At 68.5% G+C, this 56,780-nt stretch carries 54 protein-coding genes and 1 riboswitch (2 of these 55 running past the window's edge); of the genes, 23 read left to right on the top strand and 31 right to left on the bottom strand.

Annotated elements, in window-relative coordinates; all coding sequences use genetic code 11:
• The 7 genes from ureG to AC1DY7_RS05755 form a co-directional block, all read right to left on the bottom strand.
• Positions 1-679 carry the 5' portion of an urease accessory protein UreG gene (gene ureG, locus AC1DY7_RS05785; protein WP_477492688.1) on the bottom strand. The gene continues 2 nt to the left of window position 1, outside the view, so only the first 679 of its 681 coding nucleotides appear in the window; it begins with the start codon at positions 677-679; the stop codon is cut by the window's left edge — 1 of its three bases falls inside, at position 1.
• 11 nt (positions 680-690) lie between these two features.
• On the bottom strand, positions 691-1,326 hold the full coding sequence (locus AC1DY7_RS05780; RefSeq protein ID WP_477492687.1) for an urease accessory protein UreF: 636 nt from the start codon (positions 1,324-1,326) through the stop codon (positions 691-693).
• The gene (locus AC1DY7_RS05775; protein ID WP_477492686.1) at positions 1,326-3,047 is read right to left on the bottom strand and encodes an urease subunit alpha; all 1,722 of its coding nucleotides are present in this window, start codon (positions 3,045-3,047) and stop codon (positions 1,326-1,328) included. Before AC1DY7_RS05775 ends, AC1DY7_RS05780 begins: the two co-directional genes overlap by 1 nt.
• Positions 3,044-3,361 carry an urease subunit beta gene (locus AC1DY7_RS05770; protein ID WP_477492685.1) on the bottom strand — a complete coding sequence of 106 codons (318 nt, stop codon included), beginning with the start codon at positions 3,359-3,361 and terminating at the stop codon, positions 3,044-3,046. The genes AC1DY7_RS05775 and AC1DY7_RS05770 overlap by 4 nt, the downstream gene beginning before the upstream one ends.
• A 13-nt stretch (positions 3,362-3,374) precedes the next feature.
• A complete protein-coding gene (locus AC1DY7_RS05765) occupies positions 3,375-3,677 on the bottom strand; it encodes an urease subunit gamma (RefSeq protein ID WP_477492684.1) in 303 nt (100 codons plus the stop codon).
• A gap of 62 nt (positions 3,678-3,739) precedes the next feature.
• On the bottom strand, positions 3,740-4,141 hold the full coding sequence (locus tag AC1DY7_RS05760; RefSeq protein ID WP_477492683.1) for a PaaI family thioesterase: 402 nt from the start codon (positions 4,139-4,141) through the stop codon (positions 3,740-3,742).
• Positions 4,142-4,297: 156 nt separating this feature from the next.
• Positions 4,298-5,077, bottom strand: a complete 780-nt coding sequence (locus tag AC1DY7_RS05755; RefSeq protein WP_477492682.1) for an iron reductase — start codon at positions 5,075-5,077, stop codon at positions 4,298-4,300.
• Between the two features lie 216 nt (positions 5,078-5,293).
• Between AC1DY7_RS05755 and AC1DY7_RS05750 the strand changes: the two genes are divergently transcribed.
• The 11 genes from AC1DY7_RS05750 (at position 5,294) to AC1DY7_RS05700 (ending at position 20,104) form a co-directional block, all read left to right on the top strand.
• Complete coding sequence (locus AC1DY7_RS05750) at positions 5,294-5,710, top strand: BlaI/MecI/CopY family transcriptional regulator (protein ID WP_477492681.1); 417 nt, start codon at positions 5,294-5,296, stop codon at positions 5,708-5,710.
• A gap of 14 nt (positions 5,711-5,724) precedes the next feature.
• Positions 5,725-6,672, top strand: coding sequence for a M56 family metallopeptidase (locus AC1DY7_RS05745; RefSeq protein ID WP_477492680.1), 948 nt, complete (start codon positions 5,725-5,727; stop codon positions 6,670-6,672).
• Positions 6,673-6,727: 55 nt separating this feature from the next.
• A complete protein-coding gene (gene gndA / locus AC1DY7_RS05740; protein WP_477492679.1) occupies positions 6,728-8,173 on the top strand; it encodes an NADP-dependent phosphogluconate dehydrogenase in 1,446 nt (481 codons plus the stop codon).
• Between the two features lie 27 nt (positions 8,174-8,200).
• Entirely contained in the window at positions 8,201-9,637 is a 1,437-nt protein-coding gene (locus AC1DY7_RS05735) for a GuaB1 family IMP dehydrogenase-related protein (protein ID WP_477492678.1), read from the top strand.
• A gap of 231 nt (positions 9,638-9,868) precedes the next feature.
• Entirely contained in the window at positions 9,869-11,239 is a 1,371-nt protein-coding gene (locus tag AC1DY7_RS05730) for a hemolysin family protein (RefSeq protein ID WP_477492677.1), read from the top strand.
• Positions 11,232-12,281 carry a hemolysin family protein gene (locus tag AC1DY7_RS05725; protein WP_477492676.1) on the top strand — a complete coding sequence of 350 codons (1,050 nt, stop codon included), beginning with the start codon at positions 11,232-11,234 and terminating at the stop codon, positions 12,279-12,281. Before AC1DY7_RS05730 ends, AC1DY7_RS05725 begins: the two co-directional genes overlap by 8 nt.
• Positions 12,274-13,158, top strand: coding sequence for a 3-methyladenine DNA glycosylase (locus tag AC1DY7_RS05720; protein WP_477492675.1), 885 nt, complete (start codon positions 12,274-12,276; stop codon positions 13,156-13,158). The genes AC1DY7_RS05725 and AC1DY7_RS05720 overlap by 8 nt, the downstream gene beginning before the upstream one ends.
• On the top strand, positions 13,155-14,348 hold the full coding sequence (locus AC1DY7_RS05715; protein WP_477492674.1) for a lipase family protein: 1,194 nt from the start codon (positions 13,155-13,157) through the stop codon (positions 14,346-14,348). Before AC1DY7_RS05720 ends, AC1DY7_RS05715 begins: the two co-directional genes overlap by 4 nt.
• A gap of 72 nt (positions 14,349-14,420) precedes the next feature.
• On the top strand, positions 14,421-15,785 hold the full coding sequence (locus tag AC1DY7_RS05710; protein WP_477492673.1) for an alpha/beta hydrolase: 1,365 nt from the start codon (positions 14,421-14,423) through the stop codon (positions 15,783-15,785).
• A 93-nt stretch (positions 15,786-15,878) separates the two neighbouring features.
• The gene (locus AC1DY7_RS05705) at positions 15,879-18,077 is read left to right on the top strand and encodes a malate synthase G (RefSeq protein ID WP_477492672.1); all 2,199 of its coding nucleotides are present in this window, start codon (positions 15,879-15,881) and stop codon (positions 18,075-18,077) included.
• A gap of 62 nt (positions 18,078-18,139) precedes the next feature.
• Positions 18,140-20,104 carry a vWA domain-containing protein gene (locus AC1DY7_RS05700; protein WP_477492671.1) on the top strand — a complete coding sequence of 655 codons (1,965 nt, stop codon included), beginning with the start codon at positions 18,140-18,142 and terminating at the stop codon, positions 20,102-20,104.
• A gap of 10 nt (positions 20,105-20,114) precedes the next feature.
• On the opposite strand, the gene AC1DY7_RS05695 is transcribed toward AC1DY7_RS05700, so the two are convergent.
• The 12 genes from AC1DY7_RS05695 to secA2 all read right to left on the bottom strand — a co-directional run bounded on the left by AC1DY7_RS05695 (position 20,115) and on the right by secA2 (position 32,325).
• A complete protein-coding gene (locus AC1DY7_RS05695) occupies positions 20,115-20,969 on the bottom strand; it encodes an endonuclease/exonuclease/phosphatase family protein (protein WP_477492670.1) in 855 nt (284 codons plus the stop codon).
• Between the two features lie 83 nt (positions 20,970-21,052).
• The gene (gene gcvP / locus AC1DY7_RS05690; protein WP_477492722.1) at positions 21,053-23,845 is read right to left on the bottom strand and encodes an aminomethyl-transferring glycine dehydrogenase; all 2,793 of its coding nucleotides are present in this window, start codon (positions 23,843-23,845) and stop codon (positions 21,053-21,055) included.
• Between the two features lie 207 nt (positions 23,846-24,052).
• Positions 24,053-24,150, bottom strand: a riboswitch (glycine riboswitch).
• Between the two features lie 13 nt (positions 24,151-24,163).
• Positions 24,164-24,796: a MerR family transcriptional regulator gene (locus AC1DY7_RS05685; RefSeq protein ID WP_477492669.1), complete on the bottom strand. Its 633-nt coding sequence runs from the start codon at positions 24,794-24,796 to the stop codon at positions 24,164-24,166.
• A gap of 202 nt (positions 24,797-24,998) precedes the next feature.
• Positions 24,999-25,493, bottom strand: a complete 495-nt coding sequence (locus AC1DY7_RS05680) for a bifunctional nuclease family protein (protein ID WP_477492668.1) — start codon at positions 25,491-25,493, stop codon at positions 24,999-25,001.
• A 46-nt stretch (positions 25,494-25,539) separates the two neighbouring features.
• Positions 25,540-26,274 (bottom strand): transcriptional regulator FtsR, encoded by a 735-nt coding sequence (ftsR, locus tag AC1DY7_RS05675; protein ID WP_477492667.1) that lies wholly within the window; start codon positions 26,272-26,274, stop codon positions 25,540-25,542.
• 27 nt (positions 26,275-26,301) lie between these two features.
• Entirely contained in the window at positions 26,302-26,766 is a 465-nt protein-coding gene (gene garA, locus AC1DY7_RS05670; RefSeq protein WP_090360921.1) for a glycogen accumulation regulator GarA, read from the bottom strand.
• 210 nt (positions 26,767-26,976) lie between these two features.
• Complete coding sequence (gcvH, locus tag AC1DY7_RS05665) at positions 26,977-27,372, bottom strand: glycine cleavage system protein GcvH (RefSeq protein WP_477492666.1); 396 nt, start codon at positions 27,370-27,372, stop codon at positions 26,977-26,979.
• A gap of 31 nt (positions 27,373-27,403) precedes the next feature.
• Positions 27,404-28,096 (bottom strand): DUF881 domain-containing protein, encoded by a 693-nt coding sequence (locus tag AC1DY7_RS05660; RefSeq protein ID WP_477492721.1) that lies wholly within the window; start codon positions 28,094-28,096, stop codon positions 27,404-27,406.
• Between the two features lie 77 nt (positions 28,097-28,173).
• On the bottom strand, positions 28,174-28,506 hold the full coding sequence (locus AC1DY7_RS05655; RefSeq protein ID WP_477492665.1) for a small basic family protein: 333 nt from the start codon (positions 28,504-28,506) through the stop codon (positions 28,174-28,176).
• Entirely contained in the window at positions 28,503-29,414 is a 912-nt protein-coding gene (locus tag AC1DY7_RS05650; RefSeq protein WP_477492664.1) for a DUF881 domain-containing protein, read from the bottom strand. Before AC1DY7_RS05650 ends, AC1DY7_RS05655 begins: the two co-directional genes overlap by 4 nt.
• Positions 29,407-29,979, bottom strand: a complete 573-nt coding sequence (locus tag AC1DY7_RS05645; RefSeq protein WP_477492663.1) for a CDP-alcohol phosphatidyltransferase family protein — start codon at positions 29,977-29,979, stop codon at positions 29,407-29,409. Before AC1DY7_RS05645 ends, AC1DY7_RS05650 begins: the two co-directional genes overlap by 8 nt.
• 9 nt (positions 29,980-29,988) lie before the next feature.
• Positions 29,989-32,325 carry an accessory Sec system translocase SecA2 gene (gene secA2, locus AC1DY7_RS05640; protein WP_477492720.1) on the bottom strand — a complete coding sequence of 779 codons (2,337 nt, stop codon included), beginning with the start codon at positions 32,323-32,325 and terminating at the stop codon, positions 29,989-29,991.
• 91 nt (positions 32,326-32,416) lie between these two features.
• Here secA2 and AC1DY7_RS05635 point away from each other — a divergent pair, with 91 nt between their 5' ends.
• The 3 genes from AC1DY7_RS05635 to AC1DY7_RS05625 are packed head-to-tail and all read left to right on the top strand — an operon-like array spanning position 32,417 to position 38,194.
• Positions 32,417-34,300, top strand: a complete 1,884-nt coding sequence (locus AC1DY7_RS05635) for an ABC transporter ATP-binding protein/permease (RefSeq protein WP_477492662.1) — start codon at positions 32,417-32,419, stop codon at positions 34,298-34,300.
• Between the two features lie 46 nt (positions 34,301-34,346).
• On the top strand, positions 34,347-36,272 hold the full coding sequence (locus tag AC1DY7_RS05630; RefSeq protein ID WP_477492719.1) for an ABC transporter ATP-binding protein/permease: 1,926 nt from the start codon (positions 34,347-34,349) through the stop codon (positions 36,270-36,272).
• Positions 36,273-36,298: 26 nt separating this feature from the next.
• The gene (locus AC1DY7_RS05625) at positions 36,299-38,194 is read left to right on the top strand and encodes an ABC transporter ATP-binding protein/permease (RefSeq protein WP_477492661.1); all 1,896 of its coding nucleotides are present in this window, start codon (positions 36,299-36,301) and stop codon (positions 38,192-38,194) included.
• Here the strand turns inward: AC1DY7_RS05625 and AC1DY7_RS05620 are convergent.
• From AC1DY7_RS05620 to AC1DY7_RS05610, 3 genes are read right to left on the bottom strand one after another with little or no spacing between them, the layout of a single operon-like run.
• Entirely contained in the window at positions 38,191-39,666 is a 1,476-nt protein-coding gene (locus tag AC1DY7_RS05620; protein ID WP_477492660.1) for an FAD-binding protein, read from the bottom strand. The genes AC1DY7_RS05625 and AC1DY7_RS05620 overlap by 4 nt on opposite strands.
• Entirely contained in the window at positions 39,663-40,163 is a 501-nt protein-coding gene (locus AC1DY7_RS05615; protein WP_477492659.1) for a VOC family protein, read from the bottom strand. The genes AC1DY7_RS05620 and AC1DY7_RS05615 overlap by 4 nt, the downstream gene beginning before the upstream one ends.
• Positions 40,164-40,208: 45 nt before the next feature.
• Positions 40,209-40,886, bottom strand: coding sequence for a TetR/AcrR family transcriptional regulator (locus tag AC1DY7_RS05610; protein ID WP_477492658.1), 678 nt, complete (start codon positions 40,884-40,886; stop codon positions 40,209-40,211).
• Between the two features lie 105 nt (positions 40,887-40,991).
• On the opposite strand from AC1DY7_RS05610, the gene AC1DY7_RS05605 reads away from it, so the two are divergent.
• On the top strand, positions 40,992-41,432 hold the full coding sequence (locus AC1DY7_RS05605) for a nitroreductase/quinone reductase family protein (protein ID WP_477492657.1): 441 nt from the start codon (positions 40,992-40,994) through the stop codon (positions 41,430-41,432).
• Here the strand turns inward: AC1DY7_RS05605 and AC1DY7_RS05600 are convergent.
• The 7 genes from AC1DY7_RS05600 to AC1DY7_RS05570 all read right to left on the bottom strand — a co-directional run bounded on the left by AC1DY7_RS05600 (position 41,345) and on the right by AC1DY7_RS05570 (position 48,615).
• Positions 41,345-42,118: an Rv1815 family serine proteinase gene (locus tag AC1DY7_RS05600; protein WP_477492656.1), complete on the bottom strand. Its 774-nt coding sequence runs from the start codon at positions 42,116-42,118 to the stop codon at positions 41,345-41,347. The two genes, AC1DY7_RS05605 and AC1DY7_RS05600, sit on opposite strands and share 88 nt — an antisense overlap.
• A gap of 138 nt (positions 42,119-42,256) precedes the next feature.
• The gene (locus AC1DY7_RS05595) at positions 42,257-42,874 is read right to left on the bottom strand and encodes a LysM peptidoglycan-binding domain-containing protein (RefSeq protein ID WP_477492655.1); all 618 of its coding nucleotides are present in this window, start codon (positions 42,872-42,874) and stop codon (positions 42,257-42,259) included.
• A gap of 113 nt (positions 42,875-42,987) precedes the next feature.
• The gene (locus AC1DY7_RS05590) at positions 42,988-44,385 is read right to left on the bottom strand and encodes an NAD(P)/FAD-dependent oxidoreductase (protein ID WP_477492654.1); all 1,398 of its coding nucleotides are present in this window, start codon (positions 44,383-44,385) and stop codon (positions 42,988-42,990) included.
• Positions 44,382-45,527 carry a cation:proton antiporter gene (locus tag AC1DY7_RS05585; protein WP_477492653.1) on the bottom strand — a complete coding sequence of 382 codons (1,146 nt, stop codon included), beginning with the start codon at positions 45,525-45,527 and terminating at the stop codon, positions 44,382-44,384. Before AC1DY7_RS05585 ends, AC1DY7_RS05590 begins: the two co-directional genes overlap by 4 nt.
• A gap of 4 nt (positions 45,528-45,531) precedes the next feature.
• Positions 45,532-46,014 (bottom strand): cation:proton antiporter regulatory subunit, encoded by a 483-nt coding sequence (locus tag AC1DY7_RS05580; protein WP_477492652.1) that lies wholly within the window; start codon positions 46,012-46,014, stop codon positions 45,532-45,534.
• A gap of 54 nt (positions 46,015-46,068) precedes the next feature.
• A complete protein-coding gene (locus AC1DY7_RS05575; protein WP_477492651.1) occupies positions 46,069-46,986 on the bottom strand; it encodes a sterol desaturase family protein in 918 nt (305 codons plus the stop codon).
• A 24-nt stretch (positions 46,987-47,010) separates the two neighbouring features.
• Entirely contained in the window at positions 47,011-48,615 is a 1,605-nt protein-coding gene (locus tag AC1DY7_RS05570; RefSeq protein WP_477492650.1) for a carboxylesterase/lipase family protein, read from the bottom strand.
• Between the two features lie 55 nt (positions 48,616-48,670).
• Between AC1DY7_RS05570 and AC1DY7_RS05565 the strand changes: the two genes are divergently transcribed.
• Genes AC1DY7_RS05565 through AC1DY7_RS05555 form a run of 3 tightly spaced genes read left to right on the top strand, consistent with a single transcriptional unit; the run spans position 48,671 to position 50,633 of the window.
• Entirely contained in the window at positions 48,671-49,924 is a 1,254-nt protein-coding gene (locus tag AC1DY7_RS05565; RefSeq protein ID WP_477492649.1) for an acyl-CoA dehydrogenase family protein, read from the top strand.
• Positions 49,925-49,977: 53 nt separating this feature from the next.
• Positions 49,978-50,310 (top strand): DMT family transporter, encoded by a 333-nt coding sequence (locus AC1DY7_RS05560; protein ID WP_477492648.1) that lies wholly within the window; start codon positions 49,978-49,980, stop codon positions 50,308-50,310.
• Positions 50,310-50,633 carry a DMT family transporter gene (locus tag AC1DY7_RS05555; protein ID WP_477492718.1) on the top strand — a complete coding sequence of 108 codons (324 nt, stop codon included), beginning with the start codon at positions 50,310-50,312 and terminating at the stop codon, positions 50,631-50,633. Before AC1DY7_RS05560 ends, AC1DY7_RS05555 begins: the two co-directional genes overlap by 1 nt.
• Here AC1DY7_RS05555 and AC1DY7_RS05550 read toward each other — a convergent pair.
• Positions 50,587-51,780, bottom strand: a complete 1,194-nt coding sequence (locus AC1DY7_RS05550) for an MFS transporter (protein WP_477492647.1) — start codon at positions 51,778-51,780, stop codon at positions 50,587-50,589. The two genes, AC1DY7_RS05555 and AC1DY7_RS05550, sit on opposite strands and share 47 nt — an antisense overlap.
• A gap of 81 nt (positions 51,781-51,861) precedes the next feature.
• Here AC1DY7_RS05550 and malQ point away from each other — a divergent pair, with 81 nt between their 5' ends.
• The 3 genes from malQ to AC1DY7_RS05535 all read left to right on the top strand — a co-directional run bounded on the left by malQ (position 51,862) and on the right by AC1DY7_RS05535 (position 55,303).
• Positions 51,862-53,979 (top strand): 4-alpha-glucanotransferase, encoded by a 2,118-nt coding sequence (gene malQ / locus AC1DY7_RS05545; RefSeq protein WP_477492646.1) that lies wholly within the window; start codon positions 51,862-51,864, stop codon positions 53,977-53,979.
• 65 nt (positions 53,980-54,044) lie between these two features.
• Positions 54,045-54,488 (top strand): hypothetical protein, encoded by a 444-nt coding sequence (locus tag AC1DY7_RS05540; RefSeq protein ID WP_477492645.1) that lies wholly within the window; start codon positions 54,045-54,047, stop codon positions 54,486-54,488.
• Between the two features lie 20 nt (positions 54,489-54,508).
• Positions 54,509-55,303 carry an SDR family NAD(P)-dependent oxidoreductase gene (locus tag AC1DY7_RS05535; RefSeq protein ID WP_477492644.1) on the top strand — a complete coding sequence of 265 codons (795 nt, stop codon included), beginning with the start codon at positions 54,509-54,511 and terminating at the stop codon, positions 55,301-55,303.
• Here AC1DY7_RS05535 and AC1DY7_RS05530 read toward each other — a convergent pair.
• Positions 55,296-55,763 carry an NUDIX hydrolase gene (locus AC1DY7_RS05530; protein WP_477492643.1) on the bottom strand — a complete coding sequence of 156 codons (468 nt, stop codon included), beginning with the start codon at positions 55,761-55,763 and terminating at the stop codon, positions 55,296-55,298. The two genes, AC1DY7_RS05535 and AC1DY7_RS05530, sit on opposite strands and share 8 nt — an antisense overlap.
• A gap of 46 nt (positions 55,764-55,809) precedes the next feature.
• On the opposite strand from AC1DY7_RS05530, the gene AC1DY7_RS05525 reads away from it, so the two are divergent.
• Both AC1DY7_RS05525 and AC1DY7_RS05520 read left to right on the top strand, forming a co-directional pair.
• A complete protein-coding gene (locus tag AC1DY7_RS05525) occupies positions 55,810-56,589 on the top strand; it encodes an LmeA family phospholipid-binding protein (protein ID WP_477492642.1) in 780 nt (259 codons plus the stop codon).
• A gap of 184 nt (positions 56,590-56,773) precedes the next feature.
• A protein-coding gene (locus AC1DY7_RS05520; protein ID WP_477492641.1) for an SGNH/GDSL hydrolase family protein crosses the window boundary here: on the top strand, positions 56,774-56,780 show its 5' portion. Its footprint extends 785 nt past the window's final position; the window shows 7 of its 792 coding nt (coding positions 1-7); it begins with the start codon at positions 56,774-56,776; the stop codon falls past the right edge of the window.

Genomic DNA, 56,780 nt, shown 5'->3' with positions numbered 1-56,780 from the left:
AGCTCGAGACCGGGACCCGCAGTTGCTCCTGCACCCAGCGCAGGACCAGGTCCGCGGTCGGGTCGTCGGTGAGCGAGATGAGGACGAACGGCCGGCCCTCGCGCACCGTGGTGGAATCGCGGCGCATCACTTCGAGGTCGGCACCCACCATCGGTGCGAGGTCGGTCTTGTTGATCACCAACAGATCTGAGAACGTCACGCCGGGACCACCTTTGCGTGGCACCTTGTCACCGCCGGCCACGTCGACGACGAAAATCTGCACGTCGATCAGACCGGACGAGAACGTGGCGGTCAGGTTGTCGCCGCCGGACTCCACCAGGATGAGATCCAGACCTGGGTTCGCCTCGATCAGATCGTCGATCGCGTCGAGGTTGGCGGTGATGTCATCGCGGATGGCGGTGTGCGGGCAGCCGCCGGTCTGCACCGCCGCGATCCGTTCGTCGGGCAGCACCGCGTGGCGGCGCAGGAAGTCGGCATCCTCTGTGGTGTAGATGTCATTGGTCAGGACGGCCAGTGAGATCTTGTCGCGCAACTGGCGGCACAACGCGGCCACCAGGGCGGTCTTTCCCGAGCCGACGGGCCCACCCACCCCGATGCGCAGCGGCTCCCCCGGTTGGCGGACCCGCTTGGGCCGGTTCGCGTGGGTGTGCGGTTCTCCGTCGATGACATGTGGTGGCATGGCAATCCTTTTCAGCTCACAAAGAGGGGACGTTCGCGGGTCGCGTGCTGCTGGGCCAGCACGTCGAGCAGGGGATCGGACAGGTCGGCGAGTTCCTTGACCGCCAGCGCGGCGGTCTGCTCGCACAGCGGGGACAGTTCAAAGGTCAGCGCCGCGACATCGGCGGGGTCCAGGGCCAGCAGGCGCTGCGCCGCCGTCGCCGAGCCGGTCATGGTGGTGTAGACCATCGACAGGGCGGTGTGCTCGGGGGCCACCGCGCTGGCGATCCCGACCTGCCCGGCCACCACCGCAAGGTGCGGTTTGATGCCCAGCGGGCCCCAATCGTGTTCGGGCCAGATCTTTTTGGCCAACCGGGTGAGCCCGCGGCCCTGAGCCCGGGACGCGGCCCTGGCGGCCGGCGCGGGGGTGCGGGCATCGGTTTCCGCATCGGCGGCGGCGACGGACAACGCGCCCGTCTGGACGGCCGCGGCCAATGACGCCGTCACCAGGCCCTGCGTCCGGATCCGGCGGCGCAGGTAGGCGCGCAGCGTCGCCACGTCGGTGACCAACCCCGCGGTGACCGCCTCCTCCATCCCGCCGGAGTGGACGTGCCCACCGGTGGGTAGCCGCGAATCCGCGAGTGCCAGAAGCGTTGCCAGTGAGCTCATCAAAACAGGAAGTAGCGCTGCGCCATGGGGAGTTCGACCGCCGGTTGTTCGGTCCAGACGTCACCGTCGATGCGTACCGTGAAGGTGTCCGGATCCACCTCGATCCGAGGCAGTGCGTCGTTGAGCGGCATCTGCGCCTTTCCGACGTGCCGAACATTCTTGACTGCCACCAGCTTCCGCCGGATGTCCAAGCGCTCGGCCAGACCGTCCTCGACGGCCTGCGGCGAGACGAAGTGCACCGACGTGGCCGCCGCCGCGGCCGGCGTCGCACCGAACATCGGGCGCGGCAGCACGGGCTGCGGGGTGGGGATGGAGGCGTTGGCATCACCCATCGCCGCCCACGCGATCATGCCGCCCTTGATCACCGCGTGCGGGCGTACCCCGAAGAAGGCGGGCTCCCACAGCACCAGGTCGGCCAGTTTGCCGACCTCCACGGAGCCGACCTCGTGATCCAGTCCGTGCGCGACGGCCGGGCAGATCGTGTATTTCGCGACATAGCGCTGGGCCCGATTGTTGTCCGCCGCACCGTCACCGGGCAGGGCGCCGCGGCGGCGCTTCATCACGTGCGCCGTCTGCCAGGTGCGCAGTACCACCTCGCCGATCCGGCCCATCGCCTGGGCGTCGCTGCCGATCATCGAGATGGCGCCGATATCGTGCAGCAGGTCCTCGGCGGCGATGGTCGACGGCCGGATCCGGCTCTCCGCGAACGCCAGATCCTCCGGGATGCTCGGGTTGAGGTGGTGACACACCATCAGCATGTCGAGATGCTCGTCGAGGGTGTTCACCGTGTGCGGCCGGGTCGGATTCGTCGAGCTCGGCAGCACATTGGGATGCGAAGCGACGGTGATGATGTCGGGCGCATGCCCGCCGCCGGCCCCTTCGGTGTGGTACGCGTGGATGCCACGACCCTTGATGGCGGCCAGGGTGTCCTCCACGAAACCGGCCTCGTTGAGCGTGTCGGTGTGGATGTTGGCCTGCACGCCGGCGGCGTCGGACACCGTCAGGCACGCATCGATGGCGGCCGGTGTGGTGCCCCAGTCCTCATGCAGCTTGAATCCTGCTGCGCCACCGCGTAATTGCTCCCACATCGCCTCGGCGCTGACGGTGTTGCCCTTGCCCAGCAGGGCGACGTTCAGCGGCCAGGTGTCCAGCGCCTCCAACATCCGGGCCAGATGCCAGGCCCCGGGGGTGACGGTGGTGGCCTTGCTGCCCTCGGCCGGGCCGGTGCCTCCGGCGATGATCGTGGTGATGCCGCCGCCGAGGGCTTCCTCCATGATCTGCGGGCAGATCAGGTGCACGTGGCAGTCGATGGCGCCGGCGGTGACGATGCGGCCGTTGCCCGCGATGATCTCGGTGGACGGTCCGACGACGAGGTCCGGATGTACCCCGGACATGATGTCGGGGTTGCCCGCCTTGCCGATGGCGACGATCCGGCCGTCGCGGATTCCGATATCGGCCTTGATGATTCCCCAGTAGTCGAGGATCACCGCGCCGGTGATGACGGTGTCGGGCGCGCCGTCGGCGCGGGTCGCCCTGGACTGCCCCATCGACTCGCGCAGCACCTTGCCGCCGCCGAACACCGCCTCGTCACCGGCCAGCCCGGGTCCCCCACTGCGGTCCTCGGTGATCTCGACGAGCAGGTCGGTGTCGGCCAGCCTGATCCGGTCACCGGTGGTGGGACCGAACAGCGCGGCGTAACGCTCGCGGGAAAGTGAGCTCACTGGGGCGGGTCCAATCTGCCGGGCGGGTTCAGCGACAGCCCGTACACCTCGCGGGACCCGCTCAGCGGGACCAGCGAAACCCGTTGGGCGATACCGGGTTCGAACCGGACGGCGGTGCCGGCCGGAATGTCGAGGCGGTGCCCGTGCGCGGCGGCCCGGTCGAAGTCGAGTGCGGCGTTGGCCTGCGGCAGGTGCACGTGGCTGCCCACCTGCACGGGGCGGTCACCGGTGTTCACGACATCGAGGGTCAGCCGGGCAGCATCGGCATTGAGGGCGATGTCGCCGTCGCCGTAGAGGAACTCGCCGGGAATCATGTGTGCACCCACCTCACGGGATCGGGTGGTGGACGGTGACGAGTTTGGTGCCGTCCGGGAAGGTCGCCTCGACCTGTACGTCGTGCAGCATCTCCGGCACACCTTCCATCACCTGATCGCGCGCGAGCACGTCGCGTCCGCTGACCATCAGCTCGGCGACCGACCGCCCGTCGCGGGCACCTTCGAGGATGTGGTCGGTGATGAGTGCGACGGCCTCGGGGTGATTGAGGGTCAGCCCGCGGGCTTGCCGGCGCCGCGCCAAATCCGCGGCATAGGAAATGAGTAGCCGCTCTTGTTCATGCGGCGTTAAACGCATAGCGAGCGATATTGCCACGGCGCGCCGCATTCAGCAGCGCGGGCGGGCCACCGCGGCCGTATCTAACCTTCGACGTTCTGCAGCCGGACCTGGCCGCGTGCGACGACGCGGTCGTCGGCATCGGTGATGGTGATCAGCCACAGCTGCTGGCGGCGCCCGCGGTGGATGGGTTCGGAGACGGCGGTGACGGTGCCGGATCCGATGGCGCGCAGGAAGTCGGTGTTGTTGTTGACGCCGACCACCGTGCCGCCGCCGTGCTCGCTGAGCCAGACGTGGCCCGACACACTGGCCAGGCTCTCGACGATGGAGCAGTACACGCCGCCGTGCACGATGCCCCACGGCTGCAGCACCTTGTCGGTGATGGTCAGCTGGGCGCGTCCGCCGTCCGGCGTGACCTCCAGGTAAGTCAGTCCGAGTTCGCTGTCGAAGCCCTTGCCGAGGGTGTCCAGTCCAGGTGCGGTCACAGTGCTCTGTCTACACGGGCCCGGGGCAGAATTGCGGATGGGCCCCGCGCACTGTGTGCGCGGGGCCCATCCTTCGAGTGGACCGGGGGTCTCTGCAGCCCTCAGGACTCCGGCTCGGTCCGTTAGCCTCGCATCTAAATAGTAGGCAAGGCTGCCCTAATTTTGCAATACCTTCCCCATCGAGATCCGGCTCGTGCCGCGAACCGGCAGGCCGAACCCGACAAGCGCATCGAGGATCGCCTGGCTGCGCCGCATGCTCGTGAGCTCACTGGAGCCGGCCAGCAACGGCACCTGCGTCGCGGCACTCACGACGGCCGTCCCGACCACGTTCCACATGGCGGCGACGGACATCGCGCCGTCGGTGACCTCGCCGAGCTTCACGAACAGCGGGGCCAGCGCCCGGTGACTGCGATGGGCCACCCACGTCGTCAGCGCGCCCTCGCTCGGCAGCGCCACGATGCCGTCGCGGGTGCTGCGCACCGCACCCACGCTCGACCGGGTCGCCAGGTGCGGGTCGTCCGGCAGCGCCCGCAGCGTCGGATCCACGACACCCACCCAGTCGATGGCACCCTCGGAATCGACGTGCACCCACAGATTCTCCAATCCGGTGTCCCAGGCCCGGCCCTCCAGCACGATCAACGGCACCACCCGGCCGACGACGACGTGCGCCAGCGTGGCGGCCAGCTGCTGGGCCACCGCGGCGCGACTGTCGGTCTCGGCGACGGCGGCGTCGAACATGGCCTGCAGACGGTCGGTCGTGAGCACCTCAGCGAGCGGCCACCAGCGCCGGCGGGACAGGTCCCCCATCACCGCGACGCCGTATACCCGCGGACATTCCGGATACAACTCGCGCAGCCGCCGGCTCGATTCATGCAACGGCAGAGCCCGCCGAATCGACATCCGGGCAATCAGCGGGTCGTCGACCATGACCGTCATCCGCACCTCCTCGTTCAGTTAGGTTAGCCTTACTATAGTCACACCCGACGGGGAGGCCAAAACCTGTGACCCGACTCACAGGTTGCCGGGAAAAACGGCGTGACCGGGAACGAAGCGTGCCCACCGACACGTTGGACGAGGCACGGAAATTAGATACGACGCTCGGTAGTAAAGGCGTAGTACGCTTGATTGATTGCTCAGGAGAGTGAACGGAATATGGCCAAGTTGACGCGGCTCGGGGAACTCGAGCGTGAGGTGATGGATCACCTCTGGACCTCGTGTGAGCCGCAGACGGTGCGGCAGGTGCACGAGGCGCTGGCGGCACGCCGGGACCTCGCCTACACGACGATCATGACCGTCCTGCAGCGGTTGGCGAAGAAGAATCTCGTCGTCCAGCACCGTGATGATCGGGCCCACCGCTACGCCCCCACCCATGGCCGCGACGAACTCGTCGCCGGCCTGATGGTCGACGCATTGGACCAGGCCGCCGACTCGGGCAGCCGCGAGGCCGCCCTCGTCCATTTCGTCGAGCGGGTCGGCGCCGGTGAGGCCGCCGCGCTGCGCCGTGCCCTGGCCGAGTTGGAGGCCAAGCACCAGATCGCGCCGCCCGCTGGTAATTCGACCATCGGCTGAGAGACACTAGCGGCGTGTCCGCCCTGGCCTTCTCCATCGTCGCGTTGTTGCTCGTCGGCCCCGTGCCGGCGCTGCTCGCGCGTGCGACCTGGCCACAGCGGGCGCCGCGTGCGGCCATCGTGCTCTGGCAGGCCATCGCGCTGGCCGCCGTGCTCTCCGCCTTCTCCGCGGGTATCTCCATCGCCAGCCGGTTGCTCGTGCCGGGCCCGGACGGCAAGCCCACCGCCACGCTGACCAGCGAGATCGTCGTTCTGGGCTGGCCGTTGTGGCTGCTCTACATCGCGGTGTTCGCGGTGACGGTGATGATCGGCGTCCGGCTCATCGTCGCGGTACTGGCCGTCGCCGTCGCGACCCGGCGGCGGCGCGCACACCACCGGATGCTGGTCGACCTGGTCGGGATGTCCCGCGATACGGTGCCCGCACCGGCCCGCCGACCGGCCGGTCTGCGCGTGCTCGGCATCGCCCAGCCGATGGCCTACTGCCTGCCCGGCGTCCGCAGCCGCGTCGTCGTCAGCGAAGGCACCCTGACCACGCTGTCGGAAGCCGAGATCGACGCCATCCTCAGCCACGAGAGCGCCCACCTGCGCGCCCGGCACGACCTGGTGCTGGAGATGTTCACCGCCGTGCACGCCGCGTTCCCGCGCTTCGTCCGCAGCGGCAACGCCCTCGACGCCGTCCGGCTGCTCATCGAACTGCTCGCCGACGACGCCGCCGTCCGCGTCACCGGCCCGACTCCCCTGGCCCGCGCGCTGGTGGCGTGCGCGGCCGGCCGCACCCCGTCGGGCGCGCTGGCCGCCGGCGGTCCCACCACCGTCCTGCGAGTGCGGCGCCTCGGCGGCAAGGGCAATAGTCTGGTACTCGCAGTGGGCGCCTACCTGACGGCCGCGGCCATCTTGGTGTTGCCGACCCTGGCGCTGGCCATTCCGTGGCTCACCGAGTTGCACCGACTCTTCGCCAACTAGGCGGGACATCCCGCGCTGCATGGCTATTCACAACAAAACAACGAAAGGCGTCTGCATGACCGAGACCGGCACCGCCCAAATTGGAGTCACCGGCCTTGCCGTGATGGGTTCCAATCTCGCCCGCAACTTCGCCCACCACGGTTACACCGTGGCACTGCACAACCGGTCGATCGCCAAGACCGACGCGCTGCTGGCCGAACACGGGTCCGAGGGCAAGTTCGTCCGCAGCGAGACGATCGCCGAGTTCCTCGACGCCCTGGAGAAGCCGCGCCGCGTGATCATCATGGTCAAGGCCGGTGACCCGACCGACGCCGTCATCAACGAACTGGCCGACGCGATGGAGCCCGGCGACATCATCATCGACGGCGGCAACGCGCTCTACACCGACACCATCCGCCGCGAGAAGGCGATCCGCGAGCGCGGCCTGCACTTCGTCGGCGCCGGGATCTCCGGCGGTGAGGAAGGCGCGCTCAACGGCCCGTCGATCATGCCCGGTGGCCCCGCCGAGTCCTACAAGTCGCTCGGCCCCCTGCTGGAGGAGATCTCCGCGCACGTCGACGGCGTGCCGTGCTGCACCCACATCGGCCCCGACGGTGCCGGGCACTTCGTGAAGATGGTGCACAACGGCATCGAGTACTCCGACATGCAGCTCATCGGCGAGGCCTACCAGTTGCTGCGCGACGGACTCGGCTTGGAGGCCGGCCAGATCGCCGACGTGTTCACCGAGTGGAACGCCGGCGACCTGGACAGCTACCTGGTGGAGATCACCGCCGAGGTGCTGCGCCAGGTGGACGCCAAGACCGGTAAGCCACTGGTCGACGTGATCGTCGACGAGGCCGAGCAGAAGGGCACCGGGCGGTGGACGGTCAAGGCCGCCCTCGACCTCGGCGTGCCGGTGACCGGTATCGCCGAAGCGGTGTTCGCCCGCGCGCTGTCCGGCTCGGTCGCCCAGCGCAAGGCGACCACGGGATTGGCCTCCGGCGAGCTCGGCGACAAGCCTTCCGAATCAGCACAATTCATCGACGACGTCAGCAAGGCGCTGTACGCCTCGAAGATCATCGCCTACGCCCAGGGCTTCAACCAGATCCAGGCCGGCTCGGCCGAATACGGGTGGGGCATCACCCTCGGTGACATGGCCACCATCTGGCGCGGCGGCTGCATCATCCGGGCGAAGTTCCTCAACCGGATCAAGGAGGCCTACGACGACGACGCCGACCTGGCCACCCTGATCGCCGCGCCGTACTTCCGAGACGCGGTCGAAGCCGGTATCGACAGCTGGCGCCGGGTCGTGATCAAGGCCACCGAGTTGGGGATTCCGGTCCCGGGTTTCGCCTCGTCGCTGTCGTACTACGACGCGCTGCGCACCGAGCGGCTGCCCGCCGCGCTGACGCAGGGTCTGCGGGACTTCTTCGGCGCGCACACCTACGGGCGCACCGACGCCCCCGAGGGCAAGAAGTTCCACACGCTCTGGAGCGCGGACCGCAGCGAAGTCGAAGCCTGACGTCGGAGGAAACCTAGACTGGACGCCGTGAGGTTTCTCGACGGGCACACCCCGCCTTATGACTTGACCTACAACGACGTCTTCGTGGTGCCGGGCCGATCCGAGGTCACGTCGCGTTTCGACGTCGACCTGTCCACTGTGGACGGCTCCGGCACCACCATCCCGGTGGTGGTCGCCAACATGACCGCGGTGGCCGGCCGACGGATGGCCGAGACGGTCGCCCGCCGCGGGGGCATTGTCGTGCTGCCGCAGGATCTGCCGCTGTCCGCGGTCGCCGAGACCGTCGACTTCGTCAAGTCCCGCGACCTGGTGGCCGACACCCCGGTGACGCTGACCCCGGACAGCGCGGTGTCGGATGCGTTGGCGCTGATCCACAAACGCGCCCACGGTGCCGCCGTCGTCGTCGACGGCGATCGCCCGGTCGGACTGATCACCGAGGCCGCGTGCGCAGGGGTCGACCGATTCGCCCGGGTCCGCGACGTCGCGCTCACCGATTTCGTCACCGCTCCGGCGGGCACCGATCCGCGCAAGGTGTTCGATCTGCTGGAGCACTCGCCGGTGGGTGTCGCGGTGCTCACCGGCACCGACGGTGAACTGGCCGGCGTGCTGACCCGGACCGGCAGCATCCGGGCCGGCATCTACACCCCGGCCGTCGACGCGAAGGGCCGGTTGCGCATCGCCGCGGCGGTCGGGATCAACGGCGATGTCGGCGCCAAGGCGCGCGGACTGGCCGAGGCCGGCGCCGACGTGCTCGTGATCGATACCGCCCACGGCCATCAGGCCAAGATGCTCGACGCGATCGCCATCGTGGCGGCCCTGGACCTCGGTCTGCCCATCGCCGCGGGCAACGTGGTGTCGGCCGACGGCACCCGTGACCTGATCGAGGCGGGCGCCACCATCGTCAAGGTCGGCGTCGGACCGGGCGCCATGTGCACCACCCGGATGATGACAGGTGTCGGACGTCCCCAGTTCTCCGCGGTGGTCGAATGTTCCTCTGCGGCAAAGGAACTCGGTGGTCACGTCTGGGCCGACGGTGGCGTGCGGCATCCCCGCGACGTGGCACTGGCCCTGGCCGCCGGCGCGTCGAATGTGATGATCGGCTCCTGGTTCGCCGGCACCTACGAGTCCCCGGGAGACCTGCTGCGCGACCGCGACGGCCTGCCGTACAAGGAGAGCTACGGCATGGCGTCCAAACGCGCGGTCGCCGCGAGGACGGCCGCCGACGGGGCGTTCGACCGCGCCCGCAAGGCCTTGTTCGAGGAAGGCATCTCCAGCTCTCGGATGGCGCTGGACCCGGCCCGCGGCGGCGTGGAGGACCTGCTCGACCACATCACCTCGGGGGTGCGCAGCACCTGCACCTACGTCGGCGCCGCATCGCTACCCGAGCTGCACGACAAGGTGATCCTCGGGGTCCAGTCCGCGGCCGGTTTCGCGGAGGGACATCCGCTGCCCAGCGGTTGGTGAGACCGGGTCATCGTCGGGGCAAGCTACCATTGAGCCTTACCGGCGCAATGCACAATGCTGCGCCGATTTTGGCGAAAGGGATCGCGTGCCACAGGCACCCGTGGAAGCCCACGGTTTCGAAATGGGCTCGGGGGTTCCCGCGGCGTCCTCGCCCGCCGGTGAATCCGGCGACGCCGAACCTTCCCCTAGACAGCCGGGCTCGCGGCCCGGCCTCAGCGTGGTGAGCTGGCGATGAGCCTCACCATGACACTTCTCTCGCTTCTGGCGTTCATCGCGCTGACGGCCGGCACCGCGTTGTTCGTCGCGGCCGAGTTCTCCCTCACCGCGCTGGAGCGCAGCACCGTCGAGGCGAACGCCCGCGCCGGCGGGCGGCGCGACGAGCTCATCCGCGAGGCGCACCGCACCCTGTCGTTCCAGCTGTCGGGTGCGCAGCTCGGTATCTCGATCACCACCCTGGCCACCGGTTATCTGGCCGAACCGGTGGTCGCGCGGCTGCTGCACGCCCCGTTGTCGGCGATCCGGATCCCCGCCGCCATGATCGACGGCGTCGCCCTGGTGCTGGCGCTGCTGATCGCCACCTCGGTGTCGATGATCTTCGGCGAGCTGGTGCCCAAGAACCTCGCGGTGGCCAAACCGCTGCCGACGGCGCGCTTCGCCGCTCCGCTGCAGTGGTATTTCTCCAGGATTCTCACCCCGGTGATCAACGCCACCAACGGCACCGCCAACTGGATCCTGCGCCGGATCGGCATCGAGCCTGCCGAGGAACTGCGCTCGGCCCGGTCCCCGCAGGAATTGGTGTCCCTGGTCCGAAACTCCGCGCGCAGTGGATCACTGGATCCGGACACCGCGGTGCTGGTCGACCGGTCCCTGCAGTTCGGCGAGCGGTCGGCCGAGGAACTGATGACCCCGCGCCAGTTGATCGAGACGCTGGAGTCCGATGACACCGTCGCCGACCTCGTCGAGGCCGCGATGCGCACCGGGCACTCCCGCTTCCCGATCGTCGAAGGCGACCTCGACCAGACCATCGGCATGGTGCACGTGAAGCAGATCTTCGAGGTGCCGCCCGGCGAACGGGCCAGTACCCGGCTGGCCACCATGGTGCTGCCGGTGCCGACCGTCCCATCGACGCTGGACGGCGACTCGGTGATGACCCAGATCCGCGCAAACGGTCTGCAGACCGCGATGGTGGTCGACGAGTACGGCGGCACCGCGGGCATGGTCACCGTGGAGGACCTGATCGAAGAGATCGTCGGCGACGTCCGCGACGAACACGACGACGCCAGACCGGATGTGGTGCACGCGCGCACCGGGTGGCAGGTGTCCGGGCTGCTGCGCATCGACGAGGTCGACTCGGAGACACCATTCCGAGCTCCCGAGGGCGACTACGAGACCATCGGCGGGCTGGTGCTCCAGGAACTCGGTCACATCCCCGAGGTCGGCGACACCGTGCAACTGGCCGCATTCGATCCCGACAGCGTCGACGATCCGGTGCGCTGGAACGCCACGGTGCTGCGGATGGACGGGCGCCGGATCGACCTGCTGGAGCTGAGCGAACTCGGCCACAAGGACGACACCGCAGACAGGGAGCCGCGCCATGGGTGATCTGCTCGCCGTCGTACTCACCGTGTTGTTGTTGGGCGCCAACGCCTTCTTCGTGGCTTCCGAGTTCGCCCTCATCTCGGCGCGGCGCGACCGCCTGGAAGCCCTTGCCGAACAGGGCAAGAAGCGTGCCGTCACCGTCATGCGCGCCGCGGAGAACCTGTCGCTGATGCTGGCAGGCGCGCAGCTGGGCATCACCATCTGCTCGATCCTGCTCGGCCGGGTCGGCGAACCCGCCGTCGCGCACCTGCTGGAGAAGCCGTTCGCCCTTTTGGGCGTCGATGAGGCCGTGCTGCACACCGTTTCGTTCATCGTGGCGCTGGCGGTGGTGGTCACCCTGCATGTGCTGCTCGGTGAGATGGTGCCGAAGAACATCGCGATCGCCGGGCCGGAAACGGCGGCGATGCTGCTGGTTCCGCCGTATCTGGCCTACATCCGGCTGGCGAAACCGTTCATCGCATTCTACAACTGGGCCGCGAACTCCACCCTGCGCATGCTGCGGGTGGAACCCAAGGACGAACTCGACGTCGCGGTGTCCACCGTCGAACTGTCGGAGATGATCGCCGAGTCCCGGTCGGAAGGTCTGCTCGACCATGAGGAGCACACCCGGCTGACCCGGGCATTGCAGATCCGGGACCGCTTCGTCGCCGATATCGCCATCCCGCTCAGCCAGATTCGGGCCATACCGGTGGCGGCGCCGGGTTCCGGACCCACGGTAGAGGCGGTGCAGAGCGCCCTCGCCGAGACCGGTTACTCGCGCTTCCCGGTGACCGACCCCGGCGGGGCCGTGCTGGGCTATCTGCACATCAAGGATGTGCTGGCTCTGATCGACGATCCGGACGCGGTGCTCGACGCGTCGATGGTGCGTCCCCTCGTCCAGGTGCCGGCCACGCTGTCGGTGCCCGAGGCGCTGTCCCGGATGCGGCGCAACAACAGCCATCTGGCCCTGGTCACCACCGACGGCGCGGTCACGGCGGTGGTGGCGCTGGAGGACCTCGTCGAGGACCTGGTGGGCATCGTGCGCGACGGAACCCACCGTGTCTGAGCAGACCCTGCTCGGTGAGACGGAGTGGGCCGAGCGCGAACTCAGGCACACCGACCGGGTAGGTCGGCTGCTCGCCGCACACCGCACCCGGGCACAGGCCGGCCAGAGCCACCCGGTATGGGATTTCCTGTTCTCCTACTACAGCTTCCGCCCGCGCCAGTTGGCCCAATGGCATCCGGGTTTCGGGACGGCGCTCGCCGGGCCGGGCGCCGAGAAATTCCTGACGCGTACCGGATACCAGCGCTGCGGCTCGGCGGTCGGGTTGAGCGGGGAGTTCCTGGCTGCGCGGTTACCCACCGTCACCTTCGTCACCGACCTGCTGACCGCGACGGCGGACCGGCCGGCCCGGCTGAACTGCTTCGGCATGCATGAGTGGGCGATGGTGTACCGCTCCCCCGGGGTGCGGCACGACGGTGTTCCGCTGCGGCTCGGTCCCGCGGGGACGGACACCGTGCTGGAGTCGATGCCGTTGCGCTGCAGCCATTTCGATGCTTACCGCTTCTTCACCGACGACGCCGTCGACCGCAACGCCGAGCCGCTGAGCCGCACCGGCCAGGTGGCCCATGAGCAGCCGGGCTGCGTGCACGCCAACATGGACCTCTACAAGTGGTGTTACAAGCTCGGCCCGCTGGTGCCCTCGGAACTGCTGACGGACTGCTTCGAGCTGGCGTCGGCGGCCCGACTACTGGACATGCAGGCCAGCCCGTATGACCTGCTCGAGTACGGGATCGAGCCCATCACCATCGAAACTGCCTCCGGCAGAACCGAATACGTCCGCCGCCAGCATGAGGTCGCCACCACCGCGGCCAGTCTGCGCACGGCGTTGCGCGACCACTGCGCGGACATGGTGGCCGAGGCGCAGTTGGTGTCCCGGTGAGACGCACCCTGGCGGTGTTGTCGGCGGCGGTGGCGGTGGCGGCGGGATTACTCGGGGGCTGTGGCAGCAGCAAGCCGGTCGCCAAGCCGACCCCGACGTTCGGCCCGGTGCTGCCGGGCGATTTCGGCGGCAGCGGCCCCGGCACGTTGATATCGGCCAACTCGCTACCCAATCTCGACCCCGGGTTGCGTAAGGCAACCTCGGAAGCCGCCCGCATCGTCTACACGTCGACGTCGGGGATCAGCGACACGGAGACGAAGGTGTCGGGCGCGGTCCTGGTGCCCATCGGCGCCGCGCCACCCGGGGGCTGGCCCGTGATCGCGGTGGGCCACCCCAACACCGGGAGCGAAATCGACTGCGCGCCTTCGTGGTCTCCCACACTGGGCGGGCTGACACCCGCAGTCGAGACTTTCGTGAGCGCCGGATATGTCGTTGTGGCCCCCGACTATCAGGGACTGGGGGTCGACGACGACGATCCGCATCCGTTCCTGGATTCCGCGACGGCGGCCTACAACATCATGGACGCCGTGCGGGCCACCGCGAAGCTGGTGCCGAACACCTCCGGCCGATGGGCCGGATACGGGTCCGGGCAGGGTGGCCAGGCGGTCTGGGCCGCCGACGAACTGGCGGGTGACTACGGTCTCGGCGGCCAACTGGTCGGTGTGGTCGCCGCCGAGCCGACGGCCGCGCTGGACGGTCTGGCCGATGATGCGGCCGCGGGCAACCTGACCAAAGACCAGATGCTGCTGCTCCATCAATACCTCTCCGCACTGGCCAATCAGTACAGCGAGTTCAAGATCGACGACTACCGGCACGGCGTCCTCAAGAGCAACTGGGATGCGCTGAGTGGATGCGTCGGCAGCCCGTCACCCAAACGGGCCACGGTCACCAGCCAGATGACACCCGACGATCTCCGACCGGCCACCCCCGCCGCCACGGACGCGTTGCGTGGTTACCTTCAGAAGACCTCGTTGCCGCAGGGCCCGACGACGGCCCCGATGTTGCTGACCCCCGCCGGGCCGGACGGTGTGATTCCCAAGGCCTGGACCGATCGCGCGGTGGCTCAGGCGTGCGCCATGGGCGATGTCGTGACGTTTGGCACAACCGCCGAGACGGACCCGGCGAACGCCCTGAAATGGATCAGCGACCGCTTCAATTCAGTTGCCCCCCACAACGATTGCCTACAGTAGGGTTCGGCCGACCGGTCGCCTGCGGTCTTCGCGTCGGGGTGCCGCGGAGTTGGGCACGCTATCTTGGGCCAGGTGACGGATGTGTCCCTGACGCACGGTTGGCTGCCGGTGCTGATCCAGGTGGTCGCGGCGGCGGTCGTCGTGGTCGTCGTATGGCGAACGCCGAGCAGACGCTGGCCGCGCTGGATACTGCTCGGCATCGCCGCAGGCGGGATCTTGGCCGCGGCGGCGTTCTGGTTCGTCTCCTCTCAGGCACTCGCCGACGGGCCGGTGGTCCCTCTGCCGTGGGTGTGGATCGCCGCCCTCGGCCTGGTGGCGGTGCTCACCATCACCAACTGGTCCAGCACCGGTTGGGTGCGCCGCGGCGTCACGCTGGCGGCCATCCCGCTGTGTGCGCTGTGTCTGGCGGTCACGGTCAACGCCTGGACCGGGTACCTGCCGACGGTCGGGTCCGTGGCGGACCGGGTGCGCGGGGCTCACATGCCCAACGAGGTCGACCAGGCGACGTTGCAGGACATGGTGCGCCACGGGGACAGGCCGTCGCACGGAATGGTGGTCTCGGTGAAGGTTCCCGAGGATGTCTCCGGCTTCCGGCACCGCGACGAATTGGTCTACCTACCGCCGGCCTGGTTCACCAGCAGCCCTCCCCCCGCCCTGCCGGCGATCGTGATGGCCGGCGGCGAGTTCGGTACCCCGCGCGACTGGCCGGTCAGCGGCGACGCCAGAAACACCGCCGACGCGTTTGCCGCCGCGCACGGTGGCAACGCACCGATTCTCGTGTTCGCGGACACCAGCGGTGAGTTCGTCAACGACACCGAATGCGTCAACGGGCCGCGCGGCGAGGCAGCCGACCACCTGACCAAGGCTCTCGTGCCCTACGTCATCTCCCATTTCGGCGCCAGCAAAGAGGCCGCCCACTGGGGTTTCGCCGGCTGGTCCGCGGGGGGCACCTGCGCGCTCACCACCACGTTGATGCACCCGGAATTGTTCAGCACGTTTCTCGACATCGACGGACAGATCGGCCCCAACGCCGGTTCCAAGAACCAGACGGTGGCCCGCCTGTTCGGCAACGACGCGACGGCGTATCAGGCGTTCGATCCGCAAACCGTGATGGCCCGCCACGGGCCTTACAACAGTGTTGCGGCCTGGTTCTCGGTGCCCGGATCGGGTAGCCCGACGTATCGCCCGGCGGCGGTGACGGACACCCCGGTGCCACCGGTGGAGCCGGACTCGCTGGACAACGAGCGCGACGAGGCGGCGCAGCACCTGTGCTCGATGGCGGCCGGCTACGGCATCGAATGCGCGGTGGTGCCGTCGGGCGGCGACCACAGCTTCACCACCGCGGCCCGGGTATTCGCCGATGCACTGCCCTGGCTGGCCGGGCGACTCGGCACCCCTGGAGCTCCTGCGGTCGCGTTGCCCGGCGCGCCACAATGACGACACCGATGTGACGGGCTTCTCAACGCAGGTCCTGCCTCTTTGGGAGCGGTTACTCACGGGTAAACTTGATCGACGTTTAAGGGAGGAACCATGACCGAGCGCGTGACCGTCGGGAATCTTCGGGTTGCCAAGGTGCTGCACGATTTCATCACCAACGAGGCGCTGCCCGGCACCGGCGTGGACGCCGACAGCTTCTGGGCGGGCGTCGACAAGGTCATCACCGACCTGGCCCCGAAGAATCAGGACCTGCTGGCCCACCGCGACGACCTGCAGGCGCAGATCGACAAGTGGCACCGCGCCCGCGTCATCGGCGAATTCGACGCCGCCGGCTACAAGACGTTCCTCACCGAAATCGGTTACCTGCAGCCCGAACCCGCGGAATTCACCATCACCACCGCCGGCGTCGACGCAGAGATCACCAGCACCGCGGGCCCGCAGCTGGTCGTGCCGATCCTCAACGCCCGGTTCGCGCTGAACGCCGCGAACGCCCGCTGGGGCTCGCTGTACGACGCGCTGTACGGCACCGACGTCATCAGCGAGGACGACGGCGCCGAGAAGGGCACCGGATACAACCGGGTTCGTGGCGACAAGGTCATCGCCTACGCCCGCGACTTCCTCGATCAGGCGGCCCCGCTGGCGGCCGGATCGTGGGCCGAGATCACCGGCCTCAAGATCGACGACGAGCACCAGCTGGTCGCCGAGCTCGGCGACGGCAACTCCGCCGGGCTGGCGAACGCCGATCAGTTCGTCGGCTACACCGGTGAACTGGGCACCCCGTCCTGGTCGGTGCTGCTGGTCAACCACGGCCTGCACATCGAGATCCTGGTGGACCCCGAATCCCCCGTCGGCTCCACCGACCAGGCGGGCATCAAGGATGTGGTGCTGGAGTCGGCGATCACCACGATCATGGACTTCGAGGACTCGGTGGCCGCCGTCGACGCCGAGGACAAGGTGCTCGGGTACCGCAACTGGCTGGGCCTCAACCGCGGCGATCTCTCCGAAGAGGTCAGCAAGGGCGGCAAGTCCTTCACCCGCGTGCTCAACCCCGACCGGGTGTTCACCACCCCGGACGGTTCCGACGAGCTGACCCTGCCCGGCCGCAGCCTGCTGTTCGTGCGCAACGTCGGACACCTGATGACCAACGACGCCATCGTCGATGCGGATGGGAACGAGATCCCCGAGGGCATCCAGGACGCGCTGTTCACCGGGTTGATCGCCACCCACGGACTCAAGGCCAATGACGACAACGGCCCGTACGAGAACAGCCGCACCGGCTCGGTCTACATCGTGAAGCCCAAGATGCACGGCCCCGAAGAGGTCGCGTTCACCTGCGAGCTGTTCAGCCGCGTCGAGGACGTGCTGGGTCTGCCGCAGGCCACCCTCAAGGTCGGCATCATGGACGAGGAGCGGCGCACCACGCTGAACCTCAAGGCGTGCATCCAGGCCGCCGCCAACCGGGTGGTGTTCATCAACACCGGCTTCCTGGACCGAACCGGCGACGAGATCCACACCTCGATGGAAGCCGGCCCGATGATCCGTAAGGGCGCCATGAAGGCGCAGCCGTGGATCAAGGCCTACGAGGACGCCAACGTCGACGCCGGCCTTGCCACCGGCCTGTCCGGGCGGGCGCAGATCGGCAAGGGCATGTGGGCGATGACCGACCTGATGGCCGACATGGTCGAGCAGAAGATCGGCCAGCCCAAGGCCGGTGCCACCACCGCGTGGGTGCCCTCGCCGACGGCGGCGACGCTGCACGCCATGCACTACCACCAGGTCGATGTGTACGCGGTGCAGGCCGAACTGCAGGGCAAGACCCGCGCCACGATCGACGAGTTGCTGACCATTCCGCTCTCGGGTGAGCTGGCCTGGGCGCCGGAGGAGATCCGCGAGGAGGTGGACAACAACTGCCAGTCCATCCTCGGCTACGTCGTCCGCTGGGTCGATGCCGGTGTCGGCTGCTCCAAGGTGCCCGACATCCACGACGTCGCCCTGATGGAGGATCGCGCGACGCTGCGCATCTCCAGCCAGCTGTTGGCCAACTGGTTGCGCCACGGCGTGATCACCGAAGAGGACGTGAAGGCCAGCCTGCGCCGGATGGCGGCCATAGTCGACGAGCAGAACGCCGGCGACGCCGACTACCTGCCGATGGCCCCGGACCCGGATGCGAGTATTGCCTTCCAGGCCGCGCAGGAGCTGGTGCTGTCCGGTGCTCAACAGCCCAACGGCTACACCGAACCGATCCTGCACCGGCGCCGCCGGGAGTTCAAAGCCCGCGCTGCCACATCGTGACTCGGTAGCGGCCTGGGCCGGATCGCCGGCAGACCATTCGACGACGAGTACAAAGGTGAGGAATGGGCAGGCACAGCATTCCCGGACCGGATGATTCCGCCGACGACTACCAGGATCCCGGACGGCCGGGCCCCGAACCCGATGAGCCGATCGGTTTCGGCTACGGGACGGAGCCCGACGAACCGGGCGACGACGGCTTCTTCGCGGACAACGGTGACGGTTTCGCGGCCGACGAACCGCCCACCCGTGCCCTGACGACAACGGGATCTCAGCGCACCTGGGATTCCGGCGAGTGGACCGGAAGCCACCGCGCGATCACGCCCGGCCGACGCAAGGTCAGTCCGGCGGTGATCGCCGCGCTGGTCGCCGTCGTGGTGGTCGTCGGCGCCTTCATCCTGTGGCGCTTCTTCGGCGATGCCCTGTCCAGCCGCAGCCAGCAGGCCGCGGCACGGTGTGTGGAAGGCGAGGTCACCGTCGCGGTGCTGGCCGACCCCACCATCGCCGACCAGGTGCGCACCCTGGCTGACACGTACAGCAAGTCCGCCGCGCCGGTGGGCGACAAATGCGTGAAAGTCGCGGTGCAGCCCGCGAATCCCGACGATGTCATCAACGGTTTCGTCGGCCAGTGGCCGGGCGACCTCGGTGAGCGGCCGGCACTGTGGATCCCGGCCAGTTCGGTGTCGGAGTCCCGGTTGGAGAGCGCGGCCGGGGCCAAGACGGTGAGCAACAGTCGCCCCCTGGTCACCTCCCCCGTGCTGCTGGCGATGCGCCCCGAACTCAAAGCGGCCATGGCCCAGCAGAACTGGTCCACCCTGTCGGCGCTGCAGAACAATCCGTCCGGGCTGGACGACCTGAACCTGCCCAGCTGGGGGGCACTGAAGTTGGCGCTGCCACTGACGGGTAACGGGGATGCGACCTATCTGGCCGCCGAGGCGGTGGCCGCCGCCTCCGCCCCGCAGGGTGCGCCCGCGACGGCCGGCGTGAATGCGGTGCAGGCGCTGCTGTCGGGTCAGCCCAAGCTCGCCAACACCGACGCCGTCACCGCGCTGGACGCGCTCGTCAACGCGCCCGACCCGGCCACCGCGCCCGTGCACGCCGTCGTCACCACCGAGCAGCAGTTGTTCGCCCGGGGCGCTGACCTGCCCGACGCCGCGCAGAAGCTCGACTCGTGGACGCCACCGGGACCCGCGGCCATCGCCGACTACCCGGCGGTGTTGCTCGGCGGTGACTGGCTGTCCCAGGAGCAGATCGGTGCGGCCAGCGAATTCGATCGTTTCATGCGTAAACCGGACCAACTGGCCCAGTTCGCCAAGGCCGGTTTCCGCGCCGAGGGTCAACCGGCCCCGCAGAGCCCCGTAACGGACTTCGCGCCGGTGGGCCAGCCGCTCTCGGTGGGTGACAGCGAGACCAGGGCGACGATGGCGGCCGGTCTCAGCGCACCCGCCGAGGGCCAGACCGTGACGGTCATGCTCGACCAGTCGATGAACACCGACGAGGGCGGCAAGAGCCGGTTGGCCAACGTGGCCACCACTTTGGGCGCACGACTGCAGGCGTTGCCTGCCAATTCGGCCGTCGGCCTCTGGACATTCGACGGGGTGTCGGGCCGATCCGAGGTCAGCACCGGTCCGGTCGGCGACCAAGTCGGCGGTCAGCCGCGTTCCGCGGCGCTCAAGTCGAGCCTGGACGAGCAGTCGGCGTCTGGCGGTGGTGCGGTGTCCTTCACCACACTGCGGCTGGTCTACGGCGACGCGGTGGCCGCTTTCCGTGAGGGACAGCCCAATTCGGTCCTGGTGATCACCGCGGGTCCGCACACCGACCAGAGTCTGGACGGAACCGGGCTGGTCGACTTCATCAAGGGCGCGGCCAACCCGGCGCGGCCGGTCGCGGTGAACGTCATCAACTTCGGCAACGACCCGGACCGCGCCACCTGGGAGGCGGTTGCCCAGGCCAGCGGCGGCCAGTACCAGAACGTGCCGAGTTCGGCCGGGCCCGAGCTGGCGGCGGCACTGGCATCGATGGTGGGTTGACGGCGACCCGTCAGATCCGCTGCAGCGTGCACCGCACGCCGAAGTGATCCGACGGGAACACCCGCGGCAGCGCGCCCGAGATCGGTTCGCGCCCGAGTAACTCGATCGACTCCGGTTTCCAGTCGTCACCTTTGACCAGGACCCGGTCGAACCGCACCTGCCGGTGCTTGTTCTTCATGTCGAAGCGCATGTGGTTGATGTCGGTGTCCTCGGTGTAGCCCGGCTCATCAGGGCGCAGCACCGGCCACGCGTCCTGGTAGTCGGGCACGATGATGCCGTCCTCGGCATCACGCATGTTGAAGTCGCCCATCATGATCACGTTGTCGGACTGGCACTCGGATTCGAAGATCTGCCCGAGTTGGCGCGCGCGGCACGCCGCGGACGCCTTCCCGCTCTCCAGGTGCACCGAGATCACCGACAGCCGGCGCCCGTTGAGGACGAGGTGCGCGGTGAGGTACCCGCGCGACAACTGGGTCGGCAGCCGGGTGTAGCTGACACGCTCCAGCGGCAGCCGCGACAGCAGCAGCATGCCGTAATTGCCGCGACTTCCGCCCACCACCGCCGCACTGCGATAGCCGTCCCGGATCCAGCGCTGGGCAAGGAAGACGCTCGAACTCCGCTGGGTGACCTCCTGGAACGCCACGATGTCCGGGGACTCTCTGGCCACCACGTCGGCGATCGCACGGTACCGGCGCTCGGCCTGCTTGGCGTCGAACCAGATGTTGTACGTCGCGACGGTCAACCGGTCCACCACCGCCGCCGCGCCCCCGCCGCGATCCCTGAGCCAGCGCCTCTGCTTCGCGTCGAACCGCTGTACGGGCACCTTCGCCGGGCGGCGGAAAATGTTGTCCCGCAGCCTGTCCATGTCGCCCAACCTACTCGCCCACACGTCGGCGACTTCGGCTCCCCTGCTGCCGGACACCTGGGCACCCCGACGTGAAGAGCTGACTAGGCGAAGGCCTCCACGGGCGGGCAGGAGCACACCAGGTTGCGGTCACCGTACGCCGCATCGATGCGCCGCACCGGCGGCCACACCTTCGGCCGGAAACCCTTGCCCAGCGGGTAGGCGGCCTGTTCCCGGGTGTACGGGTGCGACCACTCCTCGGTCAGCAAGCTCTCCGCGGTGTGCGGCGCACCGCGCAGCGGATTGTCCTCGGCGGGCCACACCCCAGAGCCGACCTTGTCGATCTCGGCGCGGATGGCGATCATCGCGTCGCAGAACGCGTCCACCTCGGCCAGGCTCTCACTCTCGGTCGGTTCGACCATCAGCGTGCCCGCCACCGGGAAGCTCATGGTCGGGGCGTGGAAACCGAAGTCGGCCAACCGCTTTGCGACGTCATCGACGGTCACACCGGTGGTCTTGGTGATGGTGGTCAGATCCAGGATGCACTCGTGGGCCACCATGCCGTTCTCACCGGTGTAGAGCACCGGGTAGTACTCGTCGAGCCGGCGCGCGATGTAGTTGGCCGACGCGATCGCCGTCAGCGACGCCTTGCGCAGGCCGACCCCACCCATCATCCGGATATAGGCCCACGTGATCGGCAGGATGGACGCCGAACCGTACGGTGCCGCCGACACGGTGTAGGTGTCGGTGAGTTCGGCGGCCAGCGGGTGCCCCGGCATGTACGGCGCCAGATGCGAGCGCACCGCCACCGGACCCACGCCCGGACCGCCACCACCGTGCGGGATGCAGAACGTCTTGTGCAGGTTCAGGTGGCTGACGTCGCCACCGAACCGGCCCGGCCGGGCCAGCCCGACCAGTGCGTTGAGGTTGGCGCCGTCGATGTAGACCTGACCGCCGGCGTCGTGGGTGGCCGCGCAGATCTCGGCCACGTCGTGCTCGTACACGCCGTGGGTGGACGGGTAGGTGATCATCAGCGCGGCAAGGCTTTCCGCGTGCTGGTCAATCTTCGCGCGCAGGTCGTCGAGGTCGACGTCCCCGTTGGCGCGACACCCGACCACCACGACCCGCATGCCTGCCAGGGCGGCCGACGCGGCATTGGTGCCGTGGGCACTGGACGGGATCAGGCACACGTCGCGCTGACTCTGGCCGCGCTCGGCGTGATAGGCCTGGATGGCCAGCAGCCCGGCGTACTCCCCCTGCGAGCCGGCGTTGGGCTGCAGCGAGATCTCGTCATAGCCAGTCAAGGACGTCAGCCAGTCCTGCAGGTCGGCGATCAACGTGCGCAGGCCCGGGGTGTCCGAGACCGGGCCGAACGGGTGCTGCCGCGCGAACTCCGGCCAGGTGATGGGTTCCATCTCCGCGGCCGCGTTCAGCTTCATCGTGCACGAACCCAGCGGGATCATCGTGCGGTCCAGGGCCAGGTCCTTATCGGCGAGCGAACGCAGGTAGCGCATCATCTCGGTCTCGGTGCGATACCTGGTGAAGGCCGGGTGCGTGAGGAAGTCGGTGGTGCGGTTCTCGATGTCCGGCGCCGAGGCATCTACGCGAGCGGCTCCGAGGCTGGATGTCGCCGCCGGGGCGGCTCCGAAAGACTCCAGCACGGCGTCCACATGCGCCTCGGTGGTGGCCTCGTCGCAGGCGATCGACACATGGTCGGCATCCACCCGCCACAGGTTGAGCCCGCGGGCCTTGGCCGCGGCCACGACCTCGTCGGCGCGGCCCGGCACCCGCGCCAGCACGGTGTCGAAGAAGGTGTCGTGCACCAGCGCATCACCGAGGGCGCCGGCGATCGTCGCGGCCCGGTCGTGCACCCGGCGCGCGATCAACGCGAGCCCCTCGGCGCCGTGGTAGCTGGCGTACATGGCGGCCATCACCGCGAGCAGCACCTGGGCGGTGCAGATGTTGCTGGTGGCCTTGTCCCGGCGGATGTGCTGTTCGCGGGTCTGCAGCGACAGCCGGTAGGCCGGGTTGCCGTCCGCGTCTTGCGAGACGCCGACGAGGCGGCCAGGGAGCTGGCGGGCGTGCTTGGTGTGCACCGCAAGGTAGCCGGCGTGCGGGCCACCGAAGCCCATCGGCACCCCGAATCGCTGGGTGGTGCCGAACGCGACGTCGGCGCCGATCTCCCCGGGCGGGGCGGTCAGGGTGAGCGCCAGCAGGTCGGCACCGACGGCGACCAGCGCGCCGCGGTCGTGAGCCTGCGCCACCAGGTCGCGCCAGTCCCGCAGCACACCGCTGGCACCCGGCTGTTGGACGACGACACCGTAGAAGTCGCCGTCGGGCAGCCCCTGAGTCAGGTCGGCGGTGACGATCTCGATGCCGAGCGGCTGGGCGCGGGTCGCGAGTATCGCCGCGGTCTGCGGGTAGACATCGGCGTCGACGAGCAGCCGGGTGGCCGATCCCTTCACGGCGCGCTGCATCAGGGTCATCGCCTCGGCGGCCGCCGTGCCCTCGTCGAGCATCGATGCGTTCGCCACGTCCAGGCCGGTCAGATCCGACACCATGGTCTGGAAGTTGAGCAGGGCTTCGAGGCGGCCCTGGCTGATCTCCGGCTGATACGGCGTGTACGCCGTATACCAGGCCGGGTTCTCAAGAATGTTGCGGCGCAACACCGGTGGGGTCAGCGTGTCGAAGTAACCCTGCCCGATCATCGACACGGCGACGGTGTTGGAGTCGGCCAGCGCACGCAGTTCGGCCAGTGACTCTTCCTCGGTGGCCGGTGCGGGCAGCTGATCCAGCCCCGGTGCGAGGCCGTCAGCGGTCACCGCGTCCAGGATGCCGGCCGGTAGCGCCTTCTCGGCGAGTTCGTCGAGGGAGCCGACACCGATGACCTGCAGCATCGCGGCGATGGCCGCGGCGTCGGGTCCGATGTGGCGATCCGCAAATCCGATGTGTGCAGCAGGCACGAAATCTCCCCTGGGTCGAGGCGCAGACGGCGCGAGAGCACCGCGTCCTCTCCCTCTGTCGGGGCGCCTGAGAGATTCGGCCGCAAGGCCTTTCCCCATGGGCGGGCGCGCTCGAAGACGCACCACTTTCCAGAGGCATCGGGGCCGTACGCGGTCCGGGGGCCTGAGAGGTTGACGGAGAGGTGTTGCTCCTTCGGCGCCCGTGACTGGCCGTCACGGAACTCTCCCGCACAAGGGCGATGCCCCGACAGCTTAACCGATCTTGCGGTCGCGGGTCTTGCGCCGGGAGGCCAGCTCGTCTTCGGGGGCTGCGATCGATTCGCCACCGTCGGCACGCTCACCGGGGAAGTCGGCGATGGCGCCGGTCAGTTCCCGCATGGCGCCGGAGACCGCGATACCGAACACGCCCTGTCCGCCCTGCAGCAGGTCGACGACCTCTTCGGCGGACGTGCATTCGTAGACGGTGGTGCCGTCGGAGAACAGCGTGATGTTCGCCAGGTCCTTCACACCGCGCTGGCGCAGGTGATCCACCGCGACGCGGATGTTGTGCAGCGAGATGCCGGTGTCGAGCAGACGCTTGACGATTTTCAGGACCAGGATGTCCTTGAAGGAGTACAGCCGCTGGCTGCCCGAGCCGGCGGCGCCACGGATGGACGGCACCACCAGGGAGGTGCGGGCCCAGTAGTCGAGTTGGCGGTAGGTGATACCCGCGATCTGGCAGGCACTCGGTCCGCGGTAGCCGACCAGTTCATCCGGCACCGAATTGTCCGGGAACAGCCCTGCCTGCACGGGTTCGCCGACGCTCCCGCTCACCGCGGGCTCAGGGCCTCCGGTGGTGGACAGATCCAGCTCCCCCTGATGTGGCGTGCGTGGCGTGTCGCCCACAATCCATCCTCTCCGCCGATCGATCCCGGCTTCAGAAGTGCGCTGTGACCTGCACGCACGCTCGTCTGCCCAGTTTCGAATGTGTCGAGCATACGCTCAACACGGTCCCGTTACTGCCCGTCGTGGTTCAAAGTATGGCTGCCCGTTTCACCGTCACCCCACACACCGCCCGCGTGTCGAGCTCACGAGACGCATCCGTGATCTAGGTCGCTTTGAAGTCGTCCGGCGACACGCTGTCGAGGAATTCCTTGAACTTCTCGACCTCGTCCTCACGCACTGCCCCGGTGGGCTCTTCGTCGCTCTCATCCGGGATCAGCAACCCGGCTTCGGCCAGCACGGCTTCCTCGACATAGATCGGCACGCCGACGCGCAACGCGATGGCCACCGAGTCCGACGGACGAGCGGACACCTTGATGTCCCGGTCGAAGATCAGGTCGGCGTAGAACGTGCCTTCCTGAAGGTCGACGATGCGTACCTCTTTGAGCGAATGCCCAAGCGCGGCAATCAGATCCCGGATCAGGTCGTGGGTGAGCGGCCGCGTGGGCTCCACACCTTGCTGCTCCAGTGCGATCGCGGCGGCCTCGGACTGGCCGATCCAGATGGGCAGGTAGCGGTCGCCATCGGACTCCCGCAAGAGCAGCACCGGCTGATTCTGCGGCTGCTCGACGCGAATCCCGACTACCCGAACCTCACCCATCAGCGTCTGCCCTCCATGACGAAGTCGTCACCGAAAAGTCTAGTCCTCAGCGATCGAGAACGTCGCGCACAGCCGATTTGATCAGCGACGTGTGCAACGTGATCGCGAGTGCGGCCACCTCGCGGGCCAGTTCATCGGCACGGTCCCTGGCACCCGCATTGCCCGCGGCCGCGACCGGTCCGGCGATCTGCGCGATCAGGTCGGACTGCCGGTCGGCGGCCGACCGGAACGCCCGCAGGTGCCGCGGCTCCACGCCGTAGTCGGCCAGCGCCCGCGCGCACTGGGCAATCAGCACCGAATGCTCGTCGAAGAATCCGGCCGGACCGGGCCGGATCACGCCTGCGGTCACCAGCGCCGCCAACAGCGCACCGTCCACCCCGGAACGGGCCAACAGATCTTCGCGGCTGAGCCGAACCTGCGCGGGAGCGACGGCGGCGGCGTCATGACCTTCGCCGTCCACCTGTGCGGCCACCGCCAAACGCGGTACCGCATAAGCGGATCCGCCGGAGGGCAGCTCACCGTCGGGAAGCGCGTCGAGCTGAGCCTTGATGACCTTCAACGGCAGGTACTGGTCCCGCTGCGCGGTGAGGACGAACCGAAGGCGTGCGCAGTCGTACGCCGTGAACCGCCGATACCCGGCCGCCGAACGTTCCGGCGTGACCAGTCCCTCGGCCTCGAGGAACCGGATCTTCGAGATGGTCACATCGGGGAAGTCGGGGCGCAGCAGGTCCAGGACCGCTCCGATCGACATCCCGGCGAATCCCGGGTCCGGCTGGCTCATTCGTTGTTCAGGTCAGCGACGGCCGCGTCAGGCGTCGTCGGACTTGGGCCCGGTCAGGAACACCAGCCGGAACTTGCCGATCTGGACCTCGTCGCCGTTGGCCAGCACCGCCGAATCGACGGGCTCGCGGTTGACGTAGGTGCCATTCAGGCTGCCGACGTCGACGACCTGGAACTCGCCGGTCTCCAGACGGAACTCGGCATGGCGCCGGCTGACGGTCACGTCGTCGAGGAAGATGTCGCTGTCGGGGTGGCGGCCCGCCGAGGTGGTCGGCTGGTCGAGCAGGAAACGTGAACCCGCGTTGGGGCCGCGCTTCACGACCAGCAGTGCCGACCCGGCGGGAAGTCCCTCGACCCCCGACACCGAGCTATCACTGCTCGTCGCCGCGGGGGCGTCCAGTTCGTTGAGGAAATCAGCGCGGAAAACCGATGTCGTCTCCACCGTGACTTCGTCGGACGTCTGGTCGGCCCCGGTGTTGCTGTTCTCCGTCACCCGCTGCTCCTCTGCTGGCTGCTGTGGCGTGTTGCCGGTGGCCGGGTGTTGGTTCCCCAGCCGTCATACGTCGATATCGACCGTACCGCGCCGTGCGCCCTGTTGGGTCCACCACGGCCGGATCGACTCACGCAGACTTGGCCCACGCCAATGTGTGCCTGTTGATGCCTGTCGGTCGTCTGAACCGATGGGCGAAACCCTAACAACTCGCTATTCGGACACGGCGCTTCGGTAGGCGTCCGCGTCGAGCAATTCGGTCAAACCGCTGGCCAGGGTGGCGGCGTCGACGTCGAGTTCGACGAGCCAGCCCGCTCCGTAGGGATCGGAATTGACCAACTCGGGGCTGCCCTCCAGGTCGCCGTTCACCGCAACGACTTTCGCGGTCAGCGGGGCGTAGAGATCCGACAGCGATTTGGTCGACTCGACCTCACCAAAAGACTCGCCGGCGGTCACCTCGGCGCCGACGTCGGGCAGCTGCACGAAGACGACGTCACCCAAGGCGGCCTGCGCGTAATCGGTGATGCCGACCCGCACGGTGGTGTCACCGGTGCGCTGCACCCACTCGTGCTCGGACGTGTACTGCAGGTCGGCTGGGATTTCGCTCACGGCGCTCCTTGTGGCTGCGGGCTGGCACTGCTCATTTGACCGGTTGAGCGTATTGGCGCGGTTTCGGTTGCCGCAAGGCGGTCACCTCCACGCGGTCGGACTGGGCGACGGTCATGGTGCCCCCGACCCGCTCGACGCTGTCGATCGCCCCGCCCGGAATGTTCAGGGCGGCGGCCAGCGTCGGTGGATCACCAATGGCCAGAACCGAATACGGCGGGCTGACGGCGGTGTTGTCGATCACCAGCGAGCCGGGCGATCCGACCACCCAGGTGTCCACGCCCACTCGGGTGCTCCCCACCTGCATGGCCTCCGCCCCCGCCGCCCGCAGCTCGTTGATCACGTCGAGCATGGTTTCCGGCGACACGCCGCGCGCCGCGTCGTCGATGGTGATGGTGACCCCGGGCCCGGTCGCGCCCACCGTGCCGATCAGGATCGACAGCGCTGCCAGGCGCGCCTGGGCGTTCTCGATGGCCGCCTGGTCGCTGCTGCCGGAGGCCTGCAGCGACGACAGCGTCCGCTGCAGATCGGCGACCTCGGTGTTGAGCGCGGCTTCCCGCTGCTGCAGAGAATCCAACAGCACCAGCAGATCCGCGGGCCGCGCCGTCTCCAGGGAATCACCCGATTCGGTCTGCCGCACCTGGGTGACGATCGCCACGCCGAGCAGCAGAATCAGCAGCGCGGCGAGCGCGCCGAAGACCCGTTGCGACCGGGTTCGGCGTTTCACCGGTTCGGCCCCGGGCTCGCGCTCGTGGCGGCCGTGGTGCGACTCCTCGGCGTGCTGCGGTTCCTCGGCCGTCACGGTCAGGCCCCGAACAGCCGGCGCCGCAAGGCGGCCGCGTTGCCGAAGATGCGGATACCGAGCACGACGATGATGGCGGTGGACAGCTGGGTGCCGACGCCGAGCTGGTCCCCGACGAACACGATGAGCGCGGCCACCAACACGTTGAACACGAAGGACACCACGAAGACCTTCGCGTCGAAGATCCGCTCCAGATAGGCGCGCAAGCCACCGAACACCGCGTCCAGGGCCGCGACGACGGCGATGGGCAGATACGGCTGGATCGCCTCGGGGACGCTGGGGTGGAACACCACCCCCAGCACGATGCCGACGACGAGCGCGGCTATTCCGATCATGGCGGTCCGATCTGCTTGGCGAAACGGAGCTCTCGTACCGAACTGGCTGCAACGGTGAGCGCTTCGCCGGTGCTGACCGTCACCCCGACACCGTAGGACTTCTCCAGCAGTGCCAGGCGTTGGCGCCCCGTGCTGCGCCCGAACGCCTCCTGCATGGCGTGCGGGGGCCCGATCGCGACGACGGAATACGGGGTGGCGACGGGCCGGTTGTCGACGAGGATGCCGCCCCCGGCCTGCCGGATGGTGACGTTCGGCCCGATCCGCACGCCACCGACGGCGATCGCTTCGGCGCCGCTGACCCACAACGAGTTGACCACCAATTGCAGATCGCGGTCCAGGATCACCTGGCGACTGCCGGTGACCCGTTCCTTGGACACGTCGGTGAGATCGCGGGACGCACCCGGATCGGTGATCACCACCGTGACGCCGGGTCCGATCACGGGAGTCGCGGCCGCCGCGAACGAGTCCCGGTCCAGATCGGCGAGCAGAGCGCGACCGCGCTCGTCGCCGGCCAGCCGGCTGCGGCGCTCACCTTCCACCCGGGAGGTGAGCGCGTCACGCCCGGCAGCCAGTGCGTCGGTACGGGATTCGGCGGCGCGCACGCTGCCGGACAAGACCTGTTGGGTCTGCCGATTGGCCGGTGCCACGGACTGGGCCTGTGCCACCGCCATGGCGAACACCGTCGCCACGCTCAGCCCGGCCAGCAACTGCCACGCCCAGCCCAGGCGCCGGGGCGCACCGCCCTCGGAACGGCGGCGGGCAGCGGCGGCGTAGCCGGGGTCCAGATGGTCCGACAGCAGAGACCGCAACAGTGAAGGCACTGGAATGCGTTGTGGCGCACCCGCTTCGTGCGTGTTGAGCCCTACATGCGGCTCATACCCGCCCAGCGAGCGCGCCGAGTCAACCACGCCGCACCACCAGCACGACCTGGAACAGATAGAGCAGCGCCGACCACAGGTACAGCGCCATTCCCCAGATCAGGAAGGCCCACCCGATGGCCAACACGACCCGACTCCACAGGGCGTCGAACTGGCCGAGCAGCACCAACGGAAAACCCGACATCAGCGCGAACGTGGCCGCCTTGCCGATATAGGTGACCGGCAGTGCGGTGAGGCCGTAGCGGCGCAGCACCGGCAAGGTGCCGCCGAGCACCACATCACGCCCGATGAGCGTGACGACGAACCACCACGGGACCACACCCGCGGCAGCCAGTGCCACCGGGGTCACCAGCATGTAGATGCGATCCACCGCGGGGTCGAGCAACTCCCCCAGCCGCGAGGACTGGTTGTCGAACATCCGGGCTATCTTGCCGTCGGCCCAGTCGGAGAAGCCGCTGAACATCAGCACCGCCACCGCGAATCCGTTGGCGTGCACCACCAGTAACAGATAGAGGAACACCGGGACGAGCAGCAGCCGCAGCACGCTGAGCGCGTTCGGGATGGTGAGCACCCGATCGGTTCCGGCCCGAGGCATGGGCTAAACCTAGCGGAATACGCCAGGAAGGCTCAGCGCCGACATGGCGTTGTCTGCAAGCGGGTCGTCGTGGATCATGTAGGTCCACGTCGAGGTCGGGCGGGCCAGACGCGAGAGGTCCAGTCCCACTTCGCCGTCGACGATATTGGCGGTCTCGAAGGTCTGCTGGGCAGCTTCGATGGCGTCGGCGGCCAGCGACGCGAACGCGTCGACCGCCATCCGGTGGAACTCGTCGAGCGGGCTCTGGTTGCCCAGTGCGCGCAGGCTGATGCTCTCCCGGATATCGGCCAGGTACGCCAGGTGGTCGGCCCAGCCGCGGTCCAGGTGGTACAGCATGATGAGTCGCGCGATCTCCTCCAACCGCTCCTCGGAGACCTTGTCGGCGATCTCCTCGTAGCGCTTGGGTGACCGCTCGGCGAGCTCCTCGCGGGCGGCAGGCGTGGTCAGCAGCGTGCTGCGCCGGTCCACCAGGATGGCCCGCTGCTGGGCGGTCAACTGGTTGTAGCGCCACGTATTGGCATGCAGGTCAAGCAGTTTGCCCTCCGCGATGCGTTGCGCGTGGTCGAGCAGGGCGGCGGCCTTGGTGCTGGTGATCCGTCCGTTCCCGTCGATCTGCAGGGGCAGCTTGTTGGGTTCCAGGTGGGCGACGACGACGTCGTCCTCCCAGCTGGCGAAGAACACCGACGACCCCGGGTCACCCTGGCGGCCGGCACGGCCACGCAGCTGATTGTCCAGCCGTTCGGTGTAATGCCTGCCGGTGCCGATCACATGCAGTCCGCCGAGTTCGGCGACGGGGTCGTGCTCGGACTCATCCGAACCGCCGAGGCGGATGTCGGTACCGCGGCCGGCCATCTGGGTCGACACGGTGACCGTGTTCAAGGTGCCGGCCTCGGCGATGACGGCGGCTTCCTCTGCGTCGTTCTTCGCGTTCAGCACCACCGCGGGGACCCCGGCCTTCACCAGCCGCTCGTGGAGTTCCTCGGATTCGGCGACGTCGCGGGTGCCCACCAGGACGGGCTGGCCGGTCGCGTGCACCTCGGTGATGTGCTCGAGCACGGCGTCGTTCTTCGCCGCGGCGGTGATGTACACCCGATCCGACTCGTCCTCGCGGATGTTCGGCGTGTTCGGAGGGATGGGCGACACCCCCAGCTTGTAGAACTGGCGCAGCTGCTCACCGGCCACCAGCGCGGTGCCGGTCATGCCGCACACCCGCGGGTAACGGTTGATCAGCGCCTGCACGGTGATGGTGTCCAGCACCTCACCGGTCTCGGTGATGTCGATGCCTTCCTTGGCCTCGACCGCCGCCTGCAGCCCATCCGGCCAGCGCTGCAGCGAGGCGATCCGCCCGCGCGACGCGTTGATCAGGTGAACGGCCTTGTCCCGCACGATGTAATGCACATCGCGCTCCAGCAGCACGTGCGCGTGCAGGGCCACGTTCACCTCGGTGAGCGTGCTGCCGACATGCTGTTCGGAGTACAGGTCGATACCGCCGAGAGCGGTCTCCAGCTTCCGTGCCCCCGCGTCGGTGAGCTGCACGTTGCGCCGCTCGGCGTCGGTCTCGTAGTCGGTGCCCGCGGTCAGTTCGCCGACCAGCCGGATGACCTCCAGGCGCGGCGTCTCGCGGTGCGAGGTGCCCGCCAGCACCAGTGGCACCAGGGCCTCGTCGACGAGCACCGAGTCGGCCTCGTCGATCAGCGCCACATCCGGGGTGGGTGAGACCAGGTCGTCGACGGAGGTGACCAACTGATCACGCAGCACGTCGAAGCCGAATTCATTGACCGAGCCGTAGGTGACATCGCAGGCGTAGGCGGCGCGGCGCTGCGCGGGCGTGGAGTCGGCGGTGATCCAGCCGACCGTCAAGCCCATCGCCTCCAGCAGCGGACCCATCCATTCGGCGTCACGGCGGGCCAGATAGTCGTTGACCGAGATGACGTGCACCTTGCGCCCGGCGATCGCGTAACCGGCTGCGGCGATCGCGCCGGCCAGCGTCTTGCCCTCACCGGTGGCCATCTCGACCACGTCACCGGCCAGCATCCGCAGCGCCCCCAGCAGCTGGACGTCGAACGGCCGCAGCGAGATCGTCTTATCTGCGGCCTCCCTGGCGATGGCCAGGAACTGCGGGATGTCGGAGGACTCCGCCAGCTCATCGAGATTCAGCAGGCCACTGGCCTTACGCAGCTGCTCGTCGTCCAGGCCCGCGGCCTTCTCATCGAAGCTCTCCGACGCGCGCACCAGCGTCATCGACTTGGCCTGGTCCTTGTCGGTACTGGCGCCCAACAGCTTCCAGAACCGGTTGCTCAACCGGCCGGACTTCGGATTGGCGGTCTTCGGGGTCTTAGAACTCACGGCCACAGTCATACGGTACGCGGGGCCCGAGTCGGCGCGGACACGGCTCCACCTGCGCCGCTGCGGTCACCGCGCGCGGTAATTTCACCCGATGGACGGGGTACTGCTCGGCCCATCGATCGACTGGAGCACCGAATTCCTCCATTCGTCGCTGTGGATCTGCAAGGCCACGGGGCTGGCGGCGGTGGCTCTGCTGGTGGTCGTGCTGGTCATCGGCCGGACCTGTGAATGGGGCAGGCAGTTCTGGCGCATCACCGGCCCGTTCTTCGTCGGCCGGGCCAGTGTGCGAGTGTGGCTGATCCTGGCGGCGCTGCTGATCTCGACCGTCACCGCGGTGCGGATCAACATCCTGCTCAGCTACTACACCAACGACCTGTTCACCTCGCTGCAGCAGGCTTTCCGGGCCGACGGATCGGCCGAGGCCGGGGAGCACGGATTCTGGGTCGCGATGCTGATCTTCGCGATCCTGGCATCGCTGTACGTGGCCCGGTTCTTCCTCGACCTGTACCTGACCCAGCGCTTTCTGATCGGCTGGCGGGTGTGGTTGACCCACCGCACGCTCGGCGACTGGCTCGACGGGCACGCCCACTACCGCGGTCAGTTTGCGCGGGAGCCGATCGACAATCCGGACCAGCGGATCCAGTCCGACGTCGACATCGTGACCACCGGCTCCCGGGAACCGAACAACCCGACCAACGGGTCCGGCCACATGCTGATCTTCGGTGCGGTCGAGGCGCTGCTGACGGTGGTGTCCTTCGGCGCGATCCTGTGGCGGCTGTCCGGCCCGCTGACCGTGCTGGACGTGACGGTGCCCCGCGCGCTGTTCTGGGTGGTCCTGGTCTACGTGGCGGTCGCGACGGTGGTGGCGTTCGCCATCGGCCGTCCGCTGATCCGGCTGAGCTTTCTCAACGAGGTCCGCAACGCGGGCTTCCGCTACGCGATGATCCGGATGCGGGACGCCGGCGCGGCGGTCAGCCTGTACCGCGGCGAGGATGCCGAACGCGAGGCGCTGGCCGGGCGGCTGGGCTCGGTGATCGCCAACTACCGCGACTGGCTGCACCGGTCGCTGCTGTTCCTGGGCTGGAACGTGTCGGTGAGCCAAGCCATCAATCCCCTGCCGTACATCGTGCAGGCGCAGCGGCTGTTCGCGAATGAGATCTCCTTCGGCGATGTCATGCAGTCGGCGACCGCGTTCCACGCCGTGCATGACGCGCTGTCCTTCTTCCGCAATGCGTACGACGAGTTCGCCGGGTTCCGCGCCGCGCTGCTGCGGCTGGACGGCCTGCGGGACGCCAACGCCAGGGCGCGGGCCCTGCCTGTGCTGCCCCGCACCGTCTCCCCCGACGGTGGGCTGCGCCTGCACGGCCTGGAGGTGCGCACCCCGGCGGGCAAACCGCTGATCGCGGGGGTCGACCTGAGCCTCGACGCCGGCGACAGCCTCGTCGTCACCGGTCGGTCGGGCTGCGGCAAGACCGTGTTGTTGCAGAGCCTGGCCGGGCTGTGGCCGTACACCTCGGGCCGGGTGGACGTTCCGGCAGCCGAGACGATGTTCGTGCCGCAGCTGCCCTACCTGCCGCTGGGTTCCCTGCGCACCGTGCTGAGTTATCCACGCGTCGCCGGCGCCTGCCCCGACGACGCCATCCAGCGGGCGCTGCTCGCGGTGGCGCTCCCGCACCTGGTGATCCGGCTCGGCGAGGTCAGCGACTGGGCCCGGATGCTGTCCCCCGGTGAGCAGCAGCGCATCGCGTTCGCCCGGGTGCTGCTGACCCGGCCGGCCGCGGTGTTCCTGGACGAGGCCAGCTCGGCGCTCGACGAGGGCCTGGAGCTCATGCTCTACCGACTGCTGCGCACCGAGCTGCCCGACACCACCGTGGTCAGTGTCAGTCACCGCCGCAGCGTGGAGCAGTTCCATCGGCACCGGCTCGAACTGCTCGGCGACGGCCGCTGGAAAACCGGGCGGCTGGTACCGGGCTGACCACCTCCAAGCCGCCCGGTACGTGTTGTGCGGGTACCTTGCCGGGATGGAGATGTTCACCCCATCGCTGGATTGGGGCGCCGAGCTACCGAAGTCGCTGTGGTGGATCGCGCAGGTGTGGGTCTACACCGCGGTCCCCACGCTGATCATCCTTGCGCTGATCGCCCGCTTCACGACCTGGGGTCGGCAGTTCTGGCGGATCACCGGCGGCTATTTCACCGGACGCGACAGCGTCCTCGTGTGGGCCTGGCTCGGGGTTCTGCTGCTCTCGGTGATCGCCGGCGTGCGCCTCGACGTGCTGTTCAGCTACTACAGCAATGACCTGATGACGGGCGCGCAGACGGCGTTCGAAGGGATCGGCGGCGGCGAGGAAGCCGTCAAACAGTCCGGTGTCGACGGCTTCTGGCAGGCGCTCATCCACTTCGGCATCCTGGCCACCATCCACGTGGTGCGCATCATGCTGGACCTGTTCATGATGCAGCGGTTCACGCTGCGCTGGCGCGCCTGGCTGACGGCGCACCTGAGCGCCGACTGGCTGGACGGCCGCGCCTACTACCGCAGCCGCTTCATCGACGACACCATCGACAACCCGGACCAGCGCATCCAGTCCGACATCGACATCTTCACCAACGGCACCGGCCCGCTGCCCAGCAATCCGAACACCTACTCGACCAGCACGCTGCTGTTCGGCGCGATCTCGGCCGTGGTCAGTGTCGCCTCGTTCACCGTCATCCTGTGGAACCTGTCCGGCGACCTCAACATCTTCGGCATCACCATGCCGCGCGCGATGTTCTGGATCGGCGTGGCCTACATCCTGGCCGCCACGGTCATCGCGTTCTGGATCGGCCGCCCGTTGATCCGGTTGACCTTCAACAACGAGAAGTTCAACGCCGCGTTCCGGTATGCCCTGGTGCGGTTGCGCGACGCCGCCGAGTCCGTGGCGTTCTACCGCGGTGAGAACGCCGAGCGGGTGCAGCTGCGCCAGCGCTTCGCCCCCATCGTCGAGAACTACAAGCGGTTCATCAACCGGTCGGTGAAGTTCTACGGCTGGAACCTTTCGATCAGCCAGATCATCAATCCGCTGCCGTGGATCATCCAGGCGCCCCGCATGTTCGCCGGCGAGATCAAGCTCGGCGACATCTCGCAGACCTCGTCGGCGTTCGGACAGATCACCGACGGCCTGTCGTTCTTCCGCAACAGCTATGACCAGTTCGCCGGGTGGCGGGCGTCGATCATCCGTCTGCACGGCCTGGTGGTGGCCAACGAGGAAGGCCGCGCACTGCCGGTGCTGACCGTCGAGCCGAGCAAGAGCTGCCTGGTCGAGCTGGAGGACGTCCATGTGACGACCCCGGACGGCCAGATGCTGGTCGAAGATCTGGATCTGAAACTGGAGAGCGGCGACACCCTGATCGTCACCGGCCGCTCCGGCGCCGGCAAGACGACGCTGCTGCGCAGCCTCGCTCAACTGTGGCCGTTCACCACCGGCACGTTCCGGTACCCGCAGGCCGATCACGAGACCATGTTCCTGTCCCAGATGCCCTACGTGCCGCTGGGCGATCTGCGCGCGGTGGTGTCGTATCCGCAAGAGCCCGGCGAGATTCCGGACGAGCGGCTGCACTGGGCGCTGGACAAGGTGTCGTTGCCGCAGTGCTCCAAGCGGCTGGCCGAGGTGGCCGACTGGGTCAAGGTGCTCTCCCCTGGCGAGCAGCAGCGCATCGCGTTCGCCCGGGTGCTGCTGACCCGGCCGCGCGCGGTATTCCTCGACGAGGCGACCTCTGCCCTCGACGAGGGCCTGGAGTACACGATGTACGACCTGGTCCGCAAGGAACTGCCCGAGACCATTCTGGTCAGCGTCACCCACCGCAGCACCGTGGGCCAGCACCACGAGAAGCACCTGCACCTGCTCGGCGGGGGACGCTGGACTCTCGGCGACGTCGACGACGCGGTCGAAGACGAAGTCACCCCCGTCTGATGACTCCGGTCGGGTAGCTTCCCGGCATGGAGATGTTCAGCCAGTCGCTGGACTGGGGCAACGAAATCCTGGCCTCGTTGTGGTGGGTCGCCAAGGCGTGGCTGATCAGCGCGGTGGTCACGGTGGCGGTGCTGGCGTTCCTCGCCCGGTTCACCATGTGGGGCCGCCAGTTCTGGCACATCACCGGCGGCTATTTCGTTGGCCGTCAAAGCATTCCGGTGTGGGGCTTGCTGGGGGCACTGCTGTTCTCGGTCATGGTGTCGGTACGGATGGACGTGCTGTTCAGCTATTACGCCAACGACCAGTACAACGCGCTGCAGGTCGCGTTCGAGGGTGTCGGGTCCGGGAACGAGGCCGTCCGGAACTCGGGTGTCGACGGGTTCTGGACATCGATCCTGATCTTCGTCGGGCTGCTGGTCGCCGATATCGCACGCACGGTACTGGACCTGTATCTGATGCAGCACTTCATCATTCGCTGGCGGGTGTGGCTCACCGACCACCTCACCGGAGATTGGCTCGGCGATCGGGCCTACTACCGCAACCGGTTCGTGTCGGCGTTCGGCGGTGTCCCCATCGACAATCCGGACCAGCGCATCCAGCAGGACATCGACGTGTTCACCACCGGCACGGGACCGGAGACCAACACGTTCACGGTCGGCACGTCACAGACGCTCTTCTTCGGCACGGTCAACTCGATCCTGTCCGTGGTGGCCTTCACCCCGATCCTGTGGAACTTGGCGGGGCCGCTGTCGATTTTCGGGGTGACGATCCCGAAGGCCCTGTTCTGGCTGGCTTTGCTGTGGGTCGCGGTGACGACGGTGGTGGCTTTCTGGATCGGCAAGCCGATCATCCGGCTGACGTTCCGCAACGAGTTGACCAACGCGGCCTTCCGTTACGCACTGGTGCGCATCCGCGACGCCGCCGAGGCGGTCAGTCTCTACCGCGGTGAGGACACCGAGCGCCGGACACTGGCGGATCGCTTCGGCCGGATCATCGTCAACTACCGCAGACTGGTGCTGCGCGGTGTCGCGTTCATGGGCTGGAACCGTTCGGTCAGCCAGATCGTGTCACCGCTGCCGTTGATCGTGCAGGCGCCGCGCTTGTTCGCCGGGGAGCTGAACCTCGGCGATGTCACGCAGTCAGCGGGCGCCTTCGGTTCGGTACAGAGTTCGCTGAGCTTCTTTCGCGCCGTCTATGACTCGTTTGCCGGCTACCGCGCCGCCATCATCCGGCTGGACGGGCTGGTCACCGCGAACGAAAAGGCAAGGGCGCTACCGCGTTTGGCAGCGACGACGAGAACCGACGGCGGCGTCGAGATCACCGGCGTGGAGGTGCGGTCCCCGTACGGCGTACAGCTGGTCGACGATCTCGACGTGCGGCTGCGCCCCGGGGACTCGCTGGTCATCACCGGCCCGTCGGGCACCGGTAAGACGACGCTGCTGCGCAGCGTGGCCCAGTTGTGGCCGTACGCGTCGGGGTCGGTCGCCCACCCGGCGGCGACGATGTTCCTCTCTCAGCTGCCCTACGCTCCACTCGGCGACCTTCGCGCGGTGGTCAGCTATCCGGCCCAGGAAGGCGCCTTCACCGACGACGCGATCCGTGCGGCGCTGGGCGCCGTGACGCTGGGGCACCTGGCGACCCGGCTGGACGACGACTCCGACTGGGGCAAGGAACTCTCCCCCGGCGAACAGCAGCGCATCGCGTTCGCGCGGGTGCTGCTGGCCCAACCGAAGGCGGTGTTCCTCGACGAGGCCACCTCGGCACTGGACGCCGGACAGGAGTTCGCGATGTACAGCACGTTGCGCGAGCGACTGCCCGACACCATCGTCGTCAGCGTCAGCCACCGCGACAGCGTCGACCGCCACCACGCCCTGCGCCTGGAACTGCTCGGCGAGGGCCGCTGGGAGTTGACGCCGATCTAGCGTGCCGCGGCATGCGTCCCGGCCCTACGACCGAAGAAAGACCCCTCGCCGAGTTGCGTTCCGCTGGCGTAATTCTCGCCGTCCTGAGCGATGTTGGATGCGCACGCCCCGGCGGCGTACAGACCGGGCACCGCGCCGCCGTCCTCGCGCAGCACCTCACCGTCCAGTGACACGATCAGCCCGCCCATGGTGAATCCGGAGTACATCGCGACCCCGAGTGACAGGTCGAACGCCGCAAACGGGCCGGTGTCCTGCGCGGCGATGTAGTCGGACTGCTTGTGGAAGTCGGGGTCCACCCCGTCGGCGGCGTTGGCGTTGTAGCGCTCCAGCGTCGCGGCCAGGTTGCCGGCCGGAATGCCCAGCGCCTCTTCCACTTCGGCGACAGTCTCATATCCGTCGATGAACTTGATCAACGGCATCTCGGGCATCTGCATGTGGTCTTCGTCCACGATCAGGTAGGCCTGCTGGTCGGGTTGCTTGAGCACGAACGCCGAGGTGCGCGAATGGTAGGAGTCCTCGGCGACGAACCGGGCGCCCTGGTTGTTGACGATGACACCGGTCAGCAGGATCTCCGGCGGATAGGCGGCCGCGGTGATGAACAGCCCGTCCAGGTTCTTCGCGACGCCGCCGGCGGACACCCCGAGCCGGATGCCGAGCCCGTCGTCGTGCGGGTTGCCCAGGATGTAGGGCTCGACCTCGCCGTGGTGTTTGGTCTTGCGCTTCTTACCCAGTGCGGGTGTGTGCTCGGCGACCATCTCGGGGTTCATCGCGAAACCGCCGGCGGCGATGATCACGGCCTTCGCCTTGACCGCGCCCGTGTCGGCGAAGTTCTTCCAGCTCACGCCGACCACGGCACCGTCGTCGATGACGAGGTTGGTTGCCCCTGTCTCGTAACGGATCTCGACGCCGAGTTCGGCGGCCCGCTTGAGCAGCAACTGGATCACCATGTCGGCGCCGCCCAGCTCACCGGGAACCGGGACGGAATGCCCGCGCGGCGCCGGCTTGGCCTGCTCGTTGAACGGCCACACCTTCTCGTTGCCGGTGTAGGACAGACCCTCGGTACCCGGCGGCACCACGACCTTGCCCGGGTAGTAGCTGCGCTCGAACTGAAAGCCGAGGGCTTCGAGCCAGGTGAAGTGTTCGACGCTGCCGTCGCAGTAGGCGCGGATCTTGTCCAGTTCCGGATCGTGGGATACCGCGACCAGATACTTGTACATCTCTTCGGCGGAGTCGTCGTGCCCGGTGGCCTGCTGCACCGCGGTGCCGCCGCCGAGGTAGAAGTGGCCGCCCGCCATCGAGGTGGTGCCACCGGCTGCGGCGGCACGTTCGAGCACCAGCACCCGGGCGCCGGCCGCGGCGGCGCTGACGGCCGCGCTGCCGCCCGCGATACCGAACCCGACGACCACGACGTCGAATTCGTCTGACCAGTCGGTGACCGAACCGGCGTCGACGGTGGTGGGATTGTCAGTCATGTTTTGTTCTCCTGCTGCTGTTTCACGTGATCGAAGAAGGCTTTGATGTCTGGCGGAATGAGGGCGATCTCGATGTACGGGACGCCTTCGACAGGGGCGCTGACGTAGGCGAACTGCATGCCGCCGGGCATCACCCCCTGCTGCACGACCGGAGCGCCGCGGGCTTCGGCGTCGCGCAGGGCGGCCTGGTACGCGTCCGCGTCGGCCGCTTCCACGCAGACGTGGTGCAGCCCGGGCCCGGCGATGTCGAGGAACTCCGTGTAGATGCTGTCCCCGCGCACCGGGACGATGATCTCCAGCTGGGTGTCCCCGGCGTAGCTCAGCGAGATGTCGGCGACAAAGTCGGCCGGCGCGCCGCGGTAGGTGCAGCCGTCGATGAACGGGACGCCCGGCATCCGAACCCAGGTGCGGGCACCGAGCAGCGCCGTGAGCATCGATTCGGTGGCATCCAGATCGCGCGTCACCCACGCAATCTGGACAGGTGTCTGATTGAGCATCGAAGTGAGGATATCCCCACCCGGCCACGCTGGCTAGAACGTGTTCTAGTTTTTCCTCAGGGTGTCGATCGCCAGCCGGATCTGGCCGTCGAACACGAGCTTCGGCTCGGTCAGCGTGCCCGGACCGTACTGGCCGAACACCTCCATGCCGATCGCGCCCACCAGCGTGGCCCACAGCAGGAAACACTTGAGCAGCACACGGTCTCCGCCGGGAAAGCCGTACTCGGCCCGAAGCGCCTGGAAGTCGCGCGATACGGATTGCGGCAGAGCATCTTTCGGGTCCGGGATGGCACCGGTGAGTATCCCGTCGGCCACCACGGCGAGCACCGAGACGATCATCCGGGTGCCGGGCCCGACGGTGATCTCGGCGGGCGCCCGGTACCCGGGCACCGGACTTCCGTAGAGCAGCGCCCACCGTGCCGGTTGATCGACCGCCCAGGCCCGCGCCGCATGCGCCATCGCGAGCACGCGATCGGGCCACGGACCACCGGCATCAGCAGCGTCCACCGCGTCGGCGAGTTCGCCGTACGCGTCCACCAGCAGCAGGGTCAGCAGATCGTCGCGGCTGGCGACGTACCGGTAGACCGCCGAGGACACCATGCCCAGGTCGCGCGCGATGGCCCGCACCGACAAGCCGGCCGCGCCGTCGATGGTGAGGTGCCGCCTGCCGATCTCGATGATCTCGGCTTCGATGCGGTCGCGCGCATCCTGTCGCTTGCCCATCGGTCCAGTCTGACACGAAACGAGATCACCGCTCTTGATTTACCTCGCGCGGGGTGGCATGGTGAAAGCAAGAGCACCGCTCTCGCATCTACTAAGGGGAACTCCATGAGCACTCGCTACGACGAACCGAACCGCGTCGCCAAAGCCGCCAACGAGGTGTTCCGCCACCTGGCCGAGCTGGGTATCAGCATCGCGGGCACCCGCGCACTTCGGGTCCGCGGCAGGCGCACCGGTCAGTGGCACGGGGTGGTCGTCAACGTCCTCACCGTCGACGGGCGCGACTACCTCGTCTCACCGCGGGGCAACACCCAGTGGGCACGCAATGCGCGGGCCGACGGAGCGGTGCAGGTGGGACCGCGGTGGCACCGGCGCCAGGTACAGGCCGTCGAGGTGGCCGACAGCGCCAAACCCGAACTGGTCCGGCGCTACCTGGACCGCTGGTTCTGGGAGGTCAAGAATCACATCGGCGGTTTGACGCCGGAGTCCACCGACGCAGAGCTACGGGTGAAGACCGTTTCGATCCCGGTGTTCGAGTTGGTCGGCTGAATCGAGGCCGCGTCGATGATCTGCTGGCCGGTCGACTGGAACGAGACGGCCGCGGGCAATTGACCCCAGGTGCTGTTGAACAGGCCGATGATCGCGGCCCGGCCGTCGGCGGTCGGCACGTACACCGGCCCGCCGGAATCGCCCTTCTGACTGAAGATGCCGTTGGTCATGGTGAACCAACCGTTGTTCACGGAGTCGATCGTGCCGCAGGTCTCGCCGGTGACCACGCCGAAGTGGCAGACCGTCTGGCCGGCCTTCTGCACGGCCAGGGCCGGATCCGAGACCAAGGTGCGGCCGCCCGGCAACACGTCGACCATCTGGACGTCGGGCGCCAGCGCGATGGCCTCCCAGTCGGTGATCTGGTAGTCGGCGGTGATGGTCGTGCCGTCCGGGGTGTTGTCCCTCGACATCGTCACCACGCCGATGACGTTGCCGTCCCGGTCGGTGACCGGGCCGTCAGCGCGGCAGTGACCGGCCGTCAGCGCGGACCGCGACGCCATGTCCACATAACCGAGCGTGCACATCGTCGAACCCTGCCGGATCTCCATGCCGGGATAGACGGTCGGCCCGGGGCTGGGAATCGCCGGACTGGGGGCCACGGGATTCGCCCCGGCAGCCCCGGCGGTCAGCATGGCCGGCCCAGCAATCAAAGCACCAACGAGGATGCCCAACGGACGTGCACGCATGAAGTCCTCCCGATCCCTCCATCCTCGGTAACACCGACGCTACCGGGATGCTGAGGTGTAGATCGGGTAACAGACCGATCCCGTTACAACAACACCGGCCCGGATTCAACAATCCGGGCCGGTGTGTCGCGAAGAGAATTACGGAATCGTCAGAACCTGACCCGGGTGGATCAGATCGGGGTTCGGCACCCCGCTCGCGTCGGCGATCCGCTGGTACTGATTGCCGTCACCGTAGAACTTCTCCGAGATCGCCCACAGCGTGTCACCGGACACGACCGTGTAGGTGCGCGGCGCGGGCGGCGCAGGCACGGGTTCCGGGGCCGGAACCGGCGCCTCGGGAGCCGGGGCTTCCGCAGCAGCGAGTTCGACCTCGGGCTCGGCGGCCGGAGCTTCCTCGACGACCGGCGGGGCGGGCGGCGCCTCGTCGGTGTCGGTACCCGAGGACCACGCGACTCCGTCGAAGCCGTACAGCACCAGGTTGCGGTCGTCCTGCAGGATCAGTCGCACATCCTTGGCGCCCTTGGTGTCGGTGTGCCAGACCGGCTTGTCCGGGGTGTACAGCACGAAGTTGCCGTCGTCCTGGACCTCGGCGCGAACCACGTCCTGTCCGTTGGTCTCGGTGGACCACACGGCGGTGTCTCCGCTGTAGAGTACGAAGTTGCCGTCATCCTGCAGTGTCGCCCGGTAGGCGCCGTTGCTGGACGTCAACGACTGGCCCTGCTCCAACTTCTCACCCTTGTGGAGTCTGTCTCCCATGGCGTTCTCCCCTCATCTGGACAGTTGACGCAGCCGAGCCTACTGATGAATCTTTGCCCGCGGGGCGGTTGCGCTCTCAATAAACAGAACACTTGGCGAACTTTCGTGAGCGCTCAGGAATCGAACCCCAGGCCCAGCCGATCCAGGGTGCGCAGCAGCACATTGCGACGGCCCGCCGAGTGGTCGGCGCGGTCCAGCGACCAGCGGGTCGCCTGGATGCCGACGCTCGCCATCGGCTCGGGCGGGAACGGCAGCGGCTTACGCCGTACCATGTCCAATTCCGTTCGCGGCGTGGGCTTTCCGTCGAGCAGATCCAGGCACACGTCGGCGCCGAATCGAGCCGCAGCCACGCCCAGACCGGTGTATCCGTTGACGTAGGCGACCCGGTCGCCGTACGCGGTGCCCCAGTGCGCACAGAACCTGGTGTTGGTATCGATCGCGCCTGCCCAGCGGTGCGTGAACCGGACGTCGTCGAGCTGCGGGAAGGTCAGGAAGAAGTGCTCGGCCAGCCGCCGGTAGGTCTGCGGCCGGTCCTCGTAGGCCGGGTCCACCCGGCGACCGAAGTGGTAGACGGCGTCATAGCCGCCCCACACGATGCGGTTGTCCGCGGAGAGCCGATAGTAGTGAAACTGGTTGGCGCAGTCGCCGATTCCCTGCCGGTTGCGCCAACCGATCCGGTCCAGCTGAGCCGCGCTGAGCGGCTCGGTCGCCAGCACGTAGTCATAGACCGGCACCGTGTAGGACCGGTTGCGCCGCAGCAGGCTACGAAACACGTTGGTGGCCAACAGCACCCGCTGCGCGGTGAGGACCGCGGCGCCGGTGTCGACCCGAAGGCCGGCCCCCGACGCCTCCAGGGACAAGGCCCTGGTGTGCTCATGGATGGCCACCCCTTCGTCGGCTGCCGCACGCGCCAGCTCCAGCGCCAATTTGGCCGGATGCACGATCGCGACGCTGCCGGCCTGGTAGAGCCCGGCCAGATACGTCGGCGAGGCCACCTCCGCACGTACCTGCTGCTGGTCCAGGAAGGTGCCCTGGTCCGCTTCGGCCAGGCCGGCCACCTGATGGGGTTCGGTGGCCACCGTCAACATCCCGGTGCGTTCCCATTCCACCTCGAGACCGAGTCGTTCGATGTCGGCGGCCATCCCGTCCAGGTTCGCCATGCCCAGGGCGTCGAGTTGGTCTATATCGCTGGGCCAGCGGGACTTTCCGTTGTCGTGACCGTGCGTCAGGCTCGCATCGACGAAGCCGCCGTTGCGGCCCGAGGCGGCCCAGCCGATCCGCTCCGCTTCGATCAGCATGATGCGCTGTCCCGGGTTGCGCKGGGCGGCGTGCACGGCCGCCCACAACCCCGTATAGCCACCGCCGACGATCAGCAGATCGCAGCTGACCGGTCCGGCCAACGGCGGGTGCTGTGGTCGCGCGAGATCGAGCCACATCGACCCGAATGCGCTGGCGGACAGGGACCGCGCGACCAGATCTGGATCGACATGCGCATCGAAAGCGGTCTTCACCCCGTCACACTACGGCGGCCGCCCGCGAACCGCGTCAACACCGGTCCGACGATCGCCAGGATGAACACGTACGGGGTGGCGATGGACTCGACCGCGGGCAGCGTCGCGCCGACCAGGCCGATGATGACGAGCGAGAACTCACCGCGCACGATCAACGCGGTGCCCGCGCGCAACTGACCGGGGCGGGCCACGTCGTCGCGGCGGGCCGCGAACATGCCGGTTGCCACCTTGGTGCCGGCGGTGACGACGGCCAGCGCCAGCGCGGCGGGCAGCATCGGGACCAGGTCGCTCGGGTTCACCGACAGGCCGATGGCCAGAAAGAAGATGGCGGCGAACAGATCTCGCAGCGGAGTCAGCACGGTGCGGGCCCGATGGGCGGCCTCCCCGGTCAGGGTCAGCCCGACCAGGAACGCTCCGACCGCCGCGGACGCATGGATGAACTCGGCGAGTGCCGCCACGATCAGCGTCAGCGCCATGATCCGCAACAGCAGCTGCTCGTTGTCGGGGTGGGCGACCATTCGGCCCACCAGATGGCCCCAGCGGTAGGACGCGACGAACGCCAGCACCAGCGCCGAGACGGCGATACCCATGCCGAACACGGCGTGCACCCAGGTGCCGCCCGCCGCCAGCACGGCCAGCAGCGGCAGGTAGGCCGCCATCGCGAAGTCCTCCAGCACCAGGATGGACAGCACCGCCGGGGTCTCGCGGTTACCCAGGCGGCGCAGGTCGTCGAGCAGGCGCGCGATCACCCCCGACGACGAGATGTAGGTGACCCCGGCGAGCGCCAGGATGCCGACACCGTCCAGGCCCAGCAGCCAGCCGGCGATCGCGCCGGGGACGGCGTTGAGGATCAGGTCCACCCACGCCGAGGGCAGGTGGCGACGCAGGCTGGCGGCGAACTCCCCGATGGAGAACTCCAGGCCCAGGGTGAGCAACAGCAGCACCACACCGATCGTCGCGCCGGTCTTGACGAAGTCGTTGGCGGCCGGGATGTGGGCCACCCCGCCGTCGCCGAGGGCCAGGCCCGCGGCCAGGTACAGCGGGATCGGCGACAGCGCGAAGCGGCGGGCGGCCGTACCGAGCACCGTGAGCACGGCCAGAATGATGCCGAGCTCCAACAGAAGCGCCGCCGACACCTGCACGGCTTCAGCCTTTGGCGACGATGTTCTCGACGCCGGTGAGCCCGTCCTCGGTGCCGATCACCACCAGCACGTCGCCGGCCCGCAGCGGTTCGGCCGGCCCCGGAGAGGCCAGCACCTCCTCGTCGCGCACGATCGCGACGATCGACGCGCCGGTGCGGGTGCGGGCCCGGGTGTCCCCCAGCGGCCGGTCGACGAACGGGCTGCCGTCGCGGATGTGCACCTGGCCGGCGTTCAGGCCGGGCACCTCCCGGGTCAGGTCGGCGAAGCGTTCGGCGATTCGGGGGGCGCCGAGGATCTGGCCCAGCGCCTCGGCTTCCTCGTCGGTGAGCCGGAACACCTCCCTGGCCTGGTCGGGATCCTCTTTCGGGTACACCACGAGTTCGAAGTCGCCGGTGCGCCGGGCCACCACGCCGATCCGGTCCCCCGTGCGGGTGTCGAATTCGAAGCGCAGCCCGACGCCGGGAAGCAGGACTTCTTTGACATCCATGGGCCCATCCTGGCCGACAGTTGTGTGCCTGCGCCGCTACTTCTGCAAAACGCGCTACTTCTGCGAAACGACGGCGGCACTGGGTGCCCAGCCCGGTGGCCCGAACGCGTAACCGAGCCGGTCCCGCCAGCGCCGCGCCGACCGGACGTCACGGGCGATGGCGACATACTCGTGGGTCTGCAGGGTCCAGATGTTGTAGGTGTCCACCTGCTTGGTCAGGCCGTAGTGCGGGCGGAACTCCTCGTCGGCGTAGCTGCCGAACAGCCGGTCCCACACGATGAAGATGCCGCCGTAGTTCTTGTCCAGGTACTGCTGGTCCATGCCGTGGTGCACCCGGTGGTGCGACGGGGTGTTGAACACGAATTCGACAGGCCGCCAGAGCTTGTCGATGCGTTCGGTGTGCACCCAGAACTGGTAGACGAGGTTCACCGAGAAGCTGGCGAATACCATCCACGGCGGAACTCCCAACAGCGGCAACGGGATCCACATCAGGATCTCGCCGCTGTTGTTCCATTTCTGGCGCAGCGCGGTGGCGAAGTTGAAGTACTGGCTGGAGTGGTGTGCTTGATGGGTCGCCCAGATCAACCGCACCCGGTGCGCGATCCGGTGATAGGTGTAGAACAGCAGGTCGACGCCGACCAGCGCGATCACCCAGGTGTACCACTGGGTCGCGGGCAGCTGCCACGGCGCCGCGTAGGCGTAGATGGCGGCATACCCGAACAGCGCCAGCAGTTTCCAGGCGGCGGTGGTCGCCACCGACACCAGCCCCATCCACACGCTGGCCCAGGCGTCCCGGCGCAGGTAGGCCCCGGACTGCGGCCGATCATCCGAAGCCGCTGTGGTCAGGGCGTCCAGTTTGCGCGCGGCCGTCCACTCCAGCACGAGCAGCAGCAGGAAGAACGGGACGGCGAACAGCACCGGGTCACGCATCTGCGGTGGCAGCGCGTCCAGCAACGCCCGGAGTCCATCCATGCCGCTCAGCCTAAACCGGCACGTTCAGCGGAAGCTCAGAACGTCGCTTCCCCAGGTCAGGCGCTGCGCCCGGTCCGGATCGGCCACCACCGAATCGTCGCGGCCGATGATCAGGGTGGCGCGCTCGTCGGGGCGGTACGCCGGCCACATCGGCGTGCCCGGGCCCGCGCCCGGGTCGCCGTCGGCCGCGAACCGGGTCCAGCGTGTGCGCACCCGTTCCGATACGGCCGCACCGGCCGCCAGCCCGCCGAGTTTGAACGTCGGGTCCTTCGGTCCCATCACCAGATTGCCCCAGACGTAGGGCAATTCGGTGGCGTGGGCGGCATCCAGCCGTAGCAGCTTGAGCATCGGGGTGGCCCAGTCGAAGCGGTACATGTGCACCGGCGCGACGGCGCTGTGGCCCTCGGCGAACCAGATGGACGGCATCCGGAACCCGACGTCGCGCGCGACCCCGAGTGCCGGTTTCCGGCCGCGACCGCGGTAGACGGCGGTGATCTCGGCCTCGGTGGGGATCTGCAGGCCCGGCTGCTCGGTGGCGATCGCGGCGAACATGTCCCGCAGCGTCTGGGGCGCGATCGGCATCAACGGAGACCGCATCCAGCGGAACAGCGCGGCCTCGTGCCGGTTGGTGCCGATGATCAGTGGCACCGGGTGGGTGCGGCCCGCGCGAGCGGCCTGCACCGGGTAGTCCGGCACCAGATCACCGTCGACGATCGGGACGAACGCCAGCGTGCCGGGAAAACGGCGCGGCACCTCGTCGTAGAGGTGTTTCGAGGCGGCGATGATGCTCTCGACGGGGGTGTCGCGCAGCCGGTGGGTCTCCCCGGGATGCACGCCCAGCCGGTCGAGGAACTGCTCGGCGATCCGGCGGGCGCGGTCGCGGTCATACACGGAGGTGACGGGGGCGCTCTGCGCGATGGCCCGGTGGAACAGTCCCGCGGCGGGCGGGCTGGCCATCAGCGTGGTGAGGATGCCCGCACCGGCGGATTCCCCGAACAGCGTGACATTGCCGGGGTCGCCACCGAACGCGGCGATATTGTCCTGCACCCAGTTCAGCGCCGAAAGTACATCGCGCACACCGATATTGGTTTCGAAACCGGACCCGAAGGACGACAGGTCGAGGAATCCGAGTGCACCCACCCGGTAGTTCATGGTGACCACGACGACGTCACCGCCCACCGCGAGTTCGCGGCCACGGTAGAGCGGCTGCGCCGACGAGCCGAGCGCGTAGGCCCCGCCGTGCACCCACACCATCACCGGTTTGGGTCCCCCGGATGTCGACGGCGCCCACACGTTCAGCGTCAGGCAGTCCCCGCCCTGCGGGGCGCCCAGGTCCATCGGGATGTGTGGATCTGTCTGCTGCGGGCAGACGGGGCCGAAGCGGGTCGCGTCGGCGGGTTCGGTCCAGCGCTGCGGCGGCTGCGGCGCGCGCCAGCGCAGATCGCCGACCGGGGGTGCCGCGTAGCGGATGCCCAGCCATTGCCGGACGATGCCGTCGTCGCTCCCTCGGACCGGTCCGTATCCGGTGATGGTGTCGGTATCCGGGATCACACGCGCCTCCCTCGCTCGAGTGCTCAGCCATCCCACGCTACCGGCGTCCGCAGGGAACGCGTTCCGATAGAGATTCATTCGCCCTGGGTGCAACCCTGTCGGAGCCGTCACACAGCTTCTAATCTCGCCGCTCATGGCTGTTGATATCGCTGAGACGATCACCCCGATCCCCGTCCTGGACTCCCCCGAGGCCGCGCTGGCCGCCGCCGACGCGGTCGCCTCCGCGATCGCGGTGGGCAGTGCCGAGCGCGAACGGGCCGGGACGTCGCTGCTGCCGCAGCTGCGGGCGGTGTCCGAGGCCGGCCTGCTGGCGGTGCCCGTGCCCGCCAAACACGGCGGGCCCGGGTTCGCGGCGTCGGTGCAGGTCGAGGTGCTGCGCCGGTTGTCCCGCGGCGACGGTGCGCTCGGTCAGCTGCTGCTGGCACATTTCGTTGTCTCCCAAGCGATTTCCGCGCTGGATGCCGATGCGCCGCAGGCCGCCCGGATTTACGGCGCCATCCTGGCAGGCGGCCAGCTCGGCAACGCCACCGCCGAACGCGGCACGGCGTCGGCGTTGCACCGCAACACCACGGTGCGCCGCCGGGACGACGGCACATGGGAACTCAACGGCACCAAGTACTACGCGACCGGCGCGCTGGGCGCGACGTGGATAGCGGTCGCGGCCGGTGTAGCCGGAAGTGACGGGGAGACGGCGACCGTGTTCATCCGGCCGGATCAGGACGGTGTGACCCTCAACCTGGAGAAGTGGTCGGCCTTCGGTCAGCGCGGGACGGCCAGCGGCGAAATCCGGCTCGAGGGCGTCATCGTCGACGGCGACCTGGTCATCGAGGAGGGCGCCCCGCCGCACCCCGTCGACGGCCCGCCGACCGTGTTGGGCGCCTATGACCAGGCGCTGCATGCCGCCATCGACATCGGAATCGCCCGCGCCGCACTCGAAGACGGCGCCCAGTTCGTGCGCACCACATCCCGGCCATGGAAGGAGGCGCTGGACGCCGGTATCGAGCGTGCCGACCAGGAGCCCCATCTGGTGCGGCGGTTCGGTGAGCTGACGGCGCGCCTCTACGCCTTGGAGGCACTGCTGGCGGCGGGCGCGGCCGTCGTCGACGAGGGGCAGGCGCAGACCGAACTGTCCCGGGACACCGCGGCCGCCGCGTCGCTCAAGGTGGCCGCCGCCAAGGCCCTGGCGCAGGAGTTCGCCGTCGAGATCGCGAGTGGCATCTTCGAATTGACCGGCACCTCGGGCACCGACGGCGAGGCGAACCTGGACCGGCACTGGCGCAACGTGCGCACCCATTCGCTGCACGACCCGGCCCGGTGGAAGTACGTGCACCTGGGCAACCACACCTTGCGCGGCACCCGGCCGCCGCGGCTGGGGCTGGTGCTCTGATCGGGCGAGACCCGGGATCCCCCGTCCACGTCCTGGCCGGATAACGTATCTGCGTGCACAAATGGTTACTCCTCGGCTGCGCGATCGGCAGTGAGGTCGCAGCCACGCTGTCCCTGCGCGCCTCCCAGGATCACGCCGCCTGGCTGGTCGTGGTGGTGACCGGATACGTCGGCTCCTTCATTTTCCTGGCGGCGGTGCTGCGGGCGGGGATGCCCGTCGGCGTCGCCTACGGCATCTGGGGTGCCATCGGAACCGCCGTGACGGCGACCGCGGCCGCCGCGATCTTCGGCGAGGCGCTCAGCTGGGTCGTGGTGGTCGGCATCGCGCTGATCATCGCCGGTGTGCTGCTGGTCGAATTCGGTTCACACACAGGGCCTTCGACATGATGTGGTGGGCGCTGGCGGGCGCCATCGGCGTCGAGGTCCTGGCCACCCTGGCGCTTCGCGCCTCGGACGGTTTTCGGCGCAAGGTCTGGCTGCTGCCGGTCATCACGGGCTATGTGGTGTCGTTCTCCCTGCTGTGGCTCACGCTGAAGCTGGGCATGCCGGTGGGTGTGGCCTACGGCGTATGGACGGCGTGCGGCGTGGCGCTGGTGGCCGTCGTCGCGCGGGTGCTGTTCCGGGATCCGTTGAACTGGCGGATGGGCATGGGTATCGCGCTCATCATGGCCGGGGTGCTGACGATCGAACTGGGTGCTGTCGCGCACTGAGCGCACTCGCTGTCACCACCGCGATCAGGCCGGCCACCGGCACCAGCAGCAGACCCACCCGCAGGCCGGCGGCATCGGCGATCATCCCGACCACCGGAGGCGCGGCCACGAAACCGACCCGCATCAACCAGGCGATCACGGTCAGCCCGGTGCCTGGCCGCAGCCCCGGTAGGCGGTCGGCGGCGTGCATGGCCGCGGGCACCGCGGTGGCCATCCCCAAACCGGCCGCCGCGAATCCGGCGACGCTGGTCACCACGGACGGGTAAGCCAGCGCGGCACCCATCCCCGCCGCCACGATCACCCCGCCGCCGCGCACCACGGCGCGCTCGCCGAACCGGTCCACCAGGCGGTCACCGAGCAATCGGCCGACGAACATCGCACCGGCCAGCGCGAGATATCCGGACACCGCGGTCACCTCCGATGCCCCGAGGTGACGGAGATACAGTGCCGCCCAAGAGCTTCCGGCATCCTCTACGACAGCGCCTGCGATGGCCAGCGCCACCAGTGCACTCAGCACGCCGTACACCGCGGGGCCGGCCCGCACCCCGTCATCGGCGCGGGCCCCGGCGTGCTCGTCGTGTTCGGCGCCGGCGAGCAGGAACGGCCACACGCTCAACGCCACCGCGGCGAACACGAGGGCCGACAGTCCCAGATGCGTCGCGCGACTCATGCCGATCGCCAGCGACCCGGCACCGAGCAATCCGCCCAGCACCGCGCCGGCGGCCCAGACCGCGTGCAACGAATTGATGATCGACCGCCCGTGCCGACGTTGCACCCACAGCCCGTGGGAGTTCTGCCCCACGTCGGCCAGGGCGTCACAACAGCCGCCCGCGAACAACGCCACCGACACCAGGGCTGCGGTCGGCGCCTGCCCGGCCAGCCCGATCAGGCAGGCGAGCGCCACCGAGGCGAGCACGGCGACGCGGGCCGACCCGTACCGGCGGATCACCGCGCCGGCGGCCAGCCCGGCGACCAGCGCGCCGCCGGGAAACGCCGCCACCATCACGCCGTAGGCCGAATTGCTCAGCGCCAGATCGGCCTTGAGCTCAGGGAAACGCGGCAGCAGGTTGGCGAAGGTGGCGCCGTTGATCAAGAAGAGTGCGGCGACGGCCACCCTGGCGCGCCGCACTGTTCCTGCCGGATCCACGATCGCCGACGATACGGGGCCTTACCTGGGCGGACCCGCCGGCCCGCGACGGCGGGGCCGGATTCCGGCAAGATTGCCCGTATGACTGAGCTTGCCGTCCTGGCAGAGCGCTACAAGGTGTCGACGGAATTTCTGGACTGGACCGGGCGGCGGGTGCCGGTGCCGGAATCGACGTTGATCTCGGTGCTTGCCGCGCTGGGCGTGCCTGCCGGCACGGACGACGAGTGCCAAGCCGCGCTGCGGGCGCACGACCGTGAGTATTGGGCACGGGCGTTGCCGCCGACGGTGGTCGGCCAGGCGGGCACCACGTCGTCGTTCTGGGTGCACGTCACCCACGGTGAACCCGTCGGGCTGTGGCTGCGGCTGGAGGACGGATCGGTGCGCACCGGCCTGCGTCAGCTCGAAAACAACAGGGCACCATACGATCTGGACGGCCGGCTGGTCGGCGAAGCCACCTTCGAGCTGCCCGCGGATCTGCCACCGGGATATCACCGGTTGCACGCGCAGACCGGCAGCACCGACACCAGCACGCTGCTCATCGTCTCCCCCGCCGCGCTCACTCCGCCGCCGGGACGCCACTGGGGCCTGGCCACCCAGCTGTACAGCGTGACGTCGGAGAATTCGTGGGGAATCGGCGATCTGACGGATCTGACCGATCTCGCGGTGTGGTCAGCCGCTACTCACGGCGCCGGCTTCATCCTGGTGAACCCGTTGCATGCCGCGGCGCCGGTGGCGCCGATGGAACCGTCGCCCTACCTGCCCACGTCGCGGCGCTTCGTGAATCCCATCTATCTGCGCATCGAGGCCATCCCCGAGTACGCGTTCCTGCGTAAGCGCGCACCGCTGGGTAAGGCCCGCGCCGAGTTGGCCTCTCGGGCCCGCCGGAAGAAGCGCATCGACCGTGACGCCGCGTGGAAGGTGAAGCGGGCCGCGCTCGGCCAGCTGCACAGGGTCAAGCGGTCGGCAGGACGGGAGTTGGCTTACGCGGCATATGCGGCCAGGCAGGGTCGCAGCCTCGATGATTTCGCGACGTGGTGCGCCCTGGCCGAGCAGTACGGCGCCGACTGGCACGGCTGGCCCGAGCCGCTGCAACATCCCGAAAATCCTGCGGTGGCCGAGTTCGCCGCCGCGCATGCGTCCGAGGTCGATTTCCACCGCTGGCTGCAATGGCTGCTCGACGATCAGCTGACCGCCGCACAGGCCACCGCCGAACAGGCCGGGATGGCGCTGGGAATCATGCACGACCTGGCCGTCGGGGTGGATCCCAACGGCGCCGACGCCTGGGCCCTGCAGGACGTGCTGGCCCTCGGCGTCACCGCGGGTGCACCGCCGGACGAGTTCAATCAGCTGGGACAGGACTGGTCGCAGCCGCCGTGGGGACCGGATCAGCTGGAGCGGGCGGGTTACGCCCCGTTCCGCGCGCTGGTCAACGCCGTGCTGCGGCATGCGGGCGGCGTGCGGATCGACCACATCATCGGGCTGTTCCGGCTGTGGTGGATTCCCCAGGGCGCCGCACCGACCGAAGGTACCTATGTGCGCTACAACCACGAGGCGATGATCGGCATCGTGGCGCTGGAGGCGCAACGGGCCGGCGCGGTGGTGGTCGGTGAAGACCTGGGCACCGTCGAGCCGTGGGTGCGCGACTACCTGCGCGAACGCGGGCTGTTCGGGACGTCGATCCTGTGGTTCGAACTGGACCGGGACGCGGACGGTTCGCCGCCGCTGCCGGCGGGCCGCTGGCGCGAATACTGCCTGGCGTCGGTGACAACGCACGATCTGCCGCCGACGGCCGGTTATCTGGCCGGTGAACACGTCCGGCTGCGCGACGAACTGGGCCTGTTGACCCGGCCGGTACAGGACGAACTGGCCGACGACCTGGCCGAACAGGCCGCCTGGCTCGCGGCGTTGCAGCGGCTCGGGCTGGTCGGCACGGATCCCGACACGGACGAGATCATCCGCGGGCTCTACGCCTATCTGGGCCGCACCCCGTCGCGGCTGCTGGCGCTGGCGCTGCCCGACGCGGTCGGTGACGTCCGCACCCAGAACCAGCCGGGAACCACCGATGAGTACCCGAACTGGCGGGTCCCGCTGGCCGGTCCTGACGGCACTCGGCTGCTGTTGGAGGAGGTGTTCACCGATCCGAGGGCGGCTGCGCTGGCAGAAGTAATGAAAGCGCAGGTGCGGACGATGAACCCGTGACTGAAGTTTCTCAGGGTGCTTGACTGCGATATCTTCGCAACGCACCGCGATATCTCGGAGGTCACGTGAAGAAGCTTGTTCTCGGCATCGGCGGGTTCGCCATGCTCACCGCTGCGGCATCGGCCACCCTGGTCGGCGCGGGCGTGGCGAGTTCGGATCCCGCCAACGGTTCGAACCCCTACAGCGTGGTCGGCGAACCGTACGGCAAGGCCGTGGCCATTCTGAAGAGCCAGGGCGTGCGGTCCAGCTTCGGCGGGTCGGTCGGCAGCGACGTGCCGCAGGCGCAGTGCATCGTCAGCGGGCAGAAGGCCACCTCCGCCGGGAAGATGATCCTCGAGCTCAACTGCACCGAGAAGGCCTACCAGGACGCGCAGGCGTCCACCCCGTCCCGTGGCGGCGGCACCCCCGGCGGCGTGCCCGGTGGCCCGAACGTCGGCGCCAACGGCGTCACGACGGTCACCCCGACGCCGGTCGGCCCGCAGCCCGGAATGTCGGTCCCCGGGGCCTGACGCCGGTTACCGTCACGGTCGTGACTCCCGAGAACCGGTCTACCTACTCGCATTCCCGTTCGCTGGAGGGTCGCGTCGCGATCGTCACCGGTGCGGCGCGCGGTGTCGGGAAGGGCATCGCCACCGCCCTACTGCAGCGCGGGGCATCGGTGCTTCTCACCGACATCCTCGACGATGTCCTGACGGCCACCACGGCAGAGTTCGAAGAGGCCGGCTTCCAACCTCATTCGCTGGTCGCCGACCTCCGCGACCCGGACACCCCACGACGGATCGTCGACTCCGCCGTGCACACCTTCGGGACAGTGCACGCCCTCGTGAACAATGCCGTGGCGTGCAACGAACCTAAGCCCTTCGGCGACATCAGCGGGGCCGACTACGACCTGGTCTATGACACCGGACCACGTGTCACGTTCGCACTCATGCAGGCGGTTCATCCGCTGCTCGTCGCGGCGGGTGGGGGCGCGATCGTCAATATCGGGTCGGCCGCCGGTACCGCGGGTGAACGGAACTTCGGGGCCTACGCCGGAGCCAAAGAGGCGATCCGCGGAATGTCCAAAGTGGCTGCGCTGGAATGGGGCCGGGACGGCATCCGGGTCAACGTCGTCTGCCCGCTTGCCGAGACGGACGGGTTGACGGTGCTCCGCGATCTGGACCCGAAGCGCTATCAGCAGGTGGTCAAGACGACCGCGCTCAAGCGGATCGGCGATCCGGCCGCCGATATCGGGCCGGCCGTGGCGTTCCTGATCGGGGACGATGCCGCGTACGTCACGGGCCAGACCATCATGCTCGACGGCGGCGCGGGTTCGTTCAGGTAGCGGCCAGCGTCTCGACCAACCAATCCAGCAGCGGCCGTTGACCTTTCAGGATCTTCAGGTGCGCCGTGGGCAGGTCGAACCAAGCGACCCGGTCCAGCTCCGGGTACTCCTTGAACTTCCCCGACCCGCGCGGCCATTCCAGCGTGAATATGTTGCTCACCGCTTGCCTGACATCCACGTCGCCCTCGACGGCGAACGCGGTGACGATCTTGCCGCCGGGCTGCTTCAACGGGGCGAGGCCGAGGTACGGGCCCGTCGGCGCCGCGATACCGACCTCCTCACCGAATTCGCGGAGCGCTGCGGCCAAGGGTTCCTCGCCCTCGACGTACTCCCCTTTCGGAATCGACCACGCGCCGTCGTCCTTTCGTGCCCAGAACGGGCCGCCCGGATGCCCCAGCAGCACCTCGAGGACACCTTCGCTACTGCGATAGACCAGCAGACCGGCACTCTGTCGGGGCATCGCTTCACTGTAGGGACCGGTGGAAGAATGCTGACTTGTGGCAGGGGTGACGACGCGCGCGCTCGACCTGCTCGGTGCACTGTGGTCGACCGCCACCGCGGCACCGGTGAGCGGCGCCGAGACCGCGTACCGCACGTTGTTCACAACGGTGCGCCGGCTGGTGCTGCGCCGACCCTTGCGGGTCCCGCTGGAATCCGGGGAGCTGCGGCTCACCGTCACCGACCTGGATTCGCAGCTGGACGTGCGCGCACTGTCGGTGGGGCAGCTCAGCGATGTACGGATCGTCGCGCGTGACGTCCACTGGCCGCAGGGACGTTTCGAGCGGGCGACGGTGCGCGCGCACAACGTGCACGTCCGGCCCACCGTCCCACCGGTGCTGGTGGCCGCGCCGGTCGACCTCACCGTGGAGGTGCCCGCCGATACGCTCGACGCCCTGTTCCGCTGGGCGGCACCGCGGCTGGCAGGTCAGGTCGGCGACGACGGCGTCGCACGCCTGCAGTGGGCCGGACGCCCCGGGGCGGGGCATCTGGAAGTGCAGACCCGACTCGACGGCACCACCCTGTGGCTGCGCCCGCGCACGATCGAGCGCCGCGGCCGGCGCCTCATGCTGCCCGCCCGCACGCCCGCCTATCCGGTCCGGTTGCCCGACCTCGGCCATGGCCTGCGGATCACCGGTATCGAGTTCGCCCCCGGGTTGGTGCTCGTGTCCGGGACACTCCCGGAATGGCGGATGGACCTGGCGCGCGCCCGGCTGGAAGACGTGCTCGACCAGCTCAATGTCGGCGCCCTGCCGATCAACCTGGCCTGGCTGGGGCTAGGGCTTTGACCGCGTCCGTGACATCGCCCACAAGGGCCGTGAACACACGATGAATGCGGCGCCACCGCTCGGCGTCCATCTTTCGCACCGGGCGTGACAAATCCCGCTGACCAGCGCCGGAAGCCCATCTGGTTCGGTGCATGTGTGGTGTGCCGTGGACGAATCCGGTCGGCGGCGCACTACAGTCACCACCGTGGTTG

This window comes from Mycobacterium sp. P2_H7 (assembly GCF_056403275.1).
This window is presented reverse-complemented; position numbering and strand designations above follow the sequence as displayed.

Excerpts from the sequence above, each read along its gene's own strand:
- AC1DY7_RS05780 (WP_477492687.1), bottom strand. The coding sequence starts at position 1,326 with ATGAGCTCACTGGCAACGCTTCTGGCACTCGCGGATTCGCGGCTACCC.
- AC1DY7_RS05770 (WP_477492685.1), bottom strand. The coding sequence starts at position 3,361 with ATGATTCCCGGCGAGTTCCTCTACGGCGACGGCGACATCGCCCTCAAT.
- AC1DY7_RS05765 (WP_477492684.1), bottom strand. The coding sequence starts at position 3,677 with ATGCGTTTAACGCCGCATGAACAAGAGCGGCTACTCATTTCCTATGCC.
- AC1DY7_RS05755 (WP_477492682.1), bottom strand. The coding sequence starts at position 5,077 with ATGACGGTCATGGTCGACGACCCGCTGATTGCCCGGATGTCGATTCGG.
- AC1DY7_RS05750 (WP_477492681.1), top strand. The coding sequence starts at position 5,294 with ATGGCCAAGTTGACGCGGCTCGGGGAACTCGAGCGTGAGGTGATGGAT.
- gndA (WP_477492679.1), top strand. The coding sequence starts at position 6,728 with ATGACCGAGACCGGCACCGCCCAAATTGGAGTCACCGGCCTTGCCGTG.
- AC1DY7_RS05730 (WP_477492677.1), top strand. The coding sequence starts at position 9,869 with ATGAGCCTCACCATGACACTTCTCTCGCTTCTGGCGTTCATCGCGCTG.
- AC1DY7_RS05725 (WP_477492676.1), top strand. The coding sequence starts at position 11,232 with ATGGGTGATCTGCTCGCCGTCGTACTCACCGTGTTGTTGTTGGGCGCC.
- AC1DY7_RS05705 (WP_477492672.1), top strand. The coding sequence starts at position 15,879 with ATGACCGAGCGCGTGACCGTCGGGAATCTTCGGGTTGCCAAGGTGCTG.
- AC1DY7_RS05700 (WP_477492671.1), top strand. The coding sequence starts at position 18,140 with ATGGGCAGGCACAGCATTCCCGGACCGGATGATTCCGCCGACGACTAC.
- AC1DY7_RS05695 (WP_477492670.1), bottom strand. The coding sequence starts at position 20,969 with ATGGACAGGCTGCGGGACAACATTTTCCGCCGCCCGGCGAAGGTGCCC.
- gcvP (WP_477492722.1), bottom strand. The coding sequence starts at position 23,845 with ATGCTGCAGGTCATCGGTGTCGGCTCCCTCGACGAACTCGCCGAGAAG.
- AC1DY7_RS05680 (WP_477492668.1), bottom strand. The coding sequence starts at position 25,493 with ATGGGTGAGGTTCGGGTAGTCGGGATTCGCGTCGAGCAGCCGCAGAAT.
- ftsR (WP_477492667.1), bottom strand. The coding sequence starts at position 26,274 with ATGAGCCAGCCGGACCCGGGATTCGCCGGGATGTCGATCGGAGCGGTC.
- AC1DY7_RS05655 (WP_477492665.1), bottom strand. The coding sequence starts at position 28,506 with ATGATCGGAATAGCCGCGCTCGTCGTCGGCATCGTGCTGGGGGTGGTG.
- AC1DY7_RS05645 (WP_477492663.1), bottom strand. The coding sequence starts at position 29,979 with ATGCCTCGGGCCGGAACCGATCGGGTGCTCACCATCCCGAACGCGCTC.
- AC1DY7_RS05635 (WP_477492662.1), top strand. The coding sequence starts at position 32,417 with ATGGACGGGGTACTGCTCGGCCCATCGATCGACTGGAGCACCGAATTC.
- AC1DY7_RS05630 (WP_477492719.1), top strand. The coding sequence starts at position 34,347 with ATGGAGATGTTCACCCCATCGCTGGATTGGGGCGCCGAGCTACCGAAG.
- AC1DY7_RS05625 (WP_477492661.1), top strand. The coding sequence starts at position 36,299 with ATGGAGATGTTCAGCCAGTCGCTGGACTGGGGCAACGAAATCCTGGCC.
- AC1DY7_RS05620 (WP_477492660.1), bottom strand. The coding sequence starts at position 39,666 with ATGACTGACAATCCCACCACCGTCGACGCCGGTTCGGTCACCGACTGG.
- AC1DY7_RS05615 (WP_477492659.1), bottom strand. The coding sequence starts at position 40,163 with ATGCTCAATCAGACACCTGTCCAGATTGCGTGGGTGACGCGCGATCTG.
- AC1DY7_RS05610 (WP_477492658.1), bottom strand. The coding sequence starts at position 40,886 with ATGGGCAAGCGACAGGATGCGCGCGACCGCATCGAAGCCGAGATCATC.
- AC1DY7_RS05605 (WP_477492657.1), top strand. The coding sequence starts at position 40,992 with ATGAGCACTCGCTACGACGAACCGAACCGCGTCGCCAAAGCCGCCAAC.
- AC1DY7_RS05600 (WP_477492656.1), bottom strand. The coding sequence starts at position 42,118 with ATGCGTGCACGTCCGTTGGGCATCCTCGTTGGTGCTTTGATTGCTGGG.
- AC1DY7_RS05595 (WP_477492655.1), bottom strand. The coding sequence starts at position 42,874 with ATGGGAGACAGACTCCACAAGGGTGAGAAGTTGGAGCAGGGCCAGTCG.
- AC1DY7_RS05580 (WP_477492652.1), bottom strand. The coding sequence starts at position 46,014 with ATGGATGTCAAAGAAGTCCTGCTTCCCGGCGTCGGGCTGCGCTTCGAA.
- AC1DY7_RS05575 (WP_477492651.1), bottom strand. The coding sequence starts at position 46,986 with ATGGATGGACTCCGGGCGTTGCTGGACGCGCTGCCACCGCAGATGCGT.
- AC1DY7_RS05570 (WP_477492650.1), bottom strand. The coding sequence starts at position 48,615 with ATGAATCTCTATCGGAACGCGTTCCCTGCGGACGCCGGTAGCGTGGGA.
- AC1DY7_RS05565 (WP_477492649.1), top strand. The coding sequence starts at position 48,671 with ATGGCTGTTGATATCGCTGAGACGATCACCCCGATCCCCGTCCTGGAC.
- AC1DY7_RS05555 (WP_477492718.1), top strand. The coding sequence starts at position 50,310 with ATGTGGTGGGCGCTGGCGGGCGCCATCGGCGTCGAGGTCCTGGCCACC.
- malQ (WP_477492646.1), top strand. The coding sequence starts at position 51,862 with ATGACTGAGCTTGCCGTCCTGGCAGAGCGCTACAAGGTGTCGACGGAA.
- AC1DY7_RS05530 (WP_477492643.1), bottom strand. The coding sequence starts at position 55,763 with ATGCCCCGACAGAGTGCCGGTCTGCTGGTCTATCGCAGTAGCGAAGGT.